Origin of the sequence: Pelotomaculum isophthalicicum JI, from assembly GCF_029478095.1 — a bacterium.
Taxonomy (GTDB): Bacteria; Bacillota; Desulfotomaculia; order Desulfotomaculales; family Pelotomaculaceae; genus Pelotomaculum_D; species Pelotomaculum_D isophthalicicum.
Map to the genome: position 1 here is coordinate 115,344 of NZ_JAKOAV010000002.1, position 57,671 is coordinate 173,014.

60 protein-coding genes, 1 tRNA gene, 1 other RNA gene and 1 pseudogene (2 of these 63 cut by a window edge) are annotated in these 57,671 nt (G+C 47.7%); 18 read left to right on the plus strand and 45 right to left on the minus strand.

Annotation, left to right across the window (positions count from 1 at the left end):
- The 13 genes from ruvB to L7E55_RS01920 all read right to left on the minus strand — a co-directional run.
- Nucleotides 1-345 carry the start of a Holliday junction branch migration DNA helicase RuvB gene (ruvB, locus tag L7E55_RS01860; protein ID WP_277442283.1) on the minus strand. 684 nt of this gene lie to the left of the window's left edge, so only the first 345 of its 1,029 coding nucleotides appear in the window; the start codon lies at nt 343-345; the stop codon falls past the left edge of the window.
- Between the two features lie 14 nt (nt 346-359).
- Nucleotides 360-995, minus strand: coding sequence for a Holliday junction branch migration protein RuvA (gene ruvA, locus L7E55_RS01865; protein WP_277442284.1), 636 nt, complete (start codon nt 993-995; stop codon nt 360-362).
- Nucleotides 996-1,499 (minus strand): crossover junction endodeoxyribonuclease RuvC, encoded by a 504-nt coding sequence (gene ruvC / locus L7E55_RS01870; RefSeq protein ID WP_277442285.1) that lies wholly within the window; start codon nt 1,497-1,499, stop codon nt 996-998.
- A 101-nt stretch (nt 1,500-1,600) separates the two neighbouring features.
- Nucleotides 1,601-1,864 (minus strand): pro-sigmaK processing inhibitor BofA family protein, encoded by a 264-nt coding sequence (locus L7E55_RS01875; RefSeq protein ID WP_277442287.1) that lies wholly within the window; start codon nt 1,862-1,864, stop codon nt 1,601-1,603.
- A 47-nt stretch (nt 1,865-1,911) separates the two neighbouring features.
- The gene (recR, locus tag L7E55_RS01880; RefSeq protein WP_277442288.1) at nt 1,912-2,514 is read right to left on the minus strand and encodes a recombination mediator RecR; all 603 of its coding nucleotides are present in this window, start codon (nt 2,512-2,514) and stop codon (nt 1,912-1,914) included.
- Nucleotides 2,515-2,516: 2 nt separating this feature from the next.
- Complete coding sequence (locus tag L7E55_RS01885) at nt 2,517-2,834, minus strand: YbaB/EbfC family nucleoid-associated protein (RefSeq protein WP_277442289.1); 318 nt, start codon at nt 2,832-2,834, stop codon at nt 2,517-2,519.
- An 85-nt stretch (nt 2,835-2,919) separates the two neighbouring features.
- Entirely contained in the window at nt 2,920-4,686 is a 1,767-nt protein-coding gene (gene dnaX / locus L7E55_RS01890; protein ID WP_277442291.1) for a DNA polymerase III subunit gamma/tau, read from the minus strand.
- A gap of 292 nt (nt 4,687-4,978) precedes the next feature.
- Complete coding sequence (locus L7E55_RS01895; protein WP_277442292.1) at nt 4,979-5,494, minus strand: Ig-like domain-containing domain; 516 nt, start codon at nt 5,492-5,494, stop codon at nt 4,979-4,981.
- Nucleotides 5,481-5,855 (minus strand): Ig-like domain-containing domain, encoded by a 375-nt coding sequence (locus L7E55_RS01900; protein ID WP_277442293.1) that lies wholly within the window; start codon nt 5,853-5,855, stop codon nt 5,481-5,483. The genes L7E55_RS01895 and L7E55_RS01900 overlap by 14 nt, the downstream gene beginning before the upstream one ends.
- A 37-nt stretch (nt 5,856-5,892) precedes the next feature.
- Nucleotides 5,893-6,132 (minus strand): S-layer homology domain-containing protein, encoded by a 240-nt coding sequence (locus L7E55_RS01905; protein ID WP_277442294.1) that lies wholly within the window; start codon nt 6,130-6,132, stop codon nt 5,893-5,895.
- Complete coding sequence (locus tag L7E55_RS01910; RefSeq protein WP_277442296.1) at nt 6,123-6,611, minus strand: S-layer homology domain-containing protein; 489 nt, start codon at nt 6,609-6,611, stop codon at nt 6,123-6,125. The genes L7E55_RS01905 and L7E55_RS01910 overlap by 10 nt, the downstream gene beginning before the upstream one ends.
- A gap of 53 nt (nt 6,612-6,664) precedes the next feature.
- A complete protein-coding gene (locus L7E55_RS01915) occupies nt 6,665-8,299 on the minus strand; it encodes an IPT/TIG domain-containing protein (protein ID WP_277442297.1) in 1,635 nt (544 codons plus the stop codon).
- Nucleotides 8,289-8,624: a beta propeller repeat protein gene (locus tag L7E55_RS01920; RefSeq protein ID WP_277442298.1), complete on the minus strand. Its 336-nt coding sequence runs from the start codon at nt 8,622-8,624 to the stop codon at nt 8,289-8,291. Before L7E55_RS01920 ends, L7E55_RS01915 begins: the two co-directional genes overlap by 11 nt.
- Nucleotides 8,625-9,096: 472 nt before the next feature.
- Between L7E55_RS01920 and L7E55_RS01925 the strand changes: the two genes are divergently transcribed.
- Nucleotides 9,097-9,495: a type II toxin-antitoxin system HicB family antitoxin gene (locus L7E55_RS01925; RefSeq protein WP_277442300.1), complete on the plus strand. Its 399-nt coding sequence runs from the start codon at nt 9,097-9,099 to the stop codon at nt 9,493-9,495.
- A 130-nt stretch (nt 9,496-9,625) separates the two neighbouring features.
- Nucleotides 9,626-9,832: a type II toxin-antitoxin system HicB family antitoxin gene (locus L7E55_RS01930; protein ID WP_277442301.1), complete on the plus strand. Its 207-nt coding sequence runs from the start codon at nt 9,626-9,628 to the stop codon at nt 9,830-9,832.
- Between the two features lie 355 nt (nt 9,833-10,187).
- Here the strand turns inward: L7E55_RS01930 and ffs are convergent.
- Nucleotides 10,188-10,452: signal recognition particle sRNA large type (gene ffs, locus L7E55_RS01935), an RNA gene on the minus strand.
- A gap of 77 nt (nt 10,453-10,529) precedes the next feature.
- Nucleotides 10,530-10,619 (minus strand) — tRNA-Ser (locus L7E55_RS01940).
- 227 nt (nt 10,620-10,846) lie between these two features.
- Here L7E55_RS01940 and L7E55_RS01945 point away from each other — a divergent pair.
- The gene (locus L7E55_RS01945; RefSeq protein ID WP_277442302.1) at nt 10,847-11,491 is read left to right on the plus strand and encodes a superoxide dismutase; all 645 of its coding nucleotides are present in this window, start codon (nt 10,847-10,849) and stop codon (nt 11,489-11,491) included.
- 50 nt (nt 11,492-11,541) lie between these two features.
- On the opposite strand, the gene L7E55_RS01950 is transcribed toward L7E55_RS01945, so the two are convergent.
- From L7E55_RS01950 to L7E55_RS01965, 4 genes are all read right to left on the minus strand, one after another.
- On the minus strand, nt 11,542-12,348 hold the full coding sequence (locus L7E55_RS01950) for an ABC transporter permease (protein WP_277442303.1): 807 nt from the start codon (nt 12,346-12,348) through the stop codon (nt 11,542-11,544).
- A 123-nt stretch (nt 12,349-12,471) separates the two neighbouring features.
- Nucleotides 12,472-13,413, minus strand: a complete 942-nt coding sequence (locus tag L7E55_RS01955; RefSeq protein WP_277442304.1) for an ABC transporter ATP-binding protein — start codon at nt 13,411-13,413, stop codon at nt 12,472-12,474.
- Entirely contained in the window at nt 13,414-14,688 is a 1,275-nt protein-coding gene (locus tag L7E55_RS01960; protein ID WP_277442306.1) for a radical SAM/SPASM domain-containing protein, read from the minus strand.
- 3 nt (nt 14,689-14,691) lie between these two features.
- Nucleotides 14,692-15,627, minus strand: a complete 936-nt coding sequence (locus tag L7E55_RS01965) for a hypothetical protein (RefSeq protein ID WP_277442307.1) — start codon at nt 15,625-15,627, stop codon at nt 14,692-14,694.
- A gap of 182 nt (nt 15,628-15,809) precedes the next feature.
- On the opposite strand from L7E55_RS01965, the gene L7E55_RS01970 reads away from it, so the two are divergent.
- On the plus strand, nt 15,810-16,598 hold the full coding sequence (locus L7E55_RS01970) for an MBL fold metallo-hydrolase (RefSeq protein ID WP_277442308.1): 789 nt from the start codon (nt 15,810-15,812) through the stop codon (nt 16,596-16,598).
- 46 nt (nt 16,599-16,644) lie between these two features.
- Here the strand turns inward: L7E55_RS01970 and L7E55_RS01975 are convergent, their stop codons facing one another.
- Complete coding sequence (locus tag L7E55_RS01975) at nt 16,645-17,007, minus strand: type II toxin-antitoxin system VapC family toxin (RefSeq protein ID WP_277442309.1); 363 nt, start codon at nt 17,005-17,007, stop codon at nt 16,645-16,647.
- 158 nt (nt 17,008-17,165) lie between these two features.
- A complete protein-coding gene (locus L7E55_RS01980) occupies nt 17,166-18,332 on the minus strand; it encodes an LL-diaminopimelate aminotransferase (protein ID WP_277442395.1) in 1,167 nt (388 codons plus the stop codon).
- Between the two features lie 433 nt (nt 18,333-18,765).
- Here L7E55_RS01980 and L7E55_RS01985 point away from each other — a divergent pair, with 433 nt between their 5' ends.
- The 4 genes from L7E55_RS01985 to L7E55_RS02000 are packed head-to-tail and all read left to right on the plus strand — an operon-like array spanning nt 18,766 to nt 22,499.
- Nucleotides 18,766-19,959, plus strand: coding sequence for a GHMP family kinase ATP-binding protein (locus L7E55_RS01985; RefSeq protein WP_277442310.1), 1,194 nt, complete (start codon nt 18,766-18,768; stop codon nt 19,957-19,959).
- Nucleotides 19,937-20,644 carry a phosphoribosylanthranilate isomerase gene (locus L7E55_RS01990; RefSeq protein ID WP_277442312.1) on the plus strand — a complete coding sequence of 236 codons (708 nt, stop codon included), beginning with the start codon at nt 19,937-19,939 and terminating at the stop codon, nt 20,642-20,644. The genes L7E55_RS01985 and L7E55_RS01990 overlap by 23 nt, the downstream gene beginning before the upstream one ends.
- The gene (locus L7E55_RS01995) at nt 20,644-21,687 is read left to right on the plus strand and encodes a zinc-dependent dehydrogenase (protein ID WP_277442396.1); all 1,044 of its coding nucleotides are present in this window, start codon (nt 20,644-20,646) and stop codon (nt 21,685-21,687) included. The genes L7E55_RS01990 and L7E55_RS01995 overlap by 1 nt, the downstream gene beginning before the upstream one ends.
- 5 nt (nt 21,688-21,692) lie before the next feature.
- Nucleotides 21,693-22,499 (plus strand): class I fructose-bisphosphate aldolase, encoded by an 807-nt coding sequence (locus L7E55_RS02000; RefSeq protein WP_277442313.1) that lies wholly within the window; start codon nt 21,693-21,695, stop codon nt 22,497-22,499.
- 178 nt (nt 22,500-22,677) lie between these two features.
- On the opposite strand, the gene L7E55_RS02005 is transcribed toward L7E55_RS02000, so the two are convergent.
- The 5 genes from L7E55_RS02005 to L7E55_RS02025 all read right to left on the minus strand — a co-directional run bounded on the left by L7E55_RS02005 (nt 22,678) and on the right by L7E55_RS02025 (nt 26,765).
- On the minus strand, nt 22,678-23,136 hold the full coding sequence (locus L7E55_RS02005) for a type II toxin-antitoxin system VapC family toxin (RefSeq protein WP_277442314.1): 459 nt from the start codon (nt 23,134-23,136) through the stop codon (nt 22,678-22,680).
- Complete coding sequence (locus L7E55_RS02010; protein ID WP_277442316.1) at nt 23,129-23,437, minus strand: type II toxin-antitoxin system Phd/YefM family antitoxin; 309 nt, start codon at nt 23,435-23,437, stop codon at nt 23,129-23,131. Before L7E55_RS02010 ends, L7E55_RS02005 begins: the two co-directional genes overlap by 8 nt.
- Before the next feature lie 251 nt (nt 23,438-23,688).
- The gene (locus tag L7E55_RS02015) at nt 23,689-25,557 is read right to left on the minus strand and encodes a CHASE2 domain-containing protein (protein ID WP_277442317.1); all 1,869 of its coding nucleotides are present in this window, start codon (nt 25,555-25,557) and stop codon (nt 23,689-23,691) included.
- Nucleotides 25,558-25,989: 432 nt separating this feature from the next.
- Entirely contained in the window at nt 25,990-26,463 is a 474-nt protein-coding gene (locus L7E55_RS02020) for a hypothetical protein (RefSeq protein ID WP_277442319.1), read from the minus strand.
- Between the two features lie 29 nt (nt 26,464-26,492).
- Nucleotides 26,493-26,765: an S-layer homology domain-containing protein gene (locus L7E55_RS02025; protein WP_277442320.1), complete on the minus strand. Its 273-nt coding sequence runs from the start codon at nt 26,763-26,765 to the stop codon at nt 26,493-26,495.
- 441 nt (nt 26,766-27,206) lie between these two features.
- Between L7E55_RS02025 and L7E55_RS02030 the strand changes: the two genes are divergently transcribed.
- Complete coding sequence (locus L7E55_RS02030) at nt 27,207-27,998, plus strand: hypothetical protein (protein ID WP_277442321.1); 792 nt, start codon at nt 27,207-27,209, stop codon at nt 27,996-27,998.
- Nucleotides 27,999-28,573: 575 nt separating this feature from the next.
- On the opposite strand, the gene L7E55_RS02035 is transcribed toward L7E55_RS02030, so the two are convergent.
- From L7E55_RS02035 to L7E55_RS02075, 9 genes and pseudogenes are all read right to left on the minus strand, one after another.
- Nucleotides 28,574-29,821: an EAL domain-containing protein gene (locus L7E55_RS02035; RefSeq protein ID WP_277442322.1), complete on the minus strand. Its 1,248-nt coding sequence runs from the start codon at nt 29,819-29,821 to the stop codon at nt 28,574-28,576.
- 46 nt (nt 29,822-29,867) lie between these two features.
- Nucleotides 29,868-31,355, minus strand: a complete 1,488-nt coding sequence (locus L7E55_RS02040) for a methyl-accepting chemotaxis protein (protein ID WP_277442323.1) — start codon at nt 31,353-31,355, stop codon at nt 29,868-29,870.
- Between the two features lie 318 nt (nt 31,356-31,673).
- On the minus strand, nt 31,674-32,267 hold the full coding sequence (locus L7E55_RS02045; protein ID WP_277442324.1) for a DUF2179 domain-containing protein: 594 nt from the start codon (nt 32,265-32,267) through the stop codon (nt 31,674-31,676).
- Nucleotides 32,268-32,453: 186 nt separating this feature from the next.
- The gene (locus L7E55_RS02050) at nt 32,454-33,173 is read right to left on the minus strand and encodes an ATP-binding cassette domain-containing protein (protein WP_277442325.1); all 720 of its coding nucleotides are present in this window, start codon (nt 33,171-33,173) and stop codon (nt 32,454-32,456) included.
- Nucleotides 33,174-33,279: 106 nt separating this feature from the next.
- Entirely contained in the window at nt 33,280-33,693 is a 414-nt protein-coding gene (locus tag L7E55_RS02055) for a hypothetical protein (protein ID WP_277442326.1), read from the minus strand.
- A 469-nt stretch (nt 33,694-34,162) separates the two neighbouring features.
- Nucleotides 34,163-34,564: a putative toxin-antitoxin system toxin component, PIN family gene (locus L7E55_RS02060; RefSeq protein ID WP_277442327.1), complete on the minus strand. Its 402-nt coding sequence runs from the start codon at nt 34,562-34,564 to the stop codon at nt 34,163-34,165.
- On the minus strand, nt 34,548-34,823 hold the full coding sequence (locus tag L7E55_RS02065; RefSeq protein WP_277442328.1) for an AbrB/MazE/SpoVT family DNA-binding domain-containing protein: 276 nt from the start codon (nt 34,821-34,823) through the stop codon (nt 34,548-34,550). Before L7E55_RS02065 ends, L7E55_RS02060 begins: the two co-directional genes overlap by 17 nt.
- 225 nt (nt 34,824-35,048) lie before the next feature.
- A pseudogene (locus L7E55_RS02070) lies at nt 35,049-35,491 on the minus strand (spore photoproduct lyase family protein); the annotation flags it as partial.
- A gap of 52 nt (nt 35,492-35,543) precedes the next feature.
- Nucleotides 35,544-35,969: a helix-turn-helix domain-containing protein gene (locus L7E55_RS02075; protein WP_277442329.1), complete on the minus strand. Its 426-nt coding sequence runs from the start codon at nt 35,967-35,969 to the stop codon at nt 35,544-35,546.
- Nucleotides 35,970-36,198: 229 nt separating this feature from the next.
- Between L7E55_RS02075 and L7E55_RS02080 the strand changes: the two genes are divergently transcribed.
- Nucleotides 36,199-37,131, plus strand: coding sequence for a helix-turn-helix transcriptional regulator (locus L7E55_RS02080; protein ID WP_277442330.1), 933 nt, complete (start codon nt 36,199-36,201; stop codon nt 37,129-37,131).
- An 18-nt stretch (nt 37,132-37,149) separates the two neighbouring features.
- Here L7E55_RS02080 and L7E55_RS02085 read toward each other — a convergent pair whose 3' ends face one another.
- A complete protein-coding gene (locus L7E55_RS02085; RefSeq protein WP_277442331.1) occupies nt 37,150-37,527 on the minus strand; it encodes a hypothetical protein in 378 nt (125 codons plus the stop codon).
- A gap of 362 nt (nt 37,528-37,889) precedes the next feature.
- On the opposite strand from L7E55_RS02085, the gene L7E55_RS02090 reads away from it, so the two are divergent.
- The 3 genes from L7E55_RS02090 to L7E55_RS02100 all read left to right on the plus strand — a co-directional run bounded on the left by L7E55_RS02090 (nt 37,890) and on the right by L7E55_RS02100 (nt 41,295).
- Nucleotides 37,890-39,296, plus strand: a complete 1,407-nt coding sequence (locus tag L7E55_RS02090; RefSeq protein ID WP_277442332.1) for an MFS transporter — start codon at nt 37,890-37,892, stop codon at nt 39,294-39,296.
- 96 nt (nt 39,297-39,392) lie between these two features.
- A complete protein-coding gene (locus L7E55_RS02095; protein ID WP_277442333.1) occupies nt 39,393-39,557 on the plus strand; it encodes a cyclic nucleotide-binding domain-containing protein in 165 nt (54 codons plus the stop codon).
- A 46-nt stretch (nt 39,558-39,603) separates the two neighbouring features.
- Complete coding sequence (locus L7E55_RS02100) at nt 39,604-41,295, plus strand: SLC13 family permease (RefSeq protein ID WP_277442397.1); 1,692 nt, start codon at nt 39,604-39,606, stop codon at nt 41,293-41,295.
- On the opposite strand, the gene L7E55_RS02105 is transcribed toward L7E55_RS02100, so the two are convergent.
- Nucleotides 41,296-42,957: a diguanylate cyclase gene (locus tag L7E55_RS02105; RefSeq protein WP_277442334.1), complete on the minus strand. Its 1,662-nt coding sequence runs from the start codon at nt 42,955-42,957 to the stop codon at nt 41,296-41,298.
- 247 nt (nt 42,958-43,204) lie between these two features.
- Between L7E55_RS02105 and L7E55_RS02110 the strand changes: the two genes are divergently transcribed.
- The 3 genes from L7E55_RS02110 to L7E55_RS02120 all read left to right on the plus strand — a co-directional run bounded on the left by L7E55_RS02110 (nt 43,205) and on the right by L7E55_RS02120 (nt 45,283).
- Complete coding sequence (locus L7E55_RS02110; protein ID WP_277442335.1) at nt 43,205-43,402, plus strand: hypothetical protein; 198 nt, start codon at nt 43,205-43,207, stop codon at nt 43,400-43,402.
- 205 nt (nt 43,403-43,607) lie between these two features.
- Entirely contained in the window at nt 43,608-43,961 is a 354-nt protein-coding gene (locus L7E55_RS02115; RefSeq protein WP_277442336.1) for a hypothetical protein, read from the plus strand.
- A gap of 56 nt (nt 43,962-44,017) precedes the next feature.
- Nucleotides 44,018-45,283 (plus strand): hypothetical protein, encoded by a 1,266-nt coding sequence (locus L7E55_RS02120; protein WP_277442337.1) that lies wholly within the window; start codon nt 44,018-44,020, stop codon nt 45,281-45,283.
- A gap of 92 nt (nt 45,284-45,375) precedes the next feature.
- Here L7E55_RS02120 and L7E55_RS02125 read toward each other — a convergent pair whose 3' ends face one another.
- The 4 genes from L7E55_RS02125 to L7E55_RS02135 form a co-directional block, all read right to left on the minus strand.
- Nucleotides 45,376-47,232, minus strand: a complete 1,857-nt coding sequence (locus L7E55_RS02125; RefSeq protein ID WP_277442338.1) for a methyl-accepting chemotaxis protein — start codon at nt 47,230-47,232, stop codon at nt 45,376-45,378.
- 169 nt (nt 47,233-47,401) lie between these two features.
- The gene (locus L7E55_RS17650; RefSeq protein ID WP_420851990.1) at nt 47,402-47,572 is read right to left on the minus strand and encodes a response regulator transcription factor; all 171 of its coding nucleotides are present in this window, start codon (nt 47,570-47,572) and stop codon (nt 47,402-47,404) included.
- The gene (locus L7E55_RS02130; RefSeq protein WP_277442339.1) at nt 47,573-48,049 is read right to left on the minus strand and encodes a response regulator; all 477 of its coding nucleotides are present in this window, start codon (nt 48,047-48,049) and stop codon (nt 47,573-47,575) included.
- A gap of 19 nt (nt 48,050-48,068) precedes the next feature.
- Nucleotides 48,069-50,468, minus strand: coding sequence for a PAS domain S-box protein (locus L7E55_RS02135; RefSeq protein WP_277442340.1), 2,400 nt, complete (start codon nt 50,466-50,468; stop codon nt 48,069-48,071).
- A gap of 318 nt (nt 50,469-50,786) precedes the next feature.
- On the opposite strand from L7E55_RS02135, the gene trkA reads away from it, so the two are divergent.
- Both trkA and L7E55_RS02145 read left to right on the plus strand, forming a co-directional pair.
- Entirely contained in the window at nt 50,787-52,160 is a 1,374-nt protein-coding gene (trkA, locus tag L7E55_RS02140) for a Trk system potassium transporter TrkA (RefSeq protein ID WP_277442341.1), read from the plus strand.
- Nucleotides 52,138-53,577, plus strand: a complete 1,440-nt coding sequence (locus L7E55_RS02145) for a TrkH family potassium uptake protein (protein WP_277442342.1) — start codon at nt 52,138-52,140, stop codon at nt 53,575-53,577. The genes trkA and L7E55_RS02145 overlap by 23 nt, the downstream gene beginning before the upstream one ends.
- A gap of 23 nt (nt 53,578-53,600) precedes the next feature.
- Here the strand turns inward: L7E55_RS02145 and L7E55_RS02150 are convergent, their stop codons facing one another.
- The 4 genes in view from L7E55_RS02150 to L7E55_RS02165 are tightly spaced (at most 19 nt apart) and all read right to left on the minus strand, a layout consistent with a single transcriptional unit that may run on beyond the window.
- Nucleotides 53,601-55,364: a glycosyltransferase 87 family protein gene (locus L7E55_RS02150; protein ID WP_277442343.1), complete on the minus strand. Its 1,764-nt coding sequence runs from the start codon at nt 55,362-55,364 to the stop codon at nt 53,601-53,603.
- Complete coding sequence (locus L7E55_RS02155; RefSeq protein WP_277442344.1) at nt 55,361-55,777, minus strand: GtrA family protein; 417 nt, start codon at nt 55,775-55,777, stop codon at nt 55,361-55,363. The genes L7E55_RS02150 and L7E55_RS02155 overlap by 4 nt, the downstream gene beginning before the upstream one ends.
- Nucleotides 55,767-56,744, minus strand: coding sequence for a glycosyltransferase family 2 protein (locus L7E55_RS02160; RefSeq protein ID WP_277442345.1), 978 nt, complete (start codon nt 56,742-56,744; stop codon nt 55,767-55,769). The genes L7E55_RS02155 and L7E55_RS02160 overlap by 11 nt, the downstream gene beginning before the upstream one ends.
- 19 nt (nt 56,745-56,763) lie before the next feature.
- Nucleotides 56,764-57,671: the 3' portion of an ArnT family glycosyltransferase gene (locus L7E55_RS02165; protein WP_277442346.1), read on the minus strand. Its footprint extends 1,282 nt past the window's final position; 908 of the gene's 2,190 nt are visible here — the last part of the coding sequence; its start codon lies beyond the right edge, outside the window; the stop codon is at nt 56,764-56,766.

Below are 57,671 nucleotides of genomic sequence, written 5' to 3' on the forward strand. Positions count from 1 at the left end.
GTGTATTTCATCAATAAACAAGACATCCGCGTACTGCAGGTTTGTCAGTATGCCCATCAGGTCCCCGCTCCGCTCAATGGCCGGACCGGAGGTGCAAATAATATTGGATGACATTTCATTGCTGATAATATGAGCTAAGGTTGTTTTCCCCAAGCCCGGCGGGCCGTAAAGCAAAACATGGTCTATCGGTTCGCCCCTCTTTTTCGCCGCTTTTATCGAAATGCCCAGGCGGGTAAGCAAATCTTTCTGGCCTATGTAGTCGGATAATTTATCCGGTCTGAGCGACCACTGAAACTTTTCCTCGCCGGGCTGCTCATTAGTATCGATTAAACGGAGCCGCGTCAAAAAATTCACCTCTCCTAAAATGATTTGGCCTTGTTTCGATAAATCTCTTCTAACAGCTCTTCCGCTGTCAGAATATTATGATTCTTAGAAACAGTATCCTTAATCATCCTCTTTGCCTCGCCTAAATTGTATCCCAATTGAAGCAGCACCTGCAACGCTTCATTGCCAATGCCGGGATCAGGCCGGCCGACGTCGGCATCATCAGTTTCTCCGGAAGCTGTTGTGAAGCCGGCAACTTTGCCCCGGAGCGACGCTATTATTTTATTGGCTGTTCTTTCCCCAATTCCTTTAAGTTTTTTCAGAGTTTCGACATCCGATTTTTCAATGGCCCCCGCAATTGCTGAAATTGGGATCGTTACGGCCGCCAGGGCGGTTTTCACCCCAACTTTGGCCACACTGGTAAACAACTGAAAAAATTCTTTATCGGCTTCATCTTCAAATCCAATCAAAGTTGGCGTTTGATGTCCGCCGGCGATGTTGCTTTCGATATAGTAAATTGTGTGCAGCGAAATTCTTTCACCGATTTTTTGGGTTTGAAAACGTTCCCTGGAAAAACTCGTCAAGCATACCTCGTATGTAATGTTGTCAACGTCCAGCAATATCCCTTTTGGGCTTAGCCCGGCATAAGCGCCGCTAATTTTTACAATCATCTAACAGCCCTCCAGGTCATGGCCATGAAAAATGTGGCATAAAGCCACGGCAATGGCATCCGCGACGTGATCCGGACGAGGCAGCGTATCAAGCTTAAGCCTGGCCTGAACCATTTTCTGTACCTGGCCTTTAGTGGCGCCACCAGTGCCGGTGAGCGACTGCTTCACTTTTCTGGCCGGGTAATGGTAAACTTTTATGCCCGCCCGCCCTGCGGCCAACAGGCACACACCTCTCGCGTGCGCCATCAGCAAGGCGGTCTTTGGATTATTGTAATCTGAAAACAATTCTTCTATGGCAAAGACAGCTGGTTTGAACTCATCGATTATATCGTCTAAACCGGCATATATTTGTGTCAGCCTGTCCTCCAGGGGATGCCCGGCCTTCGTCTTAATTATTCCCCCTTCAATTAGTTGAATAACAAAACTATTTTCATAGTCCAAGACAGCATAGCCCGTCGCGGCCAATCCCGGGTCCACCGCCAAAACACGTAACATGTCCGACATGTTAAGCATCACATTCTTTAGAATTTCCTAAATTATAATATACAATAATAAAAATTCAAACCCGAAAGTTTGAATTTTTCCGACTCTATATTGTATACTTTTCAAATAATAAAGTAATGAACAAGCACCAACAGCGCCACCCCGGGCAGTTGGAGAACCCCGGCGGTCAGGAGGGTAACCGGATTGATGGCGATATGCAAGCCCAGGTGCCCGAAGACAGCGTTTATCGCGAGCAGCAAGCCCCCTCCCAGCAGCATGCACGCGGCCAGGCGCACTAACAGCCGCAACGGCTGAAACAAAGCCGTGCCAATCAAATATAGCCCCAACAGACCTGCCAAACCGATAAAAACAAATTTCCCCTCCAATCCGGAGCACCCCCTTTGCACCATTATATGGCCAGGGATGGAAAATATTACTTCATTTCCCGCCTTCCTTCCAGGGACTTGCTCAAGGTTATTTGATCCGCATATTCCAGGTCGGCGCCCACGGGCAAACCATGCGCTATCCGCGTGACCTTCAGATTCAGGGGTTTAAGCAGTCCGGCCAGGTACAACGCGGTGGCGTCGCCTTCCACGTTCGGATTGGTTGCCAGGATTAATTCAAGCACTTCCCCGCCTTCGAGGCGCTTGAACAATTCTTTTATGCGCAGTTGCTCAGGCCCGACACCGTCCATTGGCGATATAGCCCCGTGCAGCACGTGATAAAGCCCTTTAAACGCCCTGGTCTTCTCCATTGCCACGACGTCCCTGGGACGTTCCACCACACAGATCACATCCCGCCTGCGCCGCTCGTCGCGGCAGATAAAACACGGGTCATCGTCGGTAAAGTTGCCGCATACGGAGCAATAACTAATGGCGGTCCTGGCCTCCTCCAACGCGCGGGCCAGGCTCAAAGCCACGTCAGCCGGGGCGTTCAAAAGGTGAAAGGCCAGCCGCTGCGCCGTTTTAGGGCCAATGCCGGGCAGCTTGGATAGTTCATCAATCAGCCGGGCAACCGGCCTGGCATAAAAATGCATGGCTAAAACAACCCGGGGATATTCATCCCGCCGGTGAGCTTGCTCATTTCCTGGGACACCATTTCCTGCGCTTTTTTCAACGCATCGTTGACCGCGGCCAAAACCAGGTCCTGGAGCATTTCCACATCTTCCGGATCTACCGCCTCAGGTTTTATTTCTATTGACAGAATCTCATTATTTCCGTTGGCGATTACCTTGATCATGCCGCCCCCGGCCGTGCTCTCCACTGTCCGGCTTTTCAGTTCCTCCTGTAATTTTATCATGCCCTGCTGCATCTTCTGCACTTGTTTCATCATCTTGTTCATATTTCCGCCCATCATAATTTAAAAGCCCCCTTTATAAAATAAGTTAAATCAGGCCTCAAAATAGCCGTTTATGCAGCCCACAGGTAGCACTAAACAAATGCTATTCGTCGTCAAATAATGAAGATAACTCTGTTTCGTCTTCAGGAATAATTTCCTTTCCGTTGAAACGGCGGCTGATATCATTAGCCGGCTCAGTACGGACAGCGGGCATGTGGATTTCCCCTTGATAAAACCTGTAATTAACCTGCCATTCACCGCTAAAAAACTTGCCCAGCAGTTCCTCAAAATATTTCTTATTCTCAGGGCGCTCAGCCATCGCATAAGCCAATTCCGCGCCTTCCGGAAAACCCGCGATCAGGCTGTGCTCCTGCACCTGCAAGGGAACAGCTTTGATAAAATTAGGATAGATCGGCGGCCTTTCCTTACGCAACGCTTCCATGATGTCCCCCCAGGCAGCCCGGACCTGCTCAAGGCTTACCCCCGGAACTGACTCCCTGCCGGCTTCACCATGCAATTCCCTTGATATAGTGTCTTCCGGCATAGTTTCTACCAGCCTCTGGACCTCTCCGGTTTGGTCCGGCTCATATTGCGCGCCGGTTTTGTCAGGAACACCTTCCGGCTGGCGCAACCGGCCCGTTGCCTCAGTGAAACTTTGGAGTGCCTTGTATGGTTCATTGGAAACGCTCCGGTCAACCAGAAGGTTACCGGACTTTTCCGGGACAAAATTTTTTAGCTTTTCCTCTAGAGCCGCTACTCTTGCCGCAAGGGAAGACAAATCGTAAGTAATTTCCGGACGGCAGGCTTTCACCAGGGCAAGCTCCAGAATGACACCTGGCAGACTGCCCCACTTCATCTCCTGCTCGGCTTTGATCAATATGTCGACAGCGCGGATTAGCCTCTCCTCACTGAAATCCGCCGCACCGGGAACATTCTTTAAGGCGTCGCCCCATACTCCGCCCCCTGAATCACCCGGTGAAACTCTTTCCAGGATAATAGCCCGCAAAAAGGCAGCCATTTCCCTGGCGAAAAGCCGCAAGTCCTTCCCCGTGCCCGTCAACTCGCCAATCAGCCGCAGCGCCGGCCCGGTTTCGCCGGCAGCCAGGTACCCCGCCATCCTGCTCAGGATATCTAGACGCACAGTTCCAAGAATGTTGTGAACGTCCTCGGCTGTTACCTTCATTTCCCCCAAGGCCGCCCCCTGGTCAAGAATACTAAGGGCATCCCGCATGCCGCCCTCCGCGGCCCTGGCGATCAACAGCAGGGCCTCCTCATCCGCCGCTATTCCCGCCCCGGCGGCGACTTCCCTCAGTCGCCCGGTAATTTCGTCCGGGGAAATGCGCCTGAAATCAAACCGTTGGCAGCGGGAAAGGATGGTCAGCGGCACTTTATGCGGTTCGGTTGTAGCCAAAATAAAAACAACGTGCCTGGGCGGTTCCTCCAGAGTTTTCAGCAAGGCGTTAAAAGCCTCGTTGGTGAGCATGTGCACCTCGTCGATGATATATACCCGGAACTGCCCGGTTGTAGGCGCAAACTTGACTTTTTCCCTTAAATCCCTGATCTCGTCGATACCACGGTTGGAAGCGGCGTCAACTTCAACTACGTCAACGGAATAGCCCTCGGTAATGGACTGACAATTAACGCACCGGTTACAAGGCTCCGGTCCGTTCCGGTCAAGACAATTCAAAGCTTTCGCCAGCACCTTGGCGGTGGTCGTTTTGCCGGTGCCGCGGCTGCCGCAAAAAAGATAGGCGTGGCCGGTCCGGCCTGCCTCCACCGCGTTCCTCAATGTTCTTGTAACATGTTCTTGGCCGACAATATCCCTGAAGGTCTGAGGCCGCCACTCCCTGTAAAGCGCCAGATACGCCATCTTATTTCCTCACCTGACACATATTGGCTCAAACGCACCGCTTAAGCGACTTGAGCCAAGTTATATGCTATCCCGGTTATTATTCGCTATATAATATTATTTTCCTGTTAAATGAGAATAAATCACTGAACGAGGAGAATTACTATTTTTAAAAAACCTGGATGTGACACAGGCCGAATTTCTTGAATGGTATAAGTGATCGAAGACGGAAACGGATCGGGGTGCCAAAATGGCCCCGTCCGTTTCCTCCCGGTAATGGATAGTAAAATTGCATGTTAGCCAAGGCAAGGCGTTACGGGTTTGCCTGCGTCGTAAAAGTCCACGTTATCGCATCGTTGGAAGCGCCGTTCGTACTATATATGCTTCCTGCCGGTATGGTCACCATATAATTTGTGCCGTATACCAGGCCCACGTAACCAACCGTTAGCTGATTACCGCTTGCAGTCCCGTAAAAAGTCTTTGATGTGCCGCCGGCGCTTAATATGATTTGTACACTTGAACTACTCTGGAGCGCGCAGTCAAAGGTTGCCGTAATCGTGCCGCTTATCGGCGCCCCGGTCCTGAGGTTATTGACCGGGCTGATCGTAAGAGTCTGGTCACTTACGTTTTTCGTCACACTTACGGGATTGTTTTGGTCATCAGTCAGGGTGATATTATTATAGCCCGGCCCCTGAATCACATTTTCGCTGAAGTTCACTGTAATCCCCGTATTCGCCGGCACGCCCGAGGCGTTGTTCACCGGGTTAGTGCTTGTAATTGCAGGCGACGTGGTGTCCAGCGTTGTAAAACTAAAACTATATGGTCGCACCGGCGGGCATATTCAATTTGTACGTTATGCCTTCATTCAGTGAAACGGAGGGCGTGACCACCAGTACATTCCCGCTGACGCTGCTACTGGTTGTCACAGGGTTATTGTGGTTATCCATCAACGTTATACCGTTAAAGTTGTTGCCTGCAGTAATGGTTCCACTGAAAGTGACTTTGATCACTTTGTTTAATACAACTCCCGTCGCGCCATCCGCCGGGTCGGACACCGGAGGCGCGGGATCTTCGAACACGGCACATATGGAAAAGTGCTGCACCGTGGCGGTTACCGTCCAGTTCACCGGATCAACGGTACTGTCCTGGTATTCCCAGTAGCCTGAGGATGTGTTGTAGTAGATCGCCACATTTTGTTTGCCCTGCGCTGCCTTTTTTAACGGTCAGTTACCCGGTGAGGGGCGCATTACGGAGCGCAGGGCTGACAGTGTACAGGAAGGTCACGCTGCGGGCCAGATCGCCCCTGTGCAAGGGCAGGTCGGGGTAAAAGTTTTTGTCGGGTGAAAGCTGGGCCATGCCGGATTGAACGGCGGTTACTATTTGTCTGTAGGCCCAGTGGTCGCTTGGGACGTCCGCCATGGTTTCATCTTTGGCGGAAAGTGCTCCGCCGGACAGTCTTAAGAGCACTGAAACTGCCTCGGCCCTGGTAATGGTGGCGTCGGGGCCGAAGGTGCGGGGTATCCTTGGAATAATCCGCTTTTGGCGGCGGCTTCGATCTCGCGAAAGGCCCAGTGTTCAGCGGTCACGTCGCTGAAGGTGGGGGTTGTTTGTTCTGCAAGGGGTATACTTTTGGCCAGTACGAGCACTTTGGCCAATTGGGCGCGGGTGACGTCTCCGGCAGGTTGAAAGGTGCCGTCGGGGTATCCTTTGAGTATTCCTTTGGCAACCAGGTAGTGAACGTACGGCCAGAGCGGGTTGTCTGACGCTACGTCGGTGAAGGCTGTCTTTTCAGCCTGCTGCTCTTTTTCGGGCGTGGTACCGGCGGGCGCTGCGGCGGCCATGGCTACCTGGCCGCAGGTTAGCAGTAGGGCCAGGCATATTCCAAAAAGAATCAGGGTCTTATTTTTTTTGCGTTTATTTGATCTGGAAGTCAATGGTGTAATCATCCTCTTCATCCTCTCTTATAGATATCATTTTCTAGCTTATATAATATTTATCGCTACTGACCGGTATAGAAGTACAGGTCATAGTCGCCTGTTATAGGATTGCCGTTGGTGTCGGTGACCGCGTCTCTTGGTATGAATAAGTGGTATTTGACCAGGGTTCCGGTCGGGGTTCCGTTTAACATGTGTGGTTTTGCTTGGTCAGTCTCTGATCCTCCGTTGCTGCTCGACATTCCAATTCTGAAGTTGGTCACGTCGTTGCCTTCTGTATCGCGTATAGGGTGTTGCCCTCTGGTGTAACTTAAGAAGCTGATTGCCGTTTCGTCGCTGATGGGTGTTTCGATTGTCAATAACAGGCTGTTACCGCTGATTAAAACATATTGTATGTTTACTGAACTGCCGTTTGCCGAAATGGTAAAGTCCGTTGAAGCGGGTACAGATGTGTCATCGAGTTGTTCGTTAAACAATAAGGTGATCAGGCTGCCACTGATGGTTGCACTTTGTAATTGAGGTGGTGTACCAGATATGTAGGTAAATCTGTCCCCCGCAACCAAGGAGCTATACCCGCCGGGATCGCAAACGTTTACGTCAACCGTGCCGCTGCCCGGCGGGGATACGGCAGTCATTGCTGTGTCTGTACCCAAGGTAAAGCCGGCTGCTGGAATGCTGCCGAAGAATACACCGGTGACCGTACTTAAGCCGGTGCCGGTGATTGTTATGGTTGTGCCGCCGGTGGCCGGGCCGCTGGAGGGGTTGATACTTGTCACTACAGGCGCGGGGGTGTTTTTGGTAAAGGTGGCCGTGGCAGGCGCGCTCCAGAGCCCGGTGCCGCTGTCGTATACAGCGGCCGTTACTGTAGTGGTCTGTGTTATGTTAAATGGTCCGTTGTAGAATATGCTTGTTATACCCGGCATTATCATGTTCAGATTATAATACACTGAACTGGTTACGGTACTGTTAGGGTTGTTAATACTTACTTCTTGTGATGTGGTAAATGTCCCGCCACTGGGGGTAATGGCAGGCTCAAGACGTGCCTGTGGTTGGACATAAGTAAACTGGTCACTTATGCTTGTGGCACTCCACCCTCCCGGGCCGTACACTGCAACATCCACTGTGCCGCTGCCCGCAGGCGATATCGCGATCATTGAGGTATCGCTTTCCAGTGTGAAATTGATCGCGGCAGTGCTGCCGAACTTGACCGCACTAACAGCACTTAGGCCTGTGCCGCTGATTGTTACCGTTGTACCGCCTGATGCCGGACCAGTAATAGGGCTTATACCGTTTATCACCGGCGCAAGGAGTGCAACCCTGTTCACGGTGACGGTGTATGTATTAGTAATGCCATCTAGGGCACGCACCAAAATATTTACGGTATTCGGTCCTTCGCTCAGGTTGATGGGACTGCTGGCACTACCGCTTGACACCTGCACCCCGTTTACGTAAACCGCAGCGTTGACTGTATCTAAAGCTGTGGGGGTTACGGTGATACTTGTGATGCTGATGTCGATGTCGGTGCTGTAGCTGGTTACGCTAGAACTGAAAACGGGACTTAAACTTTCTGTGCTTAAAACCAGGCTACTCAGGTCTGCACACGACCAAAAAGAACCTGATTCCAGTTCACGCCGTCGGCCGATGTCAAAATCGGACCCCCCACGGCTACAATAGTGCCGTTGCCGTAACTCAATGCCCAATAGAACCAAAACTCCCCACAGCCGCAAACGTACCGTTACCATAACTCACCGCAAAAAAGCCATTTAAAGTGCCCGATGTCTGGATAGTCCAGTTCGTGCCGTTACAGTTCACGCTATCGGTCGAGGTCAATATTGTACCATTAGACCCCACAGCAACAAATATACCGTTGCCATAGCTCACGCTATTAAGTCGATTCCCTTGAGGTAAAGGGTTTCTCCAGGCCCATTGGTCAAGCGGGTCGGCCATAGCGGTAGAGCACATGGTTCCTGTCAGCAGGGCTATTGCAACTACTAGATAGTAAATCCATTTTTTAATGTACACCATTTCTTCTAACCCCTTATTTAACGTAATTAACTTCAATGATATGAGATATATCGTTACCGACCTGTATAAAAGTATAGATTAATGTCTTCCGACAGGGGACTGCCGGATGTGTCAGTAACCGCGTCTTTTGGTATGAACAGGTGGTTTTCCTTCTTTTAATCACCCTAATACCATTTCTTTACTAGAAATAACACACTTGAGCTTACAATGGGACAAATGGGGCGGGACTCACCGGACCCGCAAGCTAGATACCCATCAGAAGGACCCATGCACGGGGGTAAAAGAAAAAGAGCCTTGTGGCTCTGACGATTCATAAATACTTTATAAAAACCCCTTGGCTTATACACATCTAATGCGTATAATATATTCAAGAGGTGGACACAATGAAATAAACGAAGTCACGGCAAAGGCAATCCTCAAGCGAGCGGGGCTGAACTAAACCCCGCCTCACAAGAAATGGAGTGATAAAGAAATGAAAACTGCGTACCCTATCGTATTGACACCCACAGAAAAAATGTATGCCGTAACAGTCCCCGATTTGGCCATATCCACCCAAGGCGCTGATGTTGTGGAAGCGATGTATATGGCCCGTGACGCTATCGGAATGTGGATATGCTACGAACAGGACGAAGGCAGGCCAATTCCCGCGCCAAGCGATATAGCGGACGTGGAAACAAAGCCGGGCGAAATAAAAACCCTCGTGGATATTGATGTCGATGAGTATCGAAAGGCCCACGACAACCGCACTATTCGCAAAAATCTCACCTTGCCAAGCTGGTTAAACGAACGCGCGGAAAAGGCGGGAGTAAATTTCTCCCAGGTCCTTCAAGAAGGGTTGAAAAGCCGCCTTGGTATAAAGAAGCAACCATAACGGCTGTTTTACATTTTGACTTATGGTAATAGGGAATTTATAAGTCAAGGAAGGAACTAACTATTTATTCCAATGTTGCCACTGGAAAGCATCAACACCGTGGGGTATAATATCACCAGGGGGTGATTACATGAAAAAGGTAGAAGTTTTTTGCGTAATTGAAAAAGCTGATGGTGAATACCTTGCTTACTGTGACGAATTGCGGGCTACAGCAAGCGGTGACACAGAAGAAGAAGCATTAAATAATCTAAAAGCTGCCATAAAAGAATTAATCGATTACCAAGGACCACAAATCTTTGCCCCGAACAAAAAACGGATTCTGGTGGAGGTGGTCTGATATAGCCAATCTTCCCCAACTTACTTATAAAGAGCTTCTATCAACGCTTAAACACTTTGGCCATATTTTACGCGGTGAGGGTTCACCAATTATCATCGGCATCAGCCGAAAAGGGAACTCTTTTACAGTACACCACCACCAAAGTCGAAAAGTTACCCCCAGCAAGTTAGCCAAGATTTTAAAACACCTGGATGTGACACAGGCCGAATTTCTTGAATGGTATAAGAATTAAATCGGTTTCCGGCGGCTATTACGTATGCGCGCGTGCGCATTATTCCTTCGCAGTGGTTGATTAGCATGATTATAAACGGAACCGCCTTCTCCTGGCGAGAAGGCGGTCCCTCATATTTTAAGGCCGCGCACCTGCCTTTGAATATTAGTTTCCGGGCGATACACCCGCAGGTAGCTCGGACCAGGCGACCTCACGGCACCCGGAGTATTTCTCTTAGTGCTGCTTCCGTCAGGACCTGACACGGTTCAAGAAGCTCCGTCGCGTGAGACCCGATCGTCCACACCCCTTGCAAATGCCGGACCCCACAAGCTAAACCCTCGGGCAGGAATTCAACCCCGCTGCAGCGGATTGCGGGTATAGGGCACCGCTACCTCCCCGTCTAGCACGGCCAAAGTCTTCCCTTTTCATCCAGCGCGGCGCCGGCCACCCTGCCTGACTGCCGCCTGTAGATACCGGACAATAAAATGGCGGAGAGAGTGAGATTCGAACTCACGAGACGGTTACCCGTCCACACGCTCTCCAGGCGTGCGCCTTCATCCACTCGGCCATCTCTCCGTGCACTACTCAGGGATTACTATTAATGATTAACTTGCGTAAATAACAATCCATAAGAACACAAACCACGTTAAATAATTATACACGTATTTATTATTCACTGCAAGTATTTTTCCCGCCTGCCGCCACCCGGCAAGCCTTACAGGCCATCCGCCACGAACGTTACTGATTAAAGGCGAATAATATAGTTTAACAGAAATTACCTTAATATATGGAGGGTTCAAATCATGACATTTTTTATGACCCCGCCGGGCCGCCACCAGTTGCCGCCGCTTCCTTATCTTTACAACGCCCTTGAACCGGTGATCAGCTCCGCCACCTTGCGATTTCACCACGACCACCATCACAAATCATACGTTGACGACTCAAACAAAGCTGAGCTTAAGCTCGTGGAAGCGCGCCAAAAGAAAGACTTCGCATTAGTCAAGCACTGGGAACGCGAATTGGCCTTTAATGGTTCCGGTCATATACTGCACAGCATCTACTGGACTGTCATGGCGCCGGCCGGGAGCGGCGGTCAGCCCGGCGCTCAAACTATTAATCAAATAAATAATTATTTCGGCAGTTTCCCCGCTTTCCAGGAACAGTTCAGCGAAGCCGCCACAAAAGTGGAAGCCTCGGGATGGGCTGTGCTGGTTTGGCAGCCGGCCTGGGGGCACCTGGAAATTTTAAATGCTGAAAAGCACCAGAACTTGACCCAATGGGGCGGCATCCCCATTCTTGTGCTTGACGCCTGGGAGCACGCTTATTATCTTGACTATCAATACCGGCGGGCCGACTACGTCAAGTCTTGGTGGCAACTGGTCAACTGGTTTGAAGTCGAAAAGCGCCTCCTGCTGGCGATGCAGTCACAAATACCGTTAACATTATAAAGCTAACATTTAGCGTTTTAACAAATATAAATTATAAAAAATTTCACACTTTATTGTATCAAACGGTTTTTGACCATTGCCAGGGGCAACCGGATAGTCAATATGACAAAAGCGGCCAGCCAGCCCAAGTCAGCCAGGTTGGACCAGGCCACCTTGCCGTGCAGCAGGGGGCGGATAACTTCCACAGCATGGTATAACGGCGTAAACCAGGGAAGAAACCTGACCCCCGCCGGCAGGTTGTCCACCGGAAAGAATACTCCGGCGAACAAAAACATCGGCGAAATCAATAAGGTGAAAAAATATCCGAAGGAATCATAGTTCGGAGCGATACTGGTCCAAATTAGCGACAATATGGAAAAAGACATGACCATCAAAGCAAGCGGCACCGGCGTCAGAAGCGCCCAGGGAGACTTGACCAAACCGAACATCGCCACCACTATCAAAAACACAGTGCCGTAAAGTACTCCTTTAAATGTCCCGTATAGTATTTCACCCATTACCACGTCATCCATGCTTACCGGAGTGGCCACCATGCCCTGGAAGATTTTTTGATGCCCCATTCTGGTAAAACTGCCGTAAGTCATCTCATATGTGGTGGAAAACATCGCCGAAGAAGCAATCAGCGCGGGGGCGAGAAAATCGATATATGACAGCCCTTCAATTTGGTTCACGTACACCCCCAGGCCGAAGCCCATGGCCCATAAGTACAGCATGGGTTCTATGAAATTAAACATGATATTTGCCTTCCAGGTTTTTTTGAAGACCAGCAGGTTGCGGTAGATAACCTTTAACACCAAGGGCCATGACAGGTCCGGGATAGTGGTTATTCCTTTAAACAATTGTTTTCTTTTTACCATAACGTCAACCTCCCTTATGCCGGTCTTATAGAATGATTGTACCTACTCAGTAATTAGAAGCCATGATGAGAGAATGGCTTATTGTCCTCAGATCAGATATTCTGACTACTGAATACTGACTACTTATTCCTCGTCAAGCGTTTCGCCTGTAAGTTTCAGAAACACATCTTCCAGGTTGGCCGGCCTCAGCCTCTGGTAGCCTACAGGAATACCCAGGGCGGCGGCCTTGCCGGACATCCTTTCAGCCAGTTCCCTGCCGTGGTCGGTAAACAATACCAGATCGTCCCCCAGCACCTGGCGGGCCTTGACTAAATCCTCGCAACCAGCCACGAGAATCCCGTGCCGCGCGGGCTCCACTCCCAGTTCCAGGGCGTCATTGCCAGTGTGACGCTCAATCAATTCCCGGGGCGCGCCCTGTTCTAATATTTCCCCCTGGTGAAGCACGATGAGCCTGTCGCAAAGCTGGTCGGCCTCCTCCAGATAGTGGGTGGTCAAGAGCATGGTAGTGCCCGATTCCTTCAGTTTCTTTAAGCGCTGCCAGACCAGGTGGCGGGCATAGGGGTCCAGGCCTGTGGTGGGCTCGTCCAGGATCAAAAGCGCCGGCTGATTGAGCAACGCCCTGCCGATAGTTAATCGCCGCTTAAGACCGCCGGACAGGTGCTCCACCACCTCGCCGGACTTGTCCGTCAAATCCATAAAATTCAAAATGTCCCCGGCCCGCTTTTGGGCCAGGTCTTTAGGCATCCTGAAGTAGCCGGCGCAAACCAGGAGGTTTTCCCAGACGGATAATTCCGGGTCAAGGTTATCCTCCTGTGGCACTACCCCGACTTTGGCCTTGATATCTCTCGCCCTCTTCATGATATCTTCCCCAAAAACCTCAAGTTTTCCGGCGGTAACAGGGGAAAACCCGTAGATCATTTTCGCTATGGAGGTTTTCCCCGCTCCGTTCGGCCCGAGCAATCCAAAGCATTCTCCCCCGAAAACAGTGAAGTTGACCCCTTTTACCGCTTCAAAATCAGCAAATCTTTTGACCAGGTCCCTTGCCGCAATAACGCTTTCTCTCATTTAACCCCATCGTTCCTTCGTAATAAATCTATTATGAATATTATAACCCGACCGCATCAATCCGGATATCCTTTTGGCTTCCTGACAAACTACCCAGAACAGGCAATTCTCTTCAGACGGGGTAAAGTGATCGCCGGTTTGTTCAAAATTTACCGCGTAGCAGCCTCCGGTGCATTTTCTGGAGCAGCGCTTACAACTCTGTTGTTGACGTATAATTGGATTTTTGAACGGTTCCAGCAAATGGACATCGATCTCAGTATTAACATTGCCTACGATACACCTGCCGACCTCACCGGTCAAGCCCAGCAACTTGGAACAGGGACTGACATCTCCGTTTGGCGCCACAGCCAGCGACGTGCTGCCGGCCCGGCAGCCCCAACCGGAATACTCATTTTCACCCTTCTCGAACTCCTCAATAAAAATGGGAACACCTTTCTGCTTTAAAGCATGATAGTCCATCAATATTTTTAACAGGTTGAGGCCGTACCGTGTGATCTCCTCCCTGCTCCAGCTCTTGGCGCCTTGCGCGGGGGCGATAATGAACTGATTGATGCCCAGGTCCACAAGTTGCTTAAAATCTTCCCTCATGCTGTCTATGGCGGCGTTGCTTACAGTCATCCTTACCCCCAGCCAGGGCTGGTACATTTTCATCAGCGGGATTGAATAGGCGATTTTGTGCCAGGTGCCTTCACCGTTTTTTGTCCGGCGGTAGCGGCCATGAGTTTCCGGACCGCCGTCCATACTCAACAACATGTTGATATTATATTGCGAAAAGAATTTTAAAATATCTTCACTGACTAAAGTGCCATTGGTGGTTACCGCCCAAGTAATGGCCAGGTTGCGCTTTTTCGCGGCTTCCAGGGCATAGGGCACAATCTGCTTGATTAAATTAAATTCCAGCAGAGGTTCCCCGCCGATCAAGGTTATATTTACCATCGGAAAGGACGCCCGCTCCATCAGCAGATCGATGGCATTCCTGGCCGTGGTAAAATTCATTCTGTCATGAGCGCTTTTTTCGCGAATAAAACAGTATTCACAAGTTAAATTGCAGTTAAAGGTCAGGTTCAATTCCAATGCCGCCAATCCGAGTTTGGCCCGGTTTAACTCCTTTACAGCCAGGTTAGTCAATTTTTCCGCGTCCTCGTTATCCAATAAATATTTCCTTTTCAGAATATCCGTAAGAACCCGGGGGGAGTACCCAGGATTGATTCTGGCATACTCCCTGATAAAAACCGCCGCCTGCTCAAGCCAGGCGCCGTAGTCACTTATTCCCATGGTTTATTCCTTTTCTTTTTCGTCTTTATTTTTCTGTTCTTCTTTAACTGTAAAATCCATCGGCATTGGGGATGAAACGGGAGCCATTCCAGCCGGTGTTCCCGCCGCCGGACCAGTTACACCGGTAAACGGGACGGCACAGTTATACCCGCTTGACGTAACGCACTGGGTAGCGTTAAACGAGAAAAGGCCGCAGAGTTGCTGAAACTGGAAAGTCGTGCACGGTACGCTAAAAGCGGAACCGCAGGGCTGCGTGTATTGGGAAATGCACGGTTGCTGATACATGGATACGCAGGGCATCGCGTACTGGGAACCGCACGGTTGCTGAAACATGCATACGCAGGGCATCGCATATTGGGAATCGCACGGTTGCTGGTACATGCACATGCAAGGCATCGCGTATTGGGAACCGCACGGCTGCTGGTATTGGCACGCGCAAGCTTGCCCGTACAGGAAGGATCCGCAATAAACAGCCGGACATCCGCCTACGTCGGCCAGCGGCCCCACTACTCCGTAGAACTGTTGGCTGCCGGGGCAACTATATCCCCCCGGCATGTTGCATTGCGAACCAAATGGGGTTGGCCCGCAAGTACCAGGCGCATAGTTGCCGGGGCAGGTATAGACGCCCGAGCAAAAGACAGGCGGCCTGCAAACATACTGCTGGCTGCAGCCATACTGCGGGCCGGTGCAACCAATCTCCTCTTTTACGCTATCCCTCAGTTTTTCCGCCAGGCGCTCCATGCTTTTCTCGGTCAGGGTCTGTTTTGACGGTTCCCAGACAATTTGAATTGACTTGATCGGAATTGAACCGACGCCTTCCATAGTTTCTATCCGCACATACTGCTCATTCACCGCCAATACTGTACCGGAGATCATTCTTCCGTTAACCAGTTCAACGGCAATATTTTTACCTTGACTGGCCTGCAATTGCTCAAACAACTCAAGTCACTCCTTGGGCTGATATTTTGTCTTATTCAATATATGATTGAAGGAGTTTTTCGGTTCAGGCCGGCTTGAAGGGATTACCGGTTTTGTGTGGAAGTATTTCTACGGAGTGCTTTTGCAGATTGATTTTCGCGGATAACACATTTTTTCAGCGGTAAGCGCCGGGGGATTATGAATTGAGATTCTGCAGCCTTTCATCCTGCAGCTACGCCAACAGCGTTTTGGTGCAGGACAGCAATACATGTATACTCATCGACTGTGGTCTCAGGAAAAGAGATATCCGGCCATTCCTGCAAGAGGCCGGCTTGTCGCCGGGTGATCTCGACGCGGTTCTGGTAACCCACTGTCATACCGATCATATTTACGGACTAAAATTTCTTTGCCAGGAAAAAAATCTTCCTGTCTACTCAACTCCGGGCATATTAAATGAACTGCATAAACTCTGCCATTTTAAAACAATTCCGGAATTAACCGCCTTCGGCGGCAACGCCGTGGAAAAAATCGGCAGTCTTTCGGTAACTCATTTCAGACTGTCCCAAGATGTTGAAACAATCGGCTTTGTTATCGGTGGCGGTGACGGCGAGCGGATGGGGTTTATCACTGATACCGGTTATGTCCCGGAAAGCTGCCTTGAAGCTTTTCAATCACTTGATTACTTGTATATTGAGTCAAACCACGATGTAAACATGTATAAAAAATCAACAAAGCCATGGCATGTAATCAGGCGCAACCTGGGTCCCACCGGGCACCTCTCAAATGCGCAGTGCGGACTGGCGCTGCAAGCCATGGATCTAAAAAACTGCAAGCTGGTTGTACTGGGCCACCTCAGCGAGAACGACAATGAGCCCTCCATAGCCGTAAACAACGCCCGGCGCCACTTGGCGGCAAACATACCTCTATTCAGCGCGCCCGCCCGGGTTCCGGGCACTTGGTCGGATCGGCCTCCCGCATTGCCGCATTTGTAAAAGCGGTTAATATAGGCACGCCCATCACCCCATTGATATTATGCTTTTAATAGTCACAACCGCTATATTCAAAAATAGCCAGTTGGATAGAATCTGGTAGCTTAAAACCAAATTTGGCCCTTATTTTTGCGCTCAATTCTGCTATATCGGCGGTAATATCCATGACCATAAAGCCTTTTGAATTGTAAAAGAAATCTTTGTATATGCTTACAATGTCAGTTCTCCCAAGCTTATAGGGCTTTGTTAAAACCTCAATCAAGGTAATAACTGATGTAATCACCTGTATAGCCCCTTCGGCTGTCCTACTAAATATATAGGAGACCTCATCGCTGTAATCGGTATGTTCCTCAATAAAGTATATTATCGGGGCGGTATCAATAAATAGTCGTAAACCCTTCTTTAATTCCATTCGCTTCTCTCTTTATTAACATATTCCTGCGCATCAACACCCTCCCAAATCGACTTACCTATGCCTTTTATTCCCGAAAAATCCTTGTTTTTCTCTTCAGCTACTTTCAATATTAAAACTCCATCTACCTCGTCTGATATTCTAAAGTCACAAATAATTTATTTAAACCGGAAGTTTTCGCCTACCCGGCGCACAACCTCACTCAGCACTTTTTCTTCCTTGACCAGGGCGATCCGGACATACCCCTCGCCCCGCCGCCCGAAAGCCACGCCTGGTATGACAATAACGCCGGCCTTTTCCAGCAACTCGGCGGCAAAGCCTGCAGAATCACTGTACCCTGGCGGCAGCGGCGCCCAAACAAACATGGAAGCCTGCGGTTTGGGCATGGACCAGCCCAAAGCGGCCAACCCGTCCACCAGCACATCACGCCTTCCCTGGTAGGTGGCGGCGGTTGCGGCCACACAATCCTGCGGCCCGCTCAAAGCGGCCACGCCGGCCTCCTGCACCGCGTAAAACACCCCGTAGTCAATATTGGACTTAATCAACGCCAGGTCGGCCAGCACACCGGCGTTGCCCACCGCGAAACCCAAGCGGCAGCCGGCCATATTGTAGGTTTTGGAAAGAGAGAAAAACTCGACGCCTACTTCCTTCGCGCCGGGCGTTTCGAGAAAACTCACCGGCTTAAATCCGTCATATGCCAGTTCGGCGTAAGCCACGTCATGGCAAACCAGGATATCATGGCGGCGGGCGAATGCGACAGCCCTTTCAAAAAACTCACTATCAGCTATTGCCGCCGTCGGGTTGTTCGGGTAATTCAGCCAGAGCATTTTCGCCCGGCGCGCCACTTCCTCAGGAATGGCGTCAAAATCAGGCAGAAAACGGTTTTCCGGCAAAAGCGGCAGCGGGTAAATTTCCCCGCCGGCCAGGATTATGCCAAACTCGTAGATCGGGTAGCCGGGGTCCGGCACCAGCGCCACGTCCCCCGGGTCGATGTACGCCATGGCCAGGTGGGCCAAACCGTCCTGCGAGCCCATTAATTCCAGCACCTCCGAGCCCGGGTCCAGATCAACGTTAAAGCGCTTTTTATACCGCCCCGCCACCGCTTCGCGAAGGGACCGGAGACCTACCAGCGGGTAGGTGTAATTCCGCGGCTTCTCCACCGCGCGGCGCAGAGCCTCCACAATATGCGGCGCCGGGGGCAGGTCTGGGCTGCCGACGCCGATGTTGATCACTTCCAGGCCACGTGCCTCCACCCTTCTCTTGCGCTCTTCCATTTCGTTAAATACACCGGCGGATAAGTTGTCTATTCGCTTTGCCCTGTTCATCATGTCCCCCTGACCCTTCAATCAATAGCATAATTCTGCTTTTCATTATAATATATTTAGGAGTCAGTAGTCAGGAGCCAGAAGTCAGAATGAGAGAATGTTTATTATCTTAAAATATTCTGAATACTGACTCCTGAATTCTGAATACTTGAATATAATCAGTTCCTTAATTCCCAAAATTTATCATTGATTAGATACAGGAGTGGTTTTATAATGACTTTATGGTAGGATGGTAGGTGGTTATGCTGGGTGCATTTCCAGACATTTGTATGGCACAGTTGATCAAGGCATTCCTACCGGAATGCCTTTTTTGACTGGTTGTCCTAGCGCCATATCTGCCACAAATCAAAATATCCGGGGAGGGATGGTAGTTTAAAGCAAGTACGGTAAGCACGGTAGATAAAAACTATGATTTGTGGAGGGTTTCTTACTGATGGAAAAACAAACAATTAAAATAGGGGTCATCGGCGGGCCGTTTGACCGGGTTACCGCTGTGCTCGAAGAATTTGAACCGGGCCAGAAGGATTTTATCATACACCCGGAACAATGCGGCTTCGCCTCAAGATCCGTTCCTGAGCCCACCGGGAGAGAAGTTGAAATAACCTTACCCGCCCGTCTGCACCCGACAGTGCTGGACATGAACAGGTTTAGCCCCGTCCGGCCGGGCGGCGGGGGGATGGGCATCGCTATCGGCATTTACCTGAAAGCCAAGGTGCGCTCGACCACAAACCCGGAAATCGTGGTGAGCGGAGAGCGGCCCCTGGTTGCCACTCATTTTGCCAAGGTTATCAAGGAGATCCTTGGCTACCGGGGCGGGTTTGAAATCGAGTTGTACGACCACAAGCGCCGGCATGTCGGTTTGGGGTCGACCACCGGTTCGATGACCGCGGCCTGCATCGGCATGAACGAAGTCCTCGGCCGGCCCTTCACCAACAGGGAACTGCGCCGGATTGTCGGCTACAACGCCTGTGAGGAAAGCCCGCGTGCCAACGGCTGCCTGATCCGCGGCTTTGAAACCGGCATCGGGGCGATGGCCAGTGTCAACGGGGGAATAATAATAGCAACCGATAATTTAGAAATGATTTACCGGGCGGCCATGCCGGACACGAAAGTCGTCATCGTCATTCCCGACGTCCCCAGTCTGGAAGATGAGTTCACCGGTAAAGAAACAGCCGCCGAGTCGGAAGTGGAAGTTCTAATGAGGCGCGGCCGGTACCTTGATTACTTACAAAGCGGCGTCAAGGCGCAGATAATCCTGCTGGACATGATGCCGGCCATGGTGCAGGGCAACCTGAAGGGAATCGGCGACGCCCTGTTTGACATCTGCTTCCTCGGTTCCAAACGGGCCGAGTGCGAGCAGCACGGCATCGCGGGCACGCAGATTTACAACTATATCGCCAGTTTCCGGGAAGCGGGCGCCGAATTGGCCGGTATGAGTTCGGTCGGGCCGACGATATTCGCTTTGACTCAAAAACCGGAAGTACCGGACAGGCTGCTGGAATTACTTGAGTCACGGGGTAATGCGAAGAGCCGGATCATGGTTACCGAAGTGGACAACATCGGCGCGCGCGTTACGGAAAACGGCGTGGAAAGGAACTATATCAATGAAAGCTGGTTGTCGGGTTAAAATTTGCGGTATAACCAATATTGAAGACGCCAAACTGTCCGCCGGGGAAGGAGCGGATTATATCGGCGTGGTAATCGAAGTATCTTACTCGCCGCGTTCACAAACAGTGAAAAGCGCGGAGCCGATCTTCGCCAACGCCCCTGTTCCGGCGGTGGCCCTGGTTCATGAGATGCAGCCGGACCGCCTGACGGAACTGGTGACGTGTCTGAAACCCTTTGCCGTCCAGTTCCTCAGCCAGGACGGGGCGGCCATGGCCGGACAACTCAAGAAAATCGCGCCCGGCATGGAAATCTGGCAATCTCTTTTCTTGCCGGCGTCCGGAGACAGCTCATCGGCGTTCGACTGCGGGACCATGCTAAAGCAGGTTGAGCAGTGCAAGGAGGCTGGCGTGGACGCAGTGGTTTTGGATACCGCGGCGGTAATTAACGGGGTGGTCAGGTTCGGCGGTACCGGCACAACCGGCCGGTGGGACCAGGCCGCCCAGGTGGTGGCGGATTCCACCCTGCCGGCTTTCCTGGCCGGCGGGATCAAACCGGAAAACGTCAGAGAGGCGGTTGAAAGTGTCCGGCCTTACGGCATTGACCTTTGTTCGGGCGTGGAGTTGCACACCGGCATAAAAAGCCTGGCCAAATTGCGCTCGTTAATGGAAGAAGTACAAAAGGCGGGGGGAATAAACAAGTGTTAATGAAAGCCGCCGTCATGCACGGCAAGGGGGATATCCGGCTGGAATCCGTGCCCGCTCCCATCGCTGGAGAGGGAGAAATCATCGTCAAGGTCAGGGCATCAGGCATCTGCGCCACCGACATCAAGATGCTTTTAGGCCAGGGATCGCCGAAAGATTTGCCGGCGATACTTGGCCATGAGGTTAGCGGCATCATCGCCCAAACCGGGCCGGGCGTGCAAAATTACGCGATCGGCGAGCGGGTGGCCGTCTACCCCATCGCCGTGTGCGGCGAGTGTTTTTTCTGCAAGAGCGGCAGACACAACCTCTGCCTGCATGAATTCGGGCTGTCGCACGGCATTGACGGCGGCTTTGCCGAATACGTGCGCATCCCGAAACAAATCATTAACATCGGCGGCGTGGTTAAACTGCCGGACCACATCCCCTTCGACAAAGCGGCTGTGGCCGAGCCGCTGTCCTGCTGCCTGGCGGCGGCACGCGCCACCGGGACGGGCGCCGGCGACAACGTGCTGGTGGTCGGCGCCGGGCCGATGGGCCTGATGCACCTGAAGACCGCGCTATGGCACAAGGCCAGGGTGATGGTTACCGATATCCGCCCGGACAGGCTCGCGCTGGCTGAAAAAATAGGCGCCGCTGCCTGCCTGGACGTGAACAGCGATGACGTGGCCGGTGAAGTGCGCCGACTGACGGGCGGGCTTGGCGCGGATATCGTCATTGCCTCCCTTGGTGTGCCGGAAGTGATGGAGCGGTACTTCCCGGCTGTGCGCAACGGCGGCATATTCAATATCTTCGGCGGCCCGCCGGCGGGGCAGCCGGTCCCGGTGGACCTGCGCTGGATTCACTACTCTGAGATCGTGCTTACCGGAACCTTCGCCTCCACTCCCGCCGACTTTCAACTGGCGGTCTCTTTAATCGGCAGCGGTGAAATCGAAGTGGACGACCTTATTTCCCACCGCTACACGCTGGACGATATGCTGGACGCGGTGGAGCAAGCCCGCAGGCAGGAAATTATCAAGGGTGTTGTGTTAATACCGGAGGGGGACTAATAATTATGGATGGATTTTCAGTCAGACTGAACCGGATTTTACGGCCTGACACCGGGAGGTCCCTGGTGGTGGCCATCGACCACGGCATGGCCTTGGGCCCTATGACTGGGCTGAAGAATGTCGGAGAAACTGTATCCAGACTGGACGCCACCGGACTGGTGGACGCCTGGCTGGTGACAAAGGGTATTTACCGGTATGCTTTTGAGCCGGTAAACAAACCTGGTATTATTCTGCGGATTAGCGGCGGCGCCACCATTTCCGGCCCGGAGCTGACCCGGGAAGGACAGACCGCCACCCTGGAGGACGCACTGGCGGCCGGCGCCGACGCCATAGCTACTTCCGCCTTCATCGGCTCGCCTTATGAACACGACACTCTCACCGGACTTGCCCGGGCGGCCAGCGAGTGCCGCAAATGGAACATGCCGCTGCTGGGAGTGGTTGGTCTTGGGAAGATAAACGAAGACCAAAAGAAGGACCCCCGTTTCATCGCCCTGGGCGCGCGCGTGGCCGCCGAACACGGGGCGGATCTGGTAAAGACCTATTACACTGAAGAAGGCTTCGAGCAGGTAGTGGCCGGCTGCCCGGTGCCGATTTTGATCGCCGGCGGGCCGAAGTGCGAAACCGACCTGGACACCCTGAAAATGATCGCCGGCGCGCTCAACGGGGGCGCCAAAGGCATCGTCATGGGCCGCAACGTCTGGCAAAGCCCGCACCCGGAAGCGCTCCTGGCCGCCGTGCACGGACTTATCCACCGGGGCTTCAGCGTACAGGAAGCCAATGACCTGCTGGAGGACGGCATCAACCGGGGGTAAACAGTTAATGGAATACTGGAATATTGCTGCTCCACAGATAATAACCTACTATTTATTATGTCTGGTATTATGTCTGGCGCATGCTCTATTGGCAGTATCAAAAAACGACCCGGCGCGGAAGCAAAATTCCGCCCGGGACGTTATTTTTCCACCATAAAGACTGGGTAATATGCACTGTTCAGCACATTTTCTGCAAGAGCATGACGTATTTCTTCTTCCCGTCCAGGGCGTTGAAGAGCCTTTCATCCGCAGTCCAGAACTCACAAATTTCACTGGTCCTTTCCTCTACGATCTCCGCTACAGCCAAATAAGTTGCATCATACAATGTGGGCATATCGAAATAGCGGCTGATTTTCCATGCCCGATCCATTATCACATCATCGTCTGACAAATACTTGATTCCAGGAAACTGCTTAAACTCAAGCCACATGTCGTCTGCTTCCTGAACGGCTAACTCGTTTCTTCTACGCTTTTTTCTAAGAACAGTACCAATTTCAGCCCATGCAAACGGGGGCAGCACGATCAATTGCCCACTTTGAATAATCCTCCGCATTAAAGCTATAGCTTTATCGCTGTCCTCTTCCACTACCAGTACTTTTATAAACACAGACGCATCAAGGCAAATGTAATTACTCATAGCGTCCCGACCCTTCCCGCAACTCGCGGATTAACTGAGTGGAATCACTATGAACCCCGGTTTTTTTCATTACCTTAGCCCTCAATTTAAGTATCCTGTCAAGGCTTTCCTTCCTGCTTCTGGTCAAGACATCGGATTCCGACTCATCAGTTCTTTGCATATTTTCGAAAGACTCTGCATCCACGAGATATGCCACGGGTTTGGAACGTTGCAATATTATCACTGGTTCCCTGCTTTTTACCACTTCCGACAGGATCTCACGTATACCTACCCTGATATCTGTTACATTTACCATTCGCATTGCTAATACCTCTATTCATACTTTTAATGCTACTGTAACACGAAATGGGAATAATTGCAACAATTTTACCAAGTTATTTTAGCCGCTTAGTCACCTTCAAATTTTCATTCTTATTGCTTTTTGAGGCTAATCAATATATAATATGCATTTTTTATTGGAAAAATGGGCCGGGAAAGTTGACTTTCAAGTCTGCTCACCCGGCGCTTTTTTAGATAATCTGAGCAATATTTTTTAGTTGACAAGCTGGATAATTATGAAACCTCGCCTGAAGCTTCGCTCACTTGTTTGGCTTTGACCGTGTAAATTAGCACCTTTTCAACCATGCCGCGCACGCTGGTCTCGCCCAGGAGCGTTATTTCCCCTGGCAGATTATCCTTGTTTTTAAGATACTTGAGCGCGCGGTCGCTCATAATGATGTTCGTCTTATACTCCTTGTTCATGCTCTCGAGACGCGAGGCCAGGTTCACTTCCCCGCCCATAATCGTGTAATCCATCCGTTCCGGACTGCCAACGTTGCCAACCACCACCGGCCCGGAATTGATGCCGACACCGATGTTGAACAACGGTTCGCCCTGATCTTCCCATTTTTTATTAAGCTCCTTCAGGCGCTCCAGCATTTCCAGGGAAGCCGCCAGCGCCCTGTCCGCGTGGTCTTCGTAGTGAATCGGGGCGCCGAAAAAGGCCATGATCCCGTCACCCATATACTTGTCCAGAGTGCCGCCGTGCTTGAAAATTATCGCGTTCATCTCGGTAAAGTATTCGTTTAGCCGCTGCACCACATATTCAGGCGTCTTATCCTCGCTGAACGAGGTAAAACCACGCACGTCCGAAAAGAATATCGTCAACTCCACCCTCATTCCCCCCAGGACAATGTCCTCCGGGTGCTGCAGCAAGTCAGACACCACGGCGGGAGGAACGTAGCGGGCAAACAGCGCGCGTGTGCGTCGCCGGTCCATCTCGGTGCGCACCAGGTTCTCGGCAGTCATGCCGGTGTAGATTAGCATGCCCAGCCCCAGCGGCGACGCCAGGTTAACCCAGTAGCGCCCATAGTACCAGGACAGGTACACGCCCACACCTGCCGCCGCTAAAATCACCAGCAGGTAGAGCAACCCCCGCAGGGGGTTTTTCGCCCGCGACACGCCAGCCACGGACAATACGCCGACAAGCAATAATATTACCAGGTTTACGGCCTGCGGCGCCCTTTTGTAAAAACTTTCAGCATGATAGGTGGCCAGGGCGGAGGCATGCACCTCGACTCCCGGCGACGGCAGCGCGCCGCCCAGCACCATATTGCCGAGAGTGAAAGGAGTAGTTACATAGTCATGTTCAGAAGCTGAGGTAAAGCCGATAAATACGACCTTTCCCGCTAATTTATCGCTGCTTACCCGATCATTGAGGATGTCAGTAAAGCTGTATGTCTGAAAAGTTGAAGCGGGTCCCCAGAAGTTAATTAAGGACTGATATTTGTTATCTATGGGAACAGCCAAATCACCCGCGTACAGAACCCCTTTTCCGTCAAGCTTCAGGCTGTTCGGGTTAAGGCCCTTTTCCACCAGGTACGTGGCTACGCTAAGACTGGGAAACGGCCTGCCGAAAGTATTCGTATCCACAGTGGTGACACGCCTGATCACACTGTCCACGTCTTCGGGCACATTGGCGAAACCGATGCCGTTGGTGGCAGCAGCCAACTGTTTCACCGGGAAGCGCGGAACCTGGTAAACTTCGCCTGCGGCGTTCTGCTCAAAAGAGAACATGTTGCCCAGCACCACCCGGCCCTGCGCCTTCACCGCAGCTGCGAGAGCGGCGTTATCCTCCGGCGTGCCCGGCGTGTCGAAAACCACGTCGAAGCAGACCACCTTCGCGTCTTTCAGTTTTTCCAGCAGGCGGGCGTACATTTGGCGAGGCCAGGGCAGCAGCCCGATTTCCCCGATGGAACGGTCGTCTATGGCCACCACCACGATATCCTCAGGCGCAGGCCGCGCTCCGCGCAGTTTGAACCAGCTGTCATACAAGCCCAGCTCCAGTCCTTCCCAAGCGCCGGCCAGGCTTGTGACCATAACCAGAACAACAAGCGCAAACGCCACGCCTTTTCCTTTCAGCTTTTCCACCCAGCCCCGCATCGCTTCGCCTTCCTTCGGCAAAAAGTTTCTATATTTGACATAAAAAATATACCTATACCATGCTATCACCCAATAAGAGCTTTGTCCACGAAAAATTGCGTACATTCAATCATGATCAAGCCCGGAGGGGTTTGTTCCCCGCCGGGCTTGATTTAAACCGTTAAAAATCGTATCCTAATTGTGTGGGTAATACGCCCCTTTTAAAAACTACTTTTTCTTATGGTGAGCTGAAATAGCCGCCGATAGTCCAGCCAGCTGTGCTGGGCGGTGAAAGCCCGTCCGATGATCTCAGATTGCCGTCGGCTTTAAGATAAAATACATCTCCTGGAACCAGATTACCGCCTGTTGCGTTGATTACGGTAAGAGTTAGGGTTCTGGCGTCATTCCAAGTGCCGCAATAGTCCGTACCGAACGATTTCCCTTGGAAGTCAATCAGGGCATCAACGGCTGCCTTGTTGTTGACTGGCGGTTGGTTGGTGTCAATGTCAAAAAGTATGATAATTGTATCGCCGTTGCCCCACCGGGAAGAGATACACTGCCGCTAATGGTGCTTCCGGTAAGGATGGTAAGGTTTTTATTAGTTGCATTTCCTTGGGAGACGTCTATCTCCCCGTCGTAGTAGCCCTGCAGTACACAATTTGGCACTATATCTTTCACCGAGTACCGTACCAGGTAGCCGCACGCCGCGGGAACAACCAGGCTATAGTCCGCATAATTTTGTCCTTGCTGGATAACGATGTCCGTCCACCCGTTCGGAGGGTAATCCTTGTTAAGCATAGCCTCCACCCTAACGCTGAGACTGGATGACGCCAGTTGCCCTTCCGGCAGCGATACCTTTCCGGAAATGGTGTATCCAGCCAAGAGACTAAAGTCGATGTTAGCCTGGTTCCCAGCTCTAACATCCACTCCTTCAGCGGAATCGTAATTTGCCGTGGTTATATAATCAAAACCATAATAGCCGCGCTGAGCATAGCTTGAGTTGCTTGTTTGCCGATGTCGTTGTAGGTCTGGGCAGCGGGAGCCTGTCCTGCTAACTTATTTGCCCTGGCCAGCATGGCGGCCGCCTCGGCCCTGGTCAGGGTGCCGGCCGGGTGGAAGCTGCCGTCGGGGTAGCCCTGGATGAGGTTGGTCTTCACCAGGTAGTTGACGAACGGGTAATAGGTATCGTTTTCGGGCAGGTCTGTAAACACCGGTCCGGCGGCATACACGCCGGGTACCGCGTACAGGCCGAATACTGTGGTGACTCGCTAGTGCGACGGCGCAGATGCATGCTATCCTCAACACGTTATTGCGGAACTTCATAACACACCCCCTCTAAGGTAATATAATCAAACTTAATATTCCCACTTCCTCTCCAGCCGCATCCGGCGATTAGTTTTAACCCATGTTCGTTGAGCAATTAATTGACTTTTCACCCTCGTCTTTGATTTACACAAAATATATCACTATTAGTTTATCACTGGTTACCATACCGTAATTTTACACTTCTCGAGTATTTTTTTAAAGAGAAATCTTTAACCCGACTGTAAACAATATGCCCTTGCGGCTTAAATAACCCACTCGCTATAGCCACCCGCCGGCAGTAAAAGGATTTTGATGATGTCTGTCTAATTATTTCCGTAAGATTATTTAATGGAAGGACTGAAAATATGATTAAAGAAATGGGATTACCGGTACTTTCGGAAAATTATGTTTTACAAATACTACTTCAAGAATCAGATAAGTTTATAAATTTTTATAAAAATGAAAGACATAAAATTAGAGTTAAAGTAAACTGGGCTTTTGACGAGAGGTTAAACTCCCAAATAAAGTCTATTGGTTTAGAAAATCCAGATACCAAAGAAATCGAGTATGTTGTTATAATAAAACAGGTTCCAATACAGTTTGACGATGCTTTTGACACTGCGCATGAATTACAGCATTTAATCTTAAATCAAGAAGGCTTTCCAAGTCTTTGTTATATTAATAATACCAATAATGCTAACATTAATTTGGTCAATGGCATGAATGATTTGGCTTGCCGCATTTCCAAATCAATAAATGATCCATTAGTTAATTCAAGATTAGTTAAGTACAATTTTGATTTATGGGATAATTATGATAGAGTTTCAAAAGCTCAAATGCCTTTCATGCAATCTATAAAAAATATTTTTCCAAATGAGCCTTCTAAGATGGAAGGGAAGGCATTTATTGCATCCACATTCATTCAAGCTGTCTTGGATTGGGAAGTAGCATGCCGGGTATCCCCGAACATAAATAATAATTATATAAAAAACCTTAGTTCCATGTTTCCCGTGACGACCAAAGAGACAGAGGATATATTGGCGCTAATTAAGGCTCACGGCTACGATTCTCCTGATAAAGCTAGTATCATTTTCTACAATATAACTCAGAAATATGGACTCGGACATTTATTTACACTCCCCCTTTTAAATATATAATAAGCATCTATTTTTCACAGCCTCCGCAAATCCCGCGGAAACAGCAACGACCGCCATATTCCAGCGGTAATTACGTCTCCTTCTTTAGCCTTGAGCGGAATAAAGGATATCGGTAAAGATTTTACAGACCGCAGGCCATTTTATTGAGTATTTACATTGACCAAGGCAATGGCAGTGCCGCAATTCTCGCTCAGCAACCTACTCCAATATTTAGAACTAAAGCCGGGACTCGCAGTTCCTGGTTATTTAACGTGACTCTGTTTATTCAACCGTCGTCGTACTCTTTCGATTACTCCATTTAGACATAATGTTTATATGACTTCTACGTTTTTTCGCCTTATGGCCTGGTGACAGCTCACCCGGCTGGCCATATTTTGCATGTATCTCATTAAGTTGTTCGGATGTAAGCTGATAACTGTTTATTAGACTATCTTCCACGAAATATTTATTTTCGATACGGACCACGCCCCCTCAAATTAACACAAACATAATTGTATGATATATGAACCTGTTTTATGCGAATTCCCCACAGCCATTTTTTACATATCAATAGTAGCCGATGAAATTCGGAGGCGTTATGGCAAACAGGTGTTTGAGGGAAGGACTTTTATATCTATACACAATATGAAACGGTTACTATTAACATCCTCAAACTGCGAAGATATTGTAATGCACAGGTTACCTGATGCCAAAGAGATATATGGTTCAGTTGTAAATTGTGTTGATCCAGTGCTCATAAGATAATAATAATAATCTTTTAATGAATGTTCTGTTCCTTTTTTAGCTGGTCCATATATCTTGCTGTTTCGTTTTATTTTTAGCTGATCGCAAAAGGTTTCAGTAATTTGTGTACCACTTTCATTTATTATATAAATACACTCCACTATTGTATATTTTTGAATTATAACACTGAGCATATCATCGAAATTATCACATGTTACATTAGAAAGTTCATTGATAATATTGGATAAGACCATATAATATTCTTGATACATAAGTTTAATTGATTTAATCTTATAGGTCATATAATTATTAAATTTATTGGCAATATAAAAAATATTTTTTTTGGTTTTTTCATCTGTCACAAATGTATAATCCTGTGGTTTTGAAAAATAAAATCCCTGAAGCATATCCGCGCCAAGCTCAAGCGATACTAAAGCTTCTTCCTCTCTTTCTACACCCTCCGCGACAACAAGGGCACCTATTTTTCTTGAAAGGTTAACTAATGATTTGAATATTTCTTGTTTATAAAAATATTTATCAATATAACTGATTATTCCTTTATCTATTTTCAATATATCAGGTTTAACAAGAGCTACTCTATCTAAATTAGAATAACCGGAGCCAACATCATCCAGTGCTGTCAAGTATCCCTTTTCCTTATATGTGTTTATAAATTTCTCCAGAGATTTAGTATCACGTACTTTAGATTCAACAATCTCTATAACTATATTATTTGAAAATAGATCTAAATTTTTAACCATGTTTAACAAATGTCCCGAGCCTACAATCCCATTATCCATTATTGACGTATCTAAATTAAGGAATAAAATATAGTTCTTATTTTCGAAATTATTAAATTTGTAAGCCTCCAAAGCCTTTTTTCTACACAACCTGTCTAATTCCAAATTCATATTTTTATGTCTGGCAAATTCAAACAAAGTATCTGGAGAAATAATTTTATTTGTTCCAGTATTTAGACCTCTGCATAAGGATTCAAAACCAATTATTGATTTCTTTTTAACGGATATAATTGGTTGAAAATATATACGTATGTTCTCATTATATATAATATTATTTATATTAATTATACTGTTATCCAAAATTACACCTGCTTCTAATTAAGTCATAAAATATCCACTGTGATTCTTAGTCATTTAACCGAACATCTGCTCCCAAAACACCAATTATCGTACCATGACTGTCCTTCATCGGAACGGATATGGTCAAGCACAATTTTTTGGTAATTGCGGATAAGTAAATGTCCGATACGTATTCCTCACCAATGGCAGCTTTTTGCCACCACTGGCGAATCCGGGCATTAGCCAAGCCGGCTGGCGGCTCGGAAAAAATAAACGTACCGTCCATACGGTTCGACCATACCGCCTCAAGCTCAGGTTGTCTGGTTATTAGTTCTCCCAGCACTTGTTGATGCTCATTGGCGTTTAGAGAAGTAATGCGGGGATTTTCGGACTCCGCGCACAATACTTTGAGCAGCCGCTCTATATTTTCTTTGTGTGCCACGCTGCTTGTAATAGCGCTGGTATCTATCTTTACTTTCCCGCTGACATCTTCCAACATGCCTGCCGCTTTTTGCAGGCGCACGCCGGTGGTGGTGATTTTCTCAAGGTTTTCTTTCTGCGCTTCTGCAGCTGCGCTTACTTGTTGCAGATAGCCTTGTATTTCTTCGCTACTTCTTTCAACGGTGGAAGATATGGCCGACACCGCACGGGCAATTTCGGTCAGCACAGCTTCAGCGTTAACCGTATTTTCAACTCCTTTAGCGACACTTTTCCGGTCACTCTCCACCGTTGATTTGACCTTTTCAACCTCTTTACGGATAGATTGAAGTATCTTGACGGTGTCTCCCACGGCTGTAAATGTTTTCTCAGATAGTTTTTTAACTTCTTCGGCCACAACTGCGAATCCCTGGCCATGTTCACCGGCGCGGGCTGCCTCTATGGCTGCGTTAAGCGCCAGCAGCCTGGTTTGATCAGAAATTTCGGCAATAGTGTTTAGGATGACGTCAACCTGCCCTACTGAGGTATCTAACGTCGTTACATAGTCAGCTACTTGCTTCGAGTCGGTATCGGCTTGTTCGATAGCGCGGCGGGCAGAGCCCATATCCTCCAGGCATGTAGCAACCGCTTGCTCATTTTCCTGTGTCTCTTGCCGTAATTTCCGGGACATGTCAGCCAGCGAACCGGCCACTACTTCCACCCTGGTGAAGTCCCTGGCTATTTGCCCGGATGCCTTGATAGTCAGATTCATTTGTTCAACAGCTGCAAAGACCTGTTGCGATGCCAGTTGCGCCATCCCGGACACATCCCTTAACAGCTTTGCGGTCTCATCGGCTGCTCCAGCCAGGCTGCCGTATTCCTTCGGATAGTGACGCTTCTCTTTTAGGACGGCAACCTTCCCCGCCGCAAGATTTTTTATCTCCTGATTTAAAAAATAAAGCCATCGGTTATTTTCTTTACGCCACAGTGTGCCCAATAATAAGCCGGTGATCAGTGTGTTAACAACCAGTGCCGAGACAGCCCTGATTTCCCAGCGGCAAAAAGCCGATAACGCAATAACAGAGAGGAAAGTAAAGAATAATAAATATAATCTCGTCAGCTTCTTATTTATCAGCATAGCTTCAAACCTCCTATTTATAAAATCGTATCCAGCGTGGGCAATCAATAAAAAAAGCCCTTGCCGCCAGAACAGCCAGGACTTCATCGTCAATATTTCTTATATCTTCTTCGATAATCAGAATAACAAAATTATACCAATATCATGATTTAAGAACAAGAATTTTTTATTGTAATCAATTCAGTTTTCCTATTTGGCAGTTTCGCCGCATTCTCTTTACCTCAGCCGCGGGTTAGTTGTGTCACTGACTAAGACCTATACCGAAAACAAGCTGGAGAAAAGATTAAATTCTACTGTACGATAGACAAGCGAATCCTGTTAAGGCCTGTGCCGGGGAAAAATCCCTCCATGGATGGAGCGAATATCAGATATATTAAAAAAAATATCCGGCGCAACCTCATTTATAATATTTATGATATTGGGAACATTTTTCCTTTTAACAGTGACAAGAAGTACTTCCCGAATACCTGTCCTGCCCTCTCCTGTTATTTTGGTGACACCGTAATTCTCCTTCCTCAACCGGGCAGTCAATAAGTCGCCAAATGACATTTTCGGAAACACTTGAATGACCACATATCCGAAGGCCATTTTCCCCTCTATAAAGGCCCCGGCGATATTCCCGGTGGCAAATCCCCCTGAGTAGGCGATTATTTTAAGAGGATCACTTATTCCGCCGGATATAACCGTACCTAAAACCAACACAAAAACAGTCACCTCAAAAAATCCAATGATTGCCGCTACAATATAATAACCTCTAGTCAGCATCAAGAGCCGGAAGACATCGAGCGAAACATCCACTACTCTGGCAGCAAAGATTATAAAATAGCCATAAACGGGGTTTGCAAAGATTGTTTCCAGGATATGCTTCCCTCCTCGCCAAAAAACAGGGTCACGGTTACACTCTGATCTCATTTTATTATTCCCAAAAAATACCCGCAAGGATTCTATTATAAGGATTTTCGCAAACAATCCGCTGTAATTGTTTCTCCATTTTTCAACATTTCCAACGGCGTCCCGGTAAATACAACTTGTCCACCATTTTTGCCTCCCTCCGGGCCAAGGTTTACAATCCAATCGGCGGCTTTTATAACCTGCTGATTATGTTCTACTACAATTACAGTGCTTTTGGAATCCAACCGTTGCGCCGCGGCTTAACTCTCCCAGCCGCTCCCCCAGGCAATCCGGGCAAATATCAAAATCAAAATAATCGTTCAATTGTTTCGCGTCGCCGCCTTTATCGGACATCCGCCTCCAAAGCGTTGGAAAAACGCCCTCAAATTTGCCCGCTACAACTGTCCTGGGGGGAAGAATACCGGGAAATACTTTCTTCACCTCATCGCTTTCCACGCCATGGAAAAGAATCGATTTCATCTTGTAATTGCAATGATTGCAATACATAAACACTTTAAATTTTCCATCCGCTTTTTCAACTTCTTCCTTGCATTCCGCGGCCGATATCACTTCATCGCAGTGGGGACAGACCTGTACTCCCAGCTTTTCATAAACAATCCGAAGGTCCGTATAAATGTCGGTAAGCGTTCCAACGGTCGAACGGGGATTTTTATTCGATTCAGTTTGGGTAATCCTGACTGCCGGCGACACGTTGCGAATAAAATCAATTTTAGGTTTACGAATCCCCTGATACCCTATTGCCTCCAAATACTGTCTTTGACATTCCTGGTAGATAACATCGATTGCCAATGTAGATTTCCCGGAGCCTGACAGCCCCGTGAAAACGATCAACTGATCACGGGGTAGCTCCAGTGAAATATCCTTTAAATTTCCCTCTCTGGCGCCACTTACGATAATATTAGACATTATATTCCCCCCTCTCTCCCAGCTTTTATTGATACGCAAATCGCTGCCCAGCATGATGTTGATTTGAGCCTATTTTGGCTTTTAACTGCTTTCTTTTATATGGAGGCTACTCCATAGGAATCAATTCAGCGTATTGCTCAGGGCCAAATTCGCGGTCATATTCAATGTCGTTGAAGATGTCCGGGAAATTCTGCTTCATGTATAATAACATGGGTATCATGAGTTGCTTTAAAGCGGCAGGCGTTGTTGGTAAAGTGGTGACTTCCAGTAATTCGTGCCACTGTGCCAGTGTATAGCGGTAAACAATTCTGGTTTTTGTAACCCCTTGGGTGATTTCGGTAGGAAACCGGAAGGGTTTTTCCGCGTCGAATACCCGTTGTATTGATACCGCTAGGGGTACGCCGATATCCTTTCCGTAAACCGCAATGGCGATAATTTCTGTCTCAATGATAGCGCTGGTTGCTTGTGATTGTTGATTATCTTTGGGAGGTATTTGGACCAGCAATAAAGGAGTGTTCATTTGATCACCCATCTCAATTTTTTAGAGTCATTCTCGTATAACATATTATGTCATCGGGCAGGCTGCTTACCCATCCTTTTATGGTCAGTTTTTCTGCTTCCCACCGGGTATAATCTCTATAGTCAACTTCCCACAGAAACATGTTAAGAAGCCATTATTTGCATCACCGCTTGATTAAATAACATTTTTATTATATATTGGATGAACTTTTTCCACAAATCAATTAGCAAGATTAGCAATGGTGACTAATGCAGTCTGCCCCCCCCCGAGGCACCGGTGAGCAAGTAGCAGTATTCACGCTTTCCAGGTATTCGAGAGCATAACAGAAAACCCGCAATCCTTATGTGTCAAGGGATGCGGGTATTCACAAAATCTTTTTGTTTTTTAATACTGGCTTTATTTACATGACCAGATTATATTAATTAATTTTTAACTAAAAAAGTGGCCTATAGATAGTAAATAACTATATTCAACTGTATTTCTCTAAAAATTGTGTGGGCATGAGTATTTCCGGCTTTTCAATCTCCATGTCGGAAAAATCTTTATCTCCAGTAATTAAAATATCCACATCCTCTGTAATAGCTGACACAAGAACGGGCAAGTCCTTTTTATCCCTAATACTCGGGTACTTACCGGCGTCGATCCTTTCAACCGTATAAGCATATTCAAAAGGCAATTCCGAAAGAAATATATCCAAAAACTGATATTTTGCCGGAAATTTGCGTTTGATTACCACTTTAAGCTCATCAATCACATAGGATGGCAATACAATAGTATGATGGTCGGTAATGGTATCAATCAATTTGCGCATGTTGGGGGTGGGAAAGAGATAAGCTGAAATGAGGATATTTGTATCAATCATTATCCGCATAACGTTCTTCCCACATTTCTTTTCTTATTTCATCCACCATATCCACTACATCCTGCTCGTTTTTCAGACCAAGCCGTTCAGCTTCACCTTCAAATGCCTTTTGAATATTCAAAAAAGCTACCTTGGCTGCATTTGCAAAAATAATCTTATCGCCATCTTCAATAAAAATTACTTTATCACCGTCTTTTAGGTTGAGCTTTTTGCGAATGTCAATAGGAATTGTAATCTGACCTTTACTTGTAATTTTTGCAACTTCCATTTTCAACACCCCTTATTTCATTACTTTCCTTACTTGTATCGTATGTTTTTTTCGGCAAAATATCAATCCCTTATTGGTTTCCATTCCATAATGGCTTTATTTTAAAACCATAGTTAAGTTCCGGCTTTGGTATGTGCCGCATATCAGCTTGTGCCAATATTATATCATAAAACCATCGCTATTTCCAATATTTCCCTGTAAATGGTGATAGGACGTTTCTTCATACAGCGCCCCCACCAAAAATCTCAGCGGGTAACCGGCCAACGCCACTTTTTTGGCTGCCGCCAGCCTTTCCGCCAGCGGCGGGGTGGCGTGCTCGAACCGCTGGATGATTTCCCCGGTATTGATGCTGAAGCGAAAGCAGGTATGCCCATGATGAGGCGCGTCCAGCAGCGAGTCAAGTCGGTAAATTTGGTGACAAAGCGGAAACGGCCGTGCTCCTGTGTCCCGAAGAACTTGATAACCTTTCTTAATATGCCGGTGTAAGGCTCCGTGGGAATTGGGTCGGACGTGGCGGCCCCTTCAAAAACAGAGACCTCCGGCTTCCTCTTTTCGATGTATTCCCGGGTGGCGCTTAAGATTTCTTCTATGTTAACATATATACGGATGTAAGGCTTTTTACCCAAGTTGGTGAGCAAGTAGCAGTATTCATACTTCCGAGGTCTTGAAAACCTAGTAAAAACCAGCAGTCCTTATGTTTCAAGGAACGCAGGGTTTTTATCAAATCACCTTTGTTTTTTTAATTACTGATTTTTTGACCTTTTTCAACTTGTAGACATCGTTTATATCGCATCTAAACACATTTGCTATTTTAAAAGCCATAACTAGATCAGGCATCTTTTTGTTTTTTTCATAACTAAGGTATGTTTTATTGCTAATACCTAGGATGTTTGCCGCTTCACTTTCCGATAATCCAGCGTTTAATCGCATTGCTTTTAAATTTTGTTTCAAAGATAACTCGTATTTTGTATTTTCTTCTATATTTTTATTTATTTTCTCTATATCTTCATTAGATAAAAACTTCTTTCCGCAATTTAAACATTCTTTAAGATCAATGCCCTTGGTAACGACAGTAATTCCATTTACGAAATTCGTCATTTTATCTCGAAAAACAATTTCTCCGTTCAAACAATATGGACATTTCAAAACCTGCACATCCCTTCTTATGGTTATTAATTCTGGTTATTAATCCAGAACTAAAAAATGTTGGGTAAGTCTTGCCATAAAAAGATATTGACGAACCACAATTAAAAGATACGGATTGCAAGACAACCACACTAAATACAACCAATTGATACGAATCATGCTTATGTGTTTTATTGTATTCCCTGTTATAATGTTCTACAAGGGAAATTTTAAATTTGAGGGGATAAAGATGTCCGATATACTCTATTACACACCAGAAGAGGTTGCTAAAATCCTAAAGATTTCCAAGGGAACGGTTTACGAACTAATCAAAAGAGGGGAACTCCCTTCATATCGCATTGGAAGAAAAATGCGGGTTAGTCCATCAGATCTTGAGGCATTCACCAAACCAGCATCACCAAATAGATTCGCTTACCAGGCGGCTAGCGGCTCTATTGAACAAATTATCTTAGAATGCGGCGGGTTTATTATATGTGGCCAAGACATAGTCTTAGATGTTTTAACTAGACATATTGAAAGGCTTAACCCAATGTTCCGCTCTTTACGTTCTTACGTTGGAAGTTTAGATGGGTTGCTGGCCCTATACAGGGGTACTGCCAATGTTGTGACGACACACTTATGGGATAGTGAAACAGGAGAATATAATATTCCTTATGTACGAAGGTTGCTGCCAGGTCAGTATACAGTAGTTATTAACCTGGTCTACCGGTATCAGGGTTTTTATGTCTCGCCGGGCAATCCGAAAAATGTAAGAGACTGGGGAGATCTAACGAATCCTGACGTGACATTTATTAACCGTGAAAAAGGCTCCGGCACAAGGATCTTACTGGATGAACAATTGAGAAATCTCAATATAGATCGTCGGCAAATTAACGGTTATCAAAATGAAGAATTAAGCCACATTGCAGTTGCAAGTTCTGTGGCCAGGGGATTAGTTGATGTTGGCCTGGGAATAGAAAAAGCCGCACTTCAAGTCCCTGAAGTTGAATTCGTTCCTTTGAAAAAAGAACGATATGATATCGTAGTTTACAAAGAGGATTTAGAAAAACCGAGTTTCCAGGCTCTCCTAGCTGCGCTGAATTCAAGAGAGTTCCGTGCGGAAGTAGCCGGGATGGGTGGATATGATATTTCTCAGACCGGAGAAATCATGAGTGAAATTTGACAATGATAAATACAATATTTAACATATGGTACATTTTTCGACAAATATTATATTTTGATACCATGCATCATACTTAATATTATTTCCCACAATTGCAACCCGGCCCATATGGATATACTGTTTATGATTTGAAATAAAGCTGTCTTTTGAAATAAAGCCGTTTTTTTCACCATGGTCAATGATAAAACGCTTAATATCCTGTAGCGGAAAAGTATCGCCGTTCGTTTTCCGGCAACTGACTTCACAGGTAAGAGAGCACACCCGGCACAAGGTTTCAGCCAGTGGTGTTTTTTGCTTAATTGCCACCATCGCTTCATTTTCTTTTTCTTGTTCAATCAGAGACATGTAACTGACAGCGTTTTTTTCAATGGGGCATGCAAATCTCCTTTTTATCATTTAACGCTTCCTCCGTTTCTTCAAGAGTGTGTTCTTTGATAATTAGCGCCAGTGGCTATAGGTTCATCTTCTTTTGGGGAAGAAATGTAAGCTCCTTAATTAATCAGTTATGCTAGTTATCATTATAACTGATTAAGTTTATCAAATATACATATTGAAGAAATCACCAGCTTCTTAAAATAGTATAATTATAAAGCAAGTTCAGTATTACGTGCGCTCTTACCCGGAGGGTGATCTTGATTGATAATCATCTATCCCGGATTTTTAGAAATTACTTGATTCAAAGCTATTGTTCCAATAAAATAAAAACTAAAACAATAACCACCAATTATAATTCCTGCGGTTGAGGAGGGTATCATAAATTGGTTCAAGATAAAGCACTAAGAAAATATACATTAATAACCGTGACGCTGGCGTCATTTATGACTCCCTTCATGGGCAGCGCGGTCAACCTGGCCATACCCGCGATCGGGGAACAGTTTAACAGCAGCACTTACATGCTGAGCTGGGTTGTGAGCAGTTATCTCCTTTCTTCAGCGGCGCTGCTTCTGCCGTTCGGCAGGCTGGCGGACATTCTCGGCCGGAAAAAAATTTTTGTGTTGGGGATTTTGGTTTTCACTCTGTCTTCACTGCTGTGCAACCTGTCCTGGTCCATCCAGGCGCTGGTTTTTTTCAGGCTCTTGCAGGGAGCGGGCGGCGCCGCGCTTTTCAGCACGGGGATGGCCATTTTAACCTCGGTTTTCCCGCCCCAGGAGAGAGGCAAGGTGCTGGGCATCAACGCCGCCACAGTCTATACCGGCCTGTCACTGGGGCCGGTGCTGGGCGGCGCGATGAACCAGCATTTCGGCTGGCAGTCCATATTTTACTTAAACGTACTGATTGGCTTGCCGGTCATGCTGCTGGCGGTTTGGAAGCTGAAAGCGGAGTGGGCGGACGCCCGGGGCGAGCGGTTTGATTTAACCGGCGCCACGCTGTACAGCGCCGGTTTGGGGTCTTTGATGTACGGCTTCTCATCCATGGGCACCTCTGCCTCAGCCAAAGTGTTCACCGCAGCCGGCCTGATTCTGCTGGCCTTGTTCGTCAGGCGCCAGGCGATGGTTCGACAGCCCATGCTGAATATCAAGCTGCTCAGCGGAAACACGGCGTTCGCTTTTTCCAACCTGGCGGCCTTAATCAACTACAGCGCGACTTTTGCCGTCGGTTTCCTGCTCTCCCTGTACCTCCAGGTGATTATGGGATATAACTCCCAGACAGCGGGACTGATCCTGCTGTCGCAGCCGGTGCTCATGGCTCTGCTGTCTCCTTTCGCGGGAGTTCTCTCCGACCGCGTGGAACCGCGGATAGTCGCTTCCTGGGGAATGGGCCTGACCACTATCGGGCTGGCTTTATTCAGCTTCATCGGCAAGGATACGCAAACATGGTTTGTCGTGGCCAACCTCGCCCTGCTGGGCACAGGCTTCGCGCTGTTTTCTTCCCCGAACAACAACGCCATCATGGGATCGGTGGAAAAGCAGTTCTACGGCATAGCTTCGTCAACCCTGGGAACCATGCGGCTCACCGGACAGGCCGCCAGTATGGCGCTGGCCACTCTGATCATTGACTTGCACATCGGCGGCGTCCAGTTGAATGCCGCGGACCCCGGCTTGCTCATCAAAAGTCTCAACATATCTTTCGTCATATTTGCGGTTGCCTGCTTTGGAGGAATATTCGCCTCGCTGGCCAGGGGCAACATGATCACGCCCAGGGCACAAAAGTCGCCCGCCGATTAAAGGGCGCCAAACCCTAAAATCGCTATTATCTTTCCTTTTAGGCAATAGCTGGTTACAATGATGAAAAGGTCTCTTGGACACAAGGGGGTTATTCTATTGTATGAAATAATATCCAGCATACCGCTTTTTTCCGGTTTGGATAGAATAAACCTAGCGAAAATAATCCCCGAAATGGAAAGAAAGTCATTTGCCGCCGGTCATATCATATTTAATCAAGGTGACCCGGGAGACTCTTTGTTCATTATAATTAACGTTAGTTAAAGTTTTCTGCACCGATGATGAAGGAAAAACACAAGAACTGGCCTCTCTGGGAACAGGAGAATGCTTCGGGGAAATTTCATTGCTGACCGGCCAGCCCCGGACGGCAAGTGTACAAGCCGCGACAGATATCGCTGTGTATGTGTTATCTAAAACAAGCCTTTATAACTTAATGAAAAAACATCATTCCCTTTCAATTTATTTCAATGAAATATTGGCCGCGCGGCTGTCATCTACCAACGCCGGACTTAGCGGCGAAAAAAACAGGGAAACTGCAAAGGATACACTAGCAAGCGGGCAATTTCTCGCGGGGAATATAATATACAGGCGTCAGCAGCCTGCCAAACGCCTTAATAAAACAAGGATATCAATCGCCGTTGCGGGAGCGGTTATATGCGTTATTTCCACTTGCTTGTTCCTATTAAATGGTCTTAGCAAACCGCACATAATATTTATTGAGCTGCTATTAGCGGCAACTTTTTGCTGGGGGTTAAACATCCTTTCATTTCATGTTGTGTCTCTCTCCTTGCCTGTTTTAGCGGTCTTATTAGGTGTCACTACCACGGAAACAGCTTTTTCCGGTTTCTCCAATTCTTCATGGTATCTTCTGCTAGGTGTGCTTGCCATATCGGCGTCGATATCAAAAACAGGCTTATTATTCAGGCTGGCGTTGTTATTACTGAGGAAATTCCCCCCCAGCTATATCGGACAAACCCTGGCATTTGCTTTAACCGGCTTAATCCTAACGCCGGTCATCCCCTCCAATAATTGCCGCGCCGCGCTGGCCAGCCCGCTTGCCCGAAACTTAGGCAAAGCCTTGAATCTAAAAAATTACAGTCCCGGCACAGTGGGCCTGGCGATGTCCTGTTTACTAGGATTTGGCCAAATGTCTTTTATGTTTCTCAACGGCTCGTCGTCAAATCTTCTTGTATTGGGGTTGCTGCCTGGAGAGATAAGCTCACAAATAACATGGGGATACTGGTTAAAGGCGGCGCTGCCGATAGGCGCGCTATTCTTTTTATTATCTTATCTGTTTATCATCCTTTTTTACCGGCCTCAGGGAAAAATACAACTGAACCCGGCTGTTATCGAGTCGCAGATAAAGATTCTCGGGCATATCACCATGCAAGAAAAAATATCACTAATGACTGTTGTGATAACAATACTCGCTTTTCTTACCCAGCCCTGGCACAACATCAACACCGCGTGGATAGCCATGCTCGCCTTCTTGATTCTGTGCGGGTGTTCGATAATGGACGAAAAAAGCGTGCGTTCTGATATTGACTGGAATTACCTGATCGCATTCGGCTCTTTAACCGGGCTCGGGAATATCATGTCTTCCATTGGGTTAACCGCTGTCATCGCAGACAAGGTGGAACCCTATTTGAACATAACAGGTAATAAGATACTGCTGTTATTATTTATAACTATTGTCTTTTACCTGATTCGTTTCGCCCTGCCCGCCGCCCCCGCTCAAATAATTACCATGATTATGTTTATGCCGTTAACTTCCGTAACAGGGATTAATCCGTTCATTATCGGATTGATTGTGATCCTGTGCAGCAATCCCTGGTTTCTTCCGCACCAAAGCACCGTATATCAAAATGTTGTTAATGGAACTGAAGGAAAATCATTTCGCCATGAACAGGTGCTAAAGCTTGCCTTCGCTCACTTCGTAATCACTATCTTTGTAATTATTGTAACGTTTCCTTATTGGCAGAATATCGGATTGATTCGTTAATCAATCAAAAACCTCCGCCACAATACAGTTCCGCCCATTTAACTTCGCTTCATAAAGGGCGTTATCGGCAAGGGCGTTATCGGCCCGCGCCAGCAAATCTTTTAAAAAATCCTCCTCTATATTTATGGACTCAACCTTTATGACACTTATCAGGCCGATGCTGATAGTTACAGACAATTCCCCGATCATGGTTTTGACAGTTTGGTTCTCTAACATGGACCTGATTCTATTAGCCAAAGCTACCGCGCCATCATGATCTATATGAGGTATGTAAATAATGAATTCTTCGCCCCCGAACCTGGCCAGTATATCAGACCTGCGAAGATTTTTGTTAACGATGTCCACCACGCCCCGCAGCACATCGTCTCCGGCCAGGTGTCCGTACGTGTCGTTAATAAGCTTAAATTTATCCAAATCTAAAAGCATTAGCGAAAATGGAATACTATAACGGCGCGCGGCGGCAATTTCGTAGTCCAGTTGATTAAGTATATACCGTTTGTTATAACAACCGGTCAACGCATCTGTAATCGACATCTGTTCAAGTTTCCTGTTCGCTTTATAAAGCTTTGACTGAAATTGCAGCAACTCTTCATTTTGCAGTTTTAATGTCTCATTATTTTCGTTGATTTTTTCGATCAACCCGCGCAATTCGGTTACGTCGTTTAAGGTAATGCTCCGGCCCAATAAATTTTTTTTATGGTCAAACACAGGTGAAATGTTCATGGCAACATGGCGCGGTTGTTCTTGATTGATAATTATTTCCGTTTGAAGGATTTTTGATTTGTCACCGCCATATTCCTCCAGAAACTCTCCGTCAAACTCAATTCCTGAAGCTGGATAGAATTCCCCAACATTAAAAACATGACCCGGTTGAAGGTTGATCAATCTGCCCGCGCTTTTGTTGATATCGAGAACAACTTCGTTTTTGTCAATGATGACCATGCCTGTGGCCATGCTATCAATTACTTCACGCTGGGCGATGCTTACAATTTTAAACAAGTCGTACTTCTGTATGGCCACTACGAAGCATATAGCTAAAATAATGAGGCCGGAAGAAGTCAAGCCGGGCACGACAACGGTCTCTGGCAGAATAAAGGCATTTAGCAGCACGTCAGTGATTGACAACGCAAGAAAAGATACAACTCCCCAGATGCAGAGCATCAACTGCTTTTTCTTATTCTTTTCGGAGACAGTCGCCAATTCATATATCATTAGCGCACCACCCACGATAAAGTAAATTATTATTGAGAATACAAACAGCCAAAAAAAAGGCCCGTAAGTACGCGTCGCCCATCCGTTTAAGGATGGTTTGGCGAACAGAAAATGCCACGGGTTGGTTATAACCAGCAAGGAGCAAAAGACAGCAGGCACAGCCCACAGGTACAGGTACGCTTTCTTTACATTCTTGATTTTTCCAGTTAAAACTAAAGCGAATATATGCCACCCGAAGCCGAGAAAGCAAAGACTAACAAAAGCCGCGCTCAGGAACACCCATTGCAGTTGCTGATCAGGGGTTACATTAATAAGAAAATTGCAGAACGGCCACATGCCAAGCAAATAATGAAAAACTAAATAAGCTTTATAGAGAACTGTTATGTCATTTACTACAAGAACATACATAAATAGCGCCACCAGGATAACAAAAACATAAAAATCCACCACGCATATCCACTCCTTGAATAACCGGAGACTTGCCAGTATTTCATGAAATTTCGCCAGCAAGAATATAATTCCTGCAAATCCAACATTTTTTCGCATGGCGCCAAAAGTACATTAATATAAACATGCGATCTTCAGCATCGACCGGTACGAATTAATAAATAATTTTCAAGCAGCCCGTTCTAATGACACTATTTGCAAGCACTAAGCATAAAATTTAAATAACACCTAAAAAGGAGGGTCGTACTAAGTGGTCAAAGAGACTATGGCGGCTGTGGAAGCGATGAAGGAAACAATGGGTGTGCTCGATTGTTCAAAAGGCGGATCAAAGTGCTCTGCTCCAAATTTTGTTTTTTTCATTTTCAAAGACGCCAAGTGTGTGAACATCTTTAACGGAGCTTGCGAAACATGGGATCCCGGCGATTGCGCGGATAATGAATGCGACTAGTAATAAAAATTTGATACTATTTATCAACTATTGCCGGTTTAACCGGCAATTTTTTACTAAAACATTCTCCTTCTTTATGCATACTTTGTTAAACTTTACAATATCTTTTTAATAATATTGATAAAAGCGATTGTCATCCTGCCGGCCAGGACTTGTAACTTTTGTTGACGCGTTATTATTAATAATAACTAGAAGGAGGAAATAAATGATTAAGGACATAGCTGAGGCCATGGACATAATAAAGGATACAATCGATGGGCTAAACCAGGAAAGCATGAAGGCAATAGTTACTGAAATCAAAGAAATTATGGATAAAGCAGTTGACAAACTAAATAATAACAGTATAGCAGCAGCAAGTGAACCCAAAAAAAACAACATGCAAATTATATTTAGTGAGATCAATGATATTATTAAGGAATCTGTCGATAAACTGAATAAAGAGTTCGAAGGTAAAAATATCAATTGTTGTTGTCCGTTTATTATTTGTTTCCTGCTAAAAGATGCTGAGTGTGTAAATATCTATAACGGAGCTTGCGAAACATGGGCTCCTGGCAATTAACCGTATTCACACTTTTGCCGGCTTCACGATATCAAATGTTTTAGGGGGATTTATTGATGGATGTTTCGACTGGCTGTATCATCTCCTCGCAGAGTAATTTTTTACTGAGCCATCAGATGCTCCGGGACGCGACAGGCAAGCTATGGCTTTTCTATCTGGCTCCGGACGCTTTTTTAAATTGCGGAACATCTGAAAACGAAGGAAAGACCTGGTCCAATCCCTCAGAACTAACTGATGAAGTCTCCGGCCCTTTTACCGCGGTTACAGACCAAAACAATCATATTCATCTTTGCGCCGTCAGGAGATTAAATGAACTTACATACATGCAATGGGACGGCCTTAATTGGTCAAGAAATATCCTACCTATGGATAACCTCAGGGGGCAGCCCTTTTTCCCCATTGCGCATATTGACCGGTGGGGTGTTGTACATATTGTCTGTGGATTCAGAAGCAATCCCGATGAATGGTCTGTTGTACACTATCTAATCGATGCGCGTAAGAACCTTTTGATAAAGACACATTATGATGTACCCTGCGCTTTGGATATTCTCCTGGATATCAGCACCAAAGACGCAGGTCCCAAGAAATACGTTTCTTTTTTGGCAGGCGCGCTAGACAGCGATACACAAGGCAACCTTCACCTTGTTCACCGCTATTTTGACGGCAGGTATTTTCAGCTTTACTATAACTTTTTTAATTCCGGCAGCAGCCAGTGGGGGCCGCCTGTTCCTCTAATTGACGCTGATTGCAACTGCGGTATACCTTCTATGTTCATTGACCCGCAAGACAACATTCATCTCCTGTGGTCTTCTTTCAGCGCAGGCAAATTCAGGTTAAACTATAGGCGAAAATCGGGCGATTGGCAGCAACAAGTGATATTATCGGAAAAAAGCACGGCAATCGAATCTCCGCTCCTGCTTCATGTAAGAGAAGAAGTTGCGGCTTGCTGGCACGAAAACGGCAAAATACTTTACCACACGCTAAATAATTTTTCTGATGAAATTAGCCCAACCCCCTGGATTTGTCCTGATGATACCGCGGCAATAAAGGTAAACAGCAACACATGGTCTTCCGGCTCTAAGACGACTATACCGCTAACATTGGCCAGGAAGGAAAACGGTCATCATATAATTCATTTTGATACTGCCAACCTGACGGATGATATCCCCAATTCTCACGCAAAACAAGATTCAGATAATATAGTGGATGGTTTTTTTTACCTAAAAGACAGCAATTTACCTGGAATTCAACAGAAACAGCACGCCCAGCCAGCTGATAATCCGCAAAATGACGGTAAAATAATTACGTGGAAGAATTTATAATAATAACTATTTGAGCCGTAAACAAAGAGCAGGCGGAAATCGCCTGCTTTAAAATTGCTGTTAGCCTCCCCCGGGTATACAACGCGAAAATGCTATATTTTAAACTTGCCTACTATAGCGTCCAGTTCTTCAGACAGTTTGGACAAGGATTCGGCTGACGCTGAAACCTCTTCCATAGCGGCCGTTTGTTCTTGTGTCGCGGCAGCCACATTCTGCACACCCGCCGACACCTCTTCCGTAGCGGCCGCTACACTTTGAATCTCCTCCGTCAGACTTTGCACGGAACTGATAATATTTTTAAAACCATCCCCTACTTCCTGAATAACTATTGTGCCCGCTTCAACGTCCCTGCCGCCTTTAGCCATGCTCTCAACCGCTCTCTGTGATTCAGCCTGGATGGCGTTCACCAAGTTGCCAATTTCCTTCGTGGCGTTAGCGGATTCTTCGGCCAGCTTCCTTACTTCTTCAGCCACGACGGCAAATCCCAGCCCTTGTTCCCCTGCCCGGGCTGCTTCTATAGCAGCATTCAGAGCCAGTAAGTTGGTCTGGTCGGCTATGTTAGTAATTAGTCCGACAATTTGGTTAATCTCTTGAGATTTTTTGCTCAGTTCATTAATGGTAACAGCAACCTGTTCTGCCGATCCGGCGATACTTTGCATCTGTCCAATCAACTTGGCTATTCCCCGATCCCCCTCACCGGCGAACTTGGCGGCAGTCTCGGAAGCTTGCGCCACAGTCTGCGTGTTTGATGAAACCCGGTCAACCGTGGCGGCGATTTGACCCATGGTGACCGCGGTTTCACCGGCTCCGGCCGCGGTTTGCTGGGCACTCGAAGTCAGTTGCTGGGATGTCCCGGCCACCTGTATCGAGGCGCTTTTTACATCCAACATAATCGCCCTCAGGTTGGCCAGGAATTGGTTAACAGCCTTGGCCAAGTCGCCCGTCTCATCATTGCTTCGCACCTTGATTTCCTGGGTAAGATCGCCGCCCTTTTCCGCCAGCATATTGAATTCATCTTTTAACACCAGGATGGGTTTGACAATCTGATTGGACAGGACAACCGCGACGGCTCCCGCGATAAACAAAACAACCAAGGTCAGAATAATCGAAATAACAGCCAGGGATCTCAAAGCGGCCGAAAGTTCCGCAACAGGGCTCGTCAGTACGAGAGACCACTTGCTTCCCGCCACCGGAGCATATGCGATGAACTTATCCACACCCTCAAAGACGTAGCGGGTAACGCCGCTTTCCCCTTTAACCATCTTTTGCGCGGCTGACGTCAAATTCGAATCAAGGCTGCTGTCCTTTAACAGGTTTAATTTCATAACCATATTTTTATCAGGATGGGCGATGCACAGGCCATCCCCCTGAATCATATAGGCGTAGCCCGTCTTGCCAACCTTGATCGTAGATAATTCACTAATAATCTCGTCTATCGGCTGTGTGCCCAATAAAAGCCCTGTGACTTGGTTGTCCCTCTTCAGCGGCGCGGCCACCGCGACAACAAGATGTCCGGTCACTCTGGAAACAATCGGGTCGGAGACTACCGCCTGCCCGGTGCCCATCACTTGCTTAAAGTAATCCCTGTCACTGATACTGCCTGTGCTGCCATCTGTTGAATAGTAATCGCCCTTGCCGTCGACCATAAGTAAGGACTCATAGTCATTAAAGCGTTTTTGCTCAGTAGTTAAGTAAGATAGGATTGCATCACGATTCCCGGTGGCGATAATTGGTGAATTGGCCAAAGTATTAATTTCAGTTCTGTGTTCGTCAAGCCACAAGCTGACTTCAGTGGCGCAAGGTTTAGCCAAGGAAGTAAGATCGAGCTCAAAGTTGCTGATCAGAACCTGCTGCGCCTTTTTATAGCTAAAATAAGACAATGTTCCCAGGGCCACCACCAAGATGACTATGATTGTCGCCATAAACTTGAACTTAATACTCCTCCCCATTTCTGATTACCTCCCTCTTTTTATAAAAAAACCCCCATTATCCCTGATTAATATAAATCCAAATAACCATTCAGAGATATAGGGGTATTCCTGATTTTATTCCTCGTATTCTCTTATTTATATTTATAACTACTTATTTCGACAATATGGCAATTATTTACTATCAGCCTTAAATCGTGGTCAAACCTTCCCGGATAGCGTACTTTATGAGCCCCGCCATACTTTGTATGCCCAGCTTGTTCATTATATTTCTCCGGTGAGTATCGACAGTCTTCTCGCTCACGTGGAGGACGGCGGCTATTTGGACTGTATTTCTACCTTCGGCCAAAAGCTGGAGCACTTAGCGCTCCCTGGCTGTTAGGATGGAAAAAACAGAAACCCTTTTTTCATGCAGGCTTTGCACGTAATCTGTGACGACTACACCTGTTATACTGGGGCTCAAGTAATATTTACCCGCGATAATTGTATTCACCGCGCCGGCCAGCTCCTCGAAGGCGCAGTCCTTGAGCAGGTATCCCGAAGCGCCGGCGCTTAACATCTCCGACACAAATCTTTTATCTGAATGCATCGATAAAGCGATGACTTTTGTATTCGGGCTTTCTTCCTTGATCTTGCGGGTGGCTTCGATGCCGTTTAAGTCAGGCATCGCGACATCCATAATAACAACATCGGGCGACAGTTCCCGCGCCAACCGCACTGCCGTGCGGCCTTCCGCGGCTTCAGCGATTACTTTCATCCCAGGTGTTTCCTTAAGTAAGGAGCGGAGGCCGTCACGGACGATCTTATGGTCGTCAACAAGAATTAAGCTAATACTCAAATGTATCCCCCCAACAACCTTACCGGCGCCTGAGAGGCGCTTCCATAGTAACGATAGTCCCCATATTGTGTTTAGATTTTATTTCCATATTACCTCCCATATGCACCAAACGTTCACGCACACTAAAAAGGCCAAATCCGCCAATCTTACTTAAATTAAAGCCTCTTTTAGAAATATCAAAACCCGAACCGTCGTCCTCAATCACTATAATTAAGTTCTTTCCTTGTTTCTGTATAGATACCAACGCTCTTCGCGCTTTGGCATGCTTAATGATATTCATAAGTATCTCTCTTACCGCGGTATAAAGAATAACCCGTATTTCATCGTCCATCGGCTTTGACTGCCCGTCATCCCGAAAATTAAACCTGATCCCGTGCTTTTCAATTATTTGCTCACCCAACCATTGAACAGCCGCTTCAAATCCAAGTTCATAAAGGATGGGCGGGCTTATTTCAAACGTCAATGAACGTGTATATTGAATTGTTTTTTTAATAAGCGTTTCGATCTCGTCAACATTTCTTTTCAGTGTGGCGTTTGGCATTAATTCCCGCAACGCGCCCAACTCCATTTTGGCGACTGCGAGGGACTGCCCGATATGATCGTGAATGTCTAATGCGATACGCCGCCGCTCCCGCTCCTCGGCTAATGACAATTTTGCCGCAAGTGATCTCAGCTTAATTTCATAGGCTTTAACTTTCATCTCAGCTGTTTTTCGCTCGGTGATATCATGCTTTTCAAAAATGGCTCCTGTTACCCGGCCTCTATCATCAAGCAATATATTGCCGGTGCTTTCAATCCACAGGTAGTGCCCGCTGACGTGCCTGTAGCGCACTTCCAACTTAATCTGCTCTTTGGTTTTAAAAAAAACATCAAGCATTTCCGCCGTTCTTTTCAAGTCGCTCCTATGTACGAAGTCTAAAACAGACCTCCCAATCAAATCTTTAGGCTCATATCCTAAAAAACTTTTATGTGAAGGGCTGACATAACAGTAAACTAACCCGGCGTCGGTTTGGGTGATCATATCCATCATATTATCGGTGATCCGCCGAAGATTTGCCTCACTTTCCCGCAACGCTTCCTCCGCCTTTTTTCGCTCGGTGATATCTGCCGCAACGGCTATTGAACCGGCGAAATTCCCGTTATCATCAACAATAGGCGAAGCTGTCATGCTCGTATAAATCCTTGTACCGTCCTTACGAATAAATATAAAATCAAATTGCTCCGAGACACCCTGTTTACGGTGCTCGAAGATAGCTTTCCAAGCTTCAACGGAACAATCCTCAACAAACGAGTAAGGCGTCCGGCCTATCATTTCCTTTACAGTGTATCCCAGCATTTCAGCCATTCTGGGGTTCACAAAAGTTGTCCTGGCATCAAGATCAATTACCCAAATACCTTCCTGAGCCAGTTCCATCAACTGGCGGTATTTTTTCTCGCTTTGCCGCAATTCCAGCTCAACCTGCTTACGCTCAGTGATGTTATCAGCAATTCCGATAATCCGGCATATTCGTCCGGATGAATCCCGCACGGGGACAAGGGTGGTTTGGAAGTACCTGTATCCGGCCTTTAAGCCAATTTCATATTCATAGCTGACCGGCGCATTCGCGTTAATACACTTGTTATAATTAGCGTTCAAGATTTCAGCGTTTTCGGGGGAGAGGAATTCTTCCGGGGATTTGCCTTGAATATCCACGATAGAGTATCCCAACATTTTTTCACCTGACGGGTTCAAGCTGGCAAACCGAAATTTGCCCTCGGAAGTCACGTCTAGCGCAAAGATGCCGTTGGAGGCGTTGACAAATACCTCGCGGTAGCGCCACTCGCTTTCCTTGAGCGCCGCTTGCGCCAGCCTGCGCTGCTTTTCTTCCTCCATACGCTCCAGACAAAAAGAAATATCCCGCGATACTTCTTCAAGCAAGGTAATTTCTTTATCCTTAAAATAATCCATTTTGTTTACATAAAGGCTCAGGGCACCATGTACCACGCCTTTTACCTTGAAGGGAAAAGACGCGGCCGCGCGAATCCCCGCCTCGTCAAGCGCCTCACGCCAGGGAAATGAGTGCCGGTCTTGCAAGGTGTTGTTGATGATGACGGGTACCCCCTCACGGATGGCAGAGCCGGTGGGTCCCCGTCCTCTTGGCCGGTTGTCGGCAAAAACGTTGACTTTTCTCACGAAATCCAGAGGTTCGCCTGCCCAAGCGACTGGTATCACAGCATGAGTCTCAGGGTTGTACAGACCGATCCAAACCAGCATGAAAGCCCCGTTCTCCACAGCTATGCGGCATACCTCGGCAAAAAGCTCTTCTGGTGAGCGGGCCCGCACCATTGCCTGGTTAACCAGGCTCAGAACTTCATACAACCTGTTTAGGTGGAGGCCCACCTCCTCATTATGCGTGCTTTCATTAATCTGTTTACTCACCAATAGAGCCTTCTTTCTTTACCTATTGCATTTTTCCCGCTCTATTATGAGATTTCTTTAAATTCACTGTAATCCCTGCAATATTTTCTACTCTCACCGAAAAAACATAAATTCAAATATAAAACTTTTAATTACAGATGATAACTAAAACTCGACATTTTATTTCTTGTCGATTATTATATAATAACGTAAAATGATTTTTGAATTTTGAGATCTGAGAAAATCGCATTCAATTTAACTTTATATAAATTAATTTAGTGAATAAGAATTCCGATATTTAGCTATCCAAAAGGAAATTGTTAAAGTAGGAGTAATTGTATGAAAATCACCGTAATTGGATTAGGAAAAGTGGGCATGGAGATCATCCGGCGACTCTGTGAAGAGGGACATGACATTCTGGTCATTGATAAGGATGAATCTAAATTGTCCAAGATATACGAAAACAATTTGGACGTCATCGCGATGAAAGGGAATGGTTCCAGCGCCCGGATACTGAAGTCTCCAGAGGTGGCTGGAAGTGACCTCCTGGTGGCGGTAACGAACAGCGACGAAATCAACATGATCGCCTGCATGATGGCTAAAAAAATGAACATACCAAGGACAGTCGCCCGGATCAGGGACCCGGACCACGCCCGCGACCTGATCGTCTCCAAAGAGGACATGGGTCTCGACCTGGTGGTAAACCCGGAATACGCCGCGGCCATGGAAATCAGCCGGCTCCTGACAGTAGCCCTGCCTGTTCACACCGAACTCTTTGCCGACGGTAAGATCCTGATGGCAGACGTCACGGTAGATGAAACTATGACAGCTTTTGTCAGCAGGAAAATAAAAGACGTGGAACTGCCCAGGGCTTGCCTGATCGTGGCCATTTCACGCCGTGGGGAAATGGTCATACCCGGCGGGAAAGACATCATTCTGTCCGGCGATACCATTTATTTGCTCGGTCATTCTGAAAGTGTAAACAAGTTTTGTATGAAGATTAAAAAGAAGAAGCAAAAAATGCAGGATGTGATCATTTTGGGAGGCGGCAGAATCTCTTACTACCTGGCGGAAAAACTCAACTCCCAGGGCATCCGGGTAAAAATTATCGAGCAAAACCTGGAGCGCTGCCGGGACTTGGCTGAGAGCCTGCCGGAAACGCTGGTCCTGCAGGGCGACGGTTCGGACATTGAAATCTTAAAACGTGAAGGTCTTAAAGAAACTGACGGATTCGTAGCGGTGACCGGTATAGACGAGGAAAACCTCCTGCTCGCCTTGTTGGCCAAACAGATGGGAGCCAAAAGGGTGGTAGCCAAGGTCAGCCGGCCGAGCTATACTTCTATGGTGGAAAGATTAGGGGTGGACGCCGCCATTAGCCCGCGATTGAACATGGTCAGTGAGATCCTGCGCTTCATCCGGGGCGGCCGTCTTCTCTCCCTGTTCCTTCTTCTGAATGGTCAAGCCGAAGTATTCGAAATAATCGTCCAGCCCGGCACCAAAATTGCCGGCAAAGCTTTGAAGAACTCGGGAATGCCCAAGGGAGTCATCATCGGGGCTATAATTCGCGGTGAGGATACTATAATTCCAGAGGGCAACGACGTAATTTTGGAAAATGATCGCCTGGTGGTATTCGCTCTCGGGCATATCATGCACATTATTGAGAACCTATTCAACCTGGGAGGATCTCCGCTTGAACAAAAACCTTATTATTAGAACCCTGGGGCTGGTACTAATATGTGAAGCCGGGGCCATGCTGCCGTCCTTCTTCCTTTCCCTGTACTACAAGGAACCGGACATGCTACCCTTTCTCTACAGCATTCTTCTACTGGCAGTACCGGGCTTTTTGTTAACGCTGATCCGCGTCAGGAATAAAGATGTCGGATACCGCGAGGGATTTGCCATAGCCACCATGACCTGGCTGGTTACCGCAGCCTGTGGCGGCATTCCTTTTCTCCTGTCCGGCACTTTAACCACTTTTTACGACGCCTTTTTCGAAACAATGTCCGGCTTTACTACCACCGGCGCCTCGGTGATCCCCAACGTGGAAATCCTGCCGCACGGGATCCTGTTCTGGCGGAGTTTCACCCATTTCCTGGGCGGCATGGGTACCATCGTGCTCATCCTGGCGCTCATCCCGTCTTTAAAGGTCGCCGCCATGCAGCTATATAAGGCTGAGGTGCCCGGCCCCACCAAGAGCAAGGTGCTGCCCCGCATTCTTCAGACCACCAGACAACTTTGGAAAGTCTACATGCTGATAACAGCAACGGAGGTAATCCTTCTCGTCCTGGCCGGAATGCCGCTGTTCGACTCCTTCATTCACACCTTCGGTTCGGTGGGCACAGGCGGCTTTTCCTGCAAAAACGCCAGTATAGGCGCTTACAACAGTCCGGCTATAGAATACATCGTGATTTTTTTCATGAGCATTTGCGGCATGAACTTCGCCCTGCACTACAGCATCATGCGCGGTAATTTTAAAGCTTTACTAAAGGACCCTGAGACTAAGCTCTACCTGGGCATTATTGCAGTCAGCACCGCGCTTATCGCCCTAAACGCTTTTAATACACTGGGCTATACTCCGAGTGAAGCGTTCCGCTCTTCCTTTTTTACTGTTTCCTCCATTATAACCACTACCGGCTATGTAACAGCGGACTTTGATCGCTGGCCTGATTTCAGCAAGATTATCTTGTTACTGTTAATGTTCGTCGGCGGCTGCGCCGGCTCAACCGGCGGCGCCATTAAGAACGTGCGCTTTCTTATACTCTTCAAGAGCGCCGCCCGGCAAATTTTGAAACTTCTGCACCCCCAGGCTGTCGTTCCGGTCCGGCTGGGACGTCAAGTGGTCCCCGATGAAGTTGTTGAAAACGTTCAGACCTTCTTCTTCCTATATATGCTCATTTTTGGCGTATCCACCTTATATATCACTACTCTGGGCTTCGATCTGGTCAGTGCCGCTTACGCCGTAGCGGCCACTCTGGGCAACGTCGGGCCAGGTCTGGGACTGGTCGGCCCCATGACCAACTACGCTATCCTGCCGGACTCCGGTAAACTTCTTCTCTCATTCTGCATGTTGGTTGGGCGATTGGAAATCTATACCGTCCTGGTGGTTTTCAGCACCCGTTTTTGGCGGTAGCATAAATTTACACAGCGTTCATCTTAAAACAAGAAAAAAAGTTGTTCTCCATACTGAAGAACAACGAAATAAACATTCTGGAGGTCATTCGGGAACAAGAACCAGGCAATGACGCTGGGATATATAAGTTGAATGATTTTCTTAAACTGATAAAAAAAAGTACTTAGCATACTAGAAGTGTGAATCCTTTTCTTAACAGCGATATCAAATAAAACCTTGACAAGATAGAAAAACAACAACACGTTCAAAAACGAAGTGCATATAAGAACAGGGCTAAAGGATATGGAATTTATTCCTTTGCCCGTCTCAAAGAGAACCACATGGGTATTTATATATACGGTTGTGCTGAATCCGGCGGACAACAGCAGCAGCCTTTTATCCTTGAGATAGATGAAAGCTAAAATCGACAGGGCGACAGCGGGAAACAAATATCTTTCATGCATCCTGGTGGAAAACATGAATACGCCAGCTATCTGGAGCAGCGCTGCCGCGCAAGCAAATGCCCGGCTGTTTCCTTTAATGTAAATAAACCATGAAAAAGCTGTGACTATGACAATAAAAATCATTCCCCAGTTATGATAGCTCAACAAAAACGCGGTAGTCCCGTCCTTTATATAGTTTTTCCCAATCAAGCTGAAGAAATTGAACGCGTTTACGGAGGCATAAGGATACTCCGCCATAGTATTTGAAAAGAGCTTGAAGATCCACAGCGCACCTTTGTTCAGAGTAAACGGCAGGATGATGATAACGGCCGTACTCAAGGCGAAGGCTGCCGCTGTCAGGAAGTTCTTAAAGCTCTTCCCCCTGATCAGCTCAAAGAAAAGCACCGGAAGAAATATAATACCTTGCGGCTTCATCAACACGGCGGCTGTAAACAAGGCGGAAGAAAGGCCGGTCTTTTTTTCCGAAAGCAGATAAAACGAGGATACAACAATTAAGGTGAAGAATGAATCCACCTGTCCCCAAAAGGTAGAATTGATAAAGATTGCCGGGTTAAAGATATAAAAGGCGGATACCAGGATGCTGATTTCCCGGGACAAGTATTTGACGGCCAGCTTGTATATAAGGTATGACGTGGCAATGTCAGCCAATATCGACGGCAGCCTCAAAGGCAGCGTATAATACGGACTCATTGCCTGCATGCCGGCAACCTTGCCGATCAAAAACAAAATATACATGTACAATGGCGGGTAGTCGCTCGACCTGGAACTCGAATAAACTTGAAAGAGATTGTTCGCGGCGGCGGTGGCCCAGTTTTTGAAAAGACTCATGTCAAAAGGATGTCCATCCGTCAATGTGGCGGCGGAAATTCGTAACAGCAACCCTGCGCAAAGCAAGGTAAATATCAATATTCTTTCATGGCCGGGGCGGATTTTCATCTTTTTGCATATAAGAAAATAATATGCCGCGATGAATAAAGCTAAAAATATTACTGAATATGTGACAATCTGCGGAGAGTACTTGATACCCGCGCTGGTAATTCCCCCCATTACGCGCCCATTGGGAGGCGCCGTACGCTGGGTCGAATTAAAATCCGGCTGCCCCCCGGGCAATTGGTTGGTTGACTCAGGCTGCCGGTTTCTTTCACCCTGGGGGGGATTGCGAGTTTCAGCGCCGTTTCTTTCACCCGGTATAAAATTACGGGTTTCAATGCGGCTTTGGGGCGAGGTGGTATTACCGCTGTAGTTTTTTACCGCGTAAAAGCATAATAACCCTGTTGACAGAACTATTAGCAGCAAGCTTATTTTCACTATATGCTTCTTTAAAAACGCCATCCGGCCGCTCATGATAATTCGCCCCTGGTTTTTTGGCTTTCCGCAAATACCCAAAGCCGGCTTCCGATAAAGTTAACAATGATGCCGGCCCCTGTGGCCGCCACCTTGCAGAACCAAAGATTCAGATGATTTACATCGTGCAATACGGCAAGCAGACTGGACGACACCAGTAAGGAAAACCCGTTCACGACGATAAAACTAGCGGCCTCCTGGAGATTAGCTTTCCTGGCAACCCGGAACGTCCACTTGCGATTGAAAAAGTAACTATTCACGACACCGGCTGAATAGGACAGCACCTGGGCAAGCAGATACGGAACCCCGGCGAGATTCAGAAGAAAAAAGGCGGTAAAATCCACAGCCGTGTTTCCCAACCCGACGGTGCAGAAACGCAGGAACTGGATAATCCTGTACTTATTAGAGAACACCACAAATCACCTCAATCTCAGGCTTTGCCTCTTCTACTTCTTGCTTATTCCGGAGAATATACAGCGGCCGGTTTTTCGTTTCGTCGTAAATTCTGCCGACATACTCTCCGAGGATGCCCAAAATGATCAAGACCACGCCGTCCAGCAGCAGCAGGCAGGCTACAAGCGGCGACCATCCGGCAACAACACCGATATTAAATAATCTTTGGGCTACTGAGACAACCAGATAAATAAAACTGGCGAACGAAATCACAAAACCAAGATATGTGGCCAACTTCAAAGGTTTATGGGAGAAAGACGTAATCCCGTCCAACGAAAAGCGAAGCATTTTCTTCAACGGATATTTTGTTTCTCCAGCAAATCGTTCTTCCCGGACATACTCAATGGCTGTTGAACGGAAGCCTACCCAGCTGACCAGACCGCGGACGAAGCGGTTTTTCTCCCGGACGCTGCGCATAGCATCGCAAACTTTCCGGTCGATCAGGCGGAAGTCGCCGGTATCAAGTGGGATGTTTACCTCGGTCAGCGCGCGCAGGGTGCGGTAGAACATGGCAGCAGTCCACTTTTTAAACAGCGTCTCCCCTTTCCTTTTCGAACGCTGCGCATAGACAACTTCATAGCCTTCTTTCCATTTATCAATCATTAGCGGGATCAGTTCGGGCGGATCCTGCAAATCGGCGTCGATAATCACGATGGCTTCCCCGCGGGCATAATCCATGCCCGCGGTTATCGCTATCTGATGCCCGAAATTGCGCGAGAAATCAAGCAGCTTCACACACCCGTCCGATTCGGCGAATCCTTCGATCAGTTCCGCCGTCCGGTCCCGGCTTCCATCATTAACAAATAACAATTCATAAGGTTCGCCGGTGGATTCCATCACCCGCGTCAGCCGGCGATAGGTTTCATTTATAACTGCCTCTTCGTTATAGACCGGAATGATAATGGTATGTCGAACGTTTTTCTTCATCACACCTCATCCTTTATTTTTAGATGTTAATTTCGTACAATGTCTCATTATTCCCCATTCCCATCGGACGACCACCTTGAGGACCATCTTGTGGACCATTCTGGGCAGCGTTTGACTGCCACTCTTCTTTGGGAACCTCCGTGCTGTTGGCACGGATCCAATCCATCACTTCGCTGCTGCCGCCTCTGCCGCCTGAACCGGACGAGGGTATCAGGAAATATTTCACCTTCTTATCTGCCACCATTTGTTCCAACTTCTCAATTGTTAGGATTGGGTCCGAACCGCTAAACCCACCCATGGCGACAACAGCTTTTCCGGTCTCAATAATATAAGATTCAGCCGTGGATGCTTCCGGAGTCATAAAAAGGTACGCTTCCCCCGTGTTATTCCTGGTTACATAATCGAGCAACTTGGTATTGATACTAGAGTTCATGCCGCCGCCACCCATGCCCTGCCTCTGACCGAATCCCTGTTTGCTTGGACCGGCTTGCGGCATCATGTAGTTGTCGCCATAAAGAAGCGGAGTAGCCGCCCAGTATAACGGCGCCACCAGCAATACCAGCATCCCGGCCACCGCGGCGATCGGCGCCAGCTTTTCTTTCTTCGCGGCGAGCAGCAATACCAGCGCCAGCCCGATTCCCGCGACTCCGATGCCGGTTAACCATCCCGCGCCGATTTGCTTTTGATAAGGCTGCAATATATATAGTTCAAAAGCCGTGGCAGCCAGCAGGCCCGCCGGCAAAAGCCACCTTTTCCAGCCCTCTTTGCCGCGGTACTGGTTCCAAAGCTCTACCCAGCCTGCTCCTGCCAGCGCCGCGATCGGGGGGGCGAGCATAATCAGGTAATAGTGATGGAAGAAACCCGCTACGCTGAAAAACGCCATTGCCGGGAGCAGCCAGGCCAGCCAGAATAAAGCCTCATTTTGTT

Coding starts and splice junctions, on each gene's coding strand:
- ruvA (WP_277442284.1), bottom strand. CDS start 995: ATGATTGTAAAAATTAGCGGCGCTTATGCCGGGCTAAGCCCAAAAGGG.
- ruvC (WP_277442285.1), bottom strand. CDS start 1,499: ATGTCGGACATGTTACGTGTTTTGGCGGTGGACCCGGGATTGGCCGCG.
- recR (WP_277442288.1), bottom strand. CDS start 2,514: ATGCATTTTTATGCCAGGCCGGTTGCCCGGCTGATTGATGAACTATCC.
- L7E55_RS01885 (WP_277442289.1), bottom strand. CDS start 2,834: ATGATGGGCGGAAATATGAACAAGATGATGAAACAAGTGCAGAAGATG.
- dnaX (WP_277442291.1), bottom strand. CDS start 4,686: ATGGCGTATCTGGCGCTTTACAGGGAGTGGCGGCCTCAGACCTTCAGG.
- L7E55_RS01910 (WP_277442296.1), bottom strand. CDS start 6,611: ATGATTACACCATTGACTTCCAGATCAAATAAACGCAAAAAAAATAAG.
- L7E55_RS01920 (WP_277442298.1), bottom strand. CDS start 8,624: ATGGTGTACATTAAAAAATGGATTTACTATCTAGTAGTTGCAATAGCC.
- L7E55_RS01925 (WP_277442300.1), top strand. CDS start 9,097: ATGAAAACTGCGTACCCTATCGTATTGACACCCACAGAAAAAATGTAT.
- L7E55_RS01930 (WP_277442301.1), top strand. CDS start 9,626: ATGAAAAAGGTAGAAGTTTTTTGCGTAATTGAAAAAGCTGATGGTGAA.
- L7E55_RS01945 (WP_277442302.1), top strand. CDS start 10,847: ATGACATTTTTTATGACCCCGCCGGGCCGCCACCAGTTGCCGCCGCTT.
- L7E55_RS01950 (WP_277442303.1), bottom strand. CDS start 12,348: ATGGTAAAAAGAAAACAATTGTTTAAAGGAATAACCACTATCCCGGAC.
- L7E55_RS01955 (WP_277442304.1), bottom strand. CDS start 13,413: ATGAGAGAAAGCGTTATTGCGGCAAGGGACCTGGTCAAAAGATTTGCT.
- L7E55_RS01960 (WP_277442306.1), bottom strand. CDS start 14,688: ATGGGAATAAGTGACTACGGCGCCTGGCTTGAGCAGGCGGCGGTTTTT.
- L7E55_RS01975 (WP_277442309.1), bottom strand. CDS start 17,007: ATGGAATTAAAGAAGGGTTTACGACTATTTATTGATACCGCCCCGATA.
- L7E55_RS01980 (WP_277442395.1), bottom strand. CDS start 18,332: ATGAACAGGGCAAAGCGAATAGACAACTTATCCGCCGGTGTATTTAAC.
- L7E55_RS01985 (WP_277442310.1), top strand. CDS start 18,766: ATGGAAAAACAAACAATTAAAATAGGGGTCATCGGCGGGCCGTTTGAC.
- L7E55_RS01990 (WP_277442312.1), top strand. CDS start 19,937: ATGAAAGCTGGTTGTCGGGTTAAAATTTGCGGTATAACCAATATTGAA.
- L7E55_RS01995 (WP_277442396.1), top strand. CDS start 20,644: ATGAAAGCCGCCGTCATGCACGGCAAGGGGGATATCCGGCTGGAATCC.
- L7E55_RS02000 (WP_277442313.1), top strand. CDS start 21,693: ATGGATGGATTTTCAGTCAGACTGAACCGGATTTTACGGCCTGACACC.
- L7E55_RS02005 (WP_277442314.1), bottom strand. CDS start 23,136: ATGAGTAATTACATTTGCCTTGATGCGTCTGTGTTTATAAAAGTACTG.
- L7E55_RS02010 (WP_277442316.1), bottom strand. CDS start 23,437: ATGCGAATGGTAAATGTAACAGATATCAGGGTAGGTATACGTGAGATC.
- L7E55_RS02015 (WP_277442317.1), bottom strand. CDS start 25,557: ATGCGGGGCTGGGTGGAAAAGCTGAAAGGAAAAGGCGTGGCGTTTGCG.
- L7E55_RS02030 (WP_277442321.1), top strand. CDS start 27,207: ATGATTAAAGAAATGGGATTACCGGTACTTTCGGAAAATTATGTTTTA.
- L7E55_RS02040 (WP_277442323.1), bottom strand. CDS start 31,355: ATGCTGATAAATAAGAAGCTGACGAGATTATATTTATTATTCTTTACT.
- L7E55_RS02045 (WP_277442324.1), bottom strand. CDS start 32,267: ATGAGATCAGAGTGTAACCGTGACCCTGTTTTTTGGCGAGGAGGGAAG.
- L7E55_RS02050 (WP_277442325.1), bottom strand. CDS start 33,173: ATGTCTAATATTATCGTAAGTGGCGCCAGAGAGGGAAATTTAAAGGAT.
- L7E55_RS02055 (WP_277442326.1), bottom strand. CDS start 33,693: ATGAACACTCCTTTATTGCTGGTCCAAATACCTCCCAAAGATAATCAA.
- L7E55_RS02060 (WP_277442327.1), bottom strand. CDS start 34,564: ATGCGGATAATGATTGATACAAATATCCTCATTTCAGCTTATCTCTTT.
- L7E55_RS02065 (WP_277442328.1), bottom strand. CDS start 34,823: ATGGAAGTTGCAAAAATTACAAGTAAAGGTCAGATTACAATTCCTATT.
- L7E55_RS02080 (WP_277442330.1), top strand. CDS start 36,199: ATGTCCGATATACTCTATTACACACCAGAAGAGGTTGCTAAAATCCTA.
- L7E55_RS02085 (WP_277442331.1), bottom strand. CDS start 37,527: ATGATAAAAAGGAGATTTGCATGCCCCATTGAAAAAAACGCTGTCAGT.
- L7E55_RS02115 (WP_277442336.1), top strand. CDS start 43,608: ATGATTAAGGACATAGCTGAGGCCATGGACATAATAAAGGATACAATC.
- L7E55_RS02120 (WP_277442337.1), top strand. CDS start 44,018: ATGGATGTTTCGACTGGCTGTATCATCTCCTCGCAGAGTAATTTTTTA.
- L7E55_RS02125 (WP_277442338.1), bottom strand. CDS start 47,232: ATGGGGAGGAGTATTAAGTTCAAGTTTATGGCGACAATCATAGTCATC.
- trkA (WP_277442341.1), top strand. CDS start 50,787: ATGAAAATCACCGTAATTGGATTAGGAAAAGTGGGCATGGAGATCATC.
- L7E55_RS02150 (WP_277442343.1), bottom strand. CDS start 55,364: ATGAGCGGCCGGATGGCGTTTTTAAAGAAGCATATAGTGAAAATAAGC.
- L7E55_RS02160 (WP_277442345.1), bottom strand. CDS start 56,744: ATGAAGAAAAACGTTCGACATACCATTATCATTCCGGTCTATAACGAA.